The 56,913-nt window shown below is 44.6% G+C and carries 58 protein-coding genes (2 of these 58 running past the window's edge); 39 read left to right on the plus strand and 19 right to left on the minus strand.

All coding sequences use genetic code 11. From position 1 onward, the window contains the following. The 9 genes from ileS to J5X92_RS14910 form a co-directional block, all read left to right on the plus strand. A protein-coding gene (gene ileS, locus J5X92_RS14870) for an isoleucine--tRNA ligase (protein WP_208806027.1) crosses the window boundary here: on the plus strand, positions 1–2,226 show its 3' portion. It extends 594 nt beyond the left edge of the window; only the last 2,226 of its 2,820 coding nucleotides appear in the window; its start codon lies off the left edge, out of view; its stop codon occupies positions 2,224–2,226. After that, on the plus strand, positions 2,219–2,764 hold the full coding sequence (gene lspA / locus J5X92_RS14875) for a signal peptidase II (protein ID WP_013783320.1): 546 nt from the start codon (positions 2,219–2,221) through the stop codon (positions 2,762–2,764). Before ileS ends, lspA begins: the two co-directional genes overlap by 8 nt. An 11-nt stretch (positions 2,765–2,775) precedes the next feature. Continuing rightward, the gene (gene fkpB / locus J5X92_RS14880) at positions 2,776–3,249 is read left to right on the plus strand and encodes an FKBP-type peptidyl-prolyl cis-trans isomerase (protein WP_013783321.1); all 474 of its coding nucleotides are present in this window, start codon (positions 2,776–2,778) and stop codon (positions 3,247–3,249) included. Between the two features lie 2 nt (positions 3,250–3,251). Then, on the plus strand, positions 3,252–4,196 hold the full coding sequence (ispH, locus tag J5X92_RS14885) for a 4-hydroxy-3-methylbut-2-enyl diphosphate reductase (protein ID WP_126873433.1): 945 nt from the start codon (positions 3,252–3,254) through the stop codon (positions 4,194–4,196). Between the two features lie 205 nt (positions 4,197–4,401). Then, on the plus strand, positions 4,402–5,034 hold the full coding sequence (locus J5X92_RS14890; protein ID WP_013783323.1) for a prepilin-type N-terminal cleavage/methylation domain-containing protein: 633 nt from the start codon (positions 4,402–4,404) through the stop codon (positions 5,032–5,034). Beyond that, entirely contained in the window at positions 5,031–5,876 is an 846-nt protein-coding gene (locus J5X92_RS21450; protein ID WP_208806028.1) for a PilW family protein, read from the plus strand. Before J5X92_RS14890 ends, J5X92_RS21450 begins: the two co-directional genes overlap by 4 nt. Further along, positions 5,873–6,436, plus strand: a complete 564-nt coding sequence (locus J5X92_RS14900) for a PilX N-terminal domain-containing pilus assembly protein (RefSeq protein WP_208806029.1) — start codon at positions 5,873–5,875, stop codon at positions 6,434–6,436. The genes J5X92_RS21450 and J5X92_RS14900 overlap by 4 nt, the downstream gene beginning before the upstream one ends. A 14-nt stretch (positions 6,437–6,450) precedes the next feature. After that, positions 6,451–10,533, plus strand: coding sequence for a PilC/PilY family type IV pilus protein (locus J5X92_RS14905; protein WP_208806030.1), 4,083 nt, complete (start codon positions 6,451–6,453; stop codon positions 10,531–10,533). Continuing rightward, positions 10,533–10,997, plus strand: coding sequence for a type IV pilin protein (locus J5X92_RS14910; RefSeq protein WP_041452757.1), 465 nt, complete (start codon positions 10,533–10,535; stop codon positions 10,995–10,997). Before J5X92_RS14905 ends, J5X92_RS14910 begins: the two co-directional genes overlap by 1 nt. A 4-nt stretch (positions 10,998–11,001) precedes the next feature. On the opposite strand, the gene J5X92_RS14915 is transcribed toward J5X92_RS14910, so the two are convergent. From J5X92_RS14915 to J5X92_RS14930, 4 genes are read right to left on the minus strand one after another with little or no spacing between them, the layout of a single operon-like run. Further along, positions 11,002–11,541, minus strand: coding sequence for a prepilin-type N-terminal cleavage/methylation domain-containing protein (locus J5X92_RS14915; RefSeq protein ID WP_208806031.1), 540 nt, complete (start codon positions 11,539–11,541; stop codon positions 11,002–11,004). Next, positions 11,528–12,490 carry a hypothetical protein gene (locus J5X92_RS14920; protein WP_208806032.1) on the minus strand — a complete coding sequence of 321 codons (963 nt, stop codon included), beginning with the start codon at positions 12,488–12,490 and terminating at the stop codon, positions 11,528–11,530. Before J5X92_RS14920 ends, J5X92_RS14915 begins: the two co-directional genes overlap by 14 nt. Further along, entirely contained in the window at positions 12,480–13,079 is a 600-nt protein-coding gene (locus J5X92_RS14925) for a hypothetical protein (protein ID WP_208806033.1), read from the minus strand. Before J5X92_RS14925 ends, J5X92_RS14920 begins: the two co-directional genes overlap by 11 nt. Next, positions 13,073–13,588 carry a prepilin-type N-terminal cleavage/methylation domain-containing protein gene (locus tag J5X92_RS14930; RefSeq protein ID WP_013783331.1) on the minus strand — a complete coding sequence of 172 codons (516 nt, stop codon included), beginning with the start codon at positions 13,586–13,588 and terminating at the stop codon, positions 13,073–13,075. The genes J5X92_RS14925 and J5X92_RS14930 overlap by 7 nt, the downstream gene beginning before the upstream one ends. A 79-nt stretch (positions 13,589–13,667) precedes the next feature. On the opposite strand from J5X92_RS14930, the gene J5X92_RS14935 reads away from it, so the two are divergent. Further along, positions 13,668–14,054, plus strand: coding sequence for a prepilin-type N-terminal cleavage/methylation domain-containing protein (locus J5X92_RS14935; protein ID WP_013783332.1), 387 nt, complete (start codon positions 13,668–13,670; stop codon positions 14,052–14,054). Positions 14,055–14,119: 65 nt separating this feature from the next. On the opposite strand, the gene J5X92_RS14940 is transcribed toward J5X92_RS14935, so the two are convergent. Further along, positions 14,120–14,689, minus strand: a complete 570-nt coding sequence (locus tag J5X92_RS14940) for a GspH/FimT family pseudopilin (RefSeq protein ID WP_013783333.1) — start codon at positions 14,687–14,689, stop codon at positions 14,120–14,122. A gap of 267 nt (positions 14,690–14,956) precedes the next feature. Here J5X92_RS14940 and nadE point away from each other — a divergent pair, with 267 nt between their 5' ends. Then, a complete protein-coding gene (gene nadE, locus J5X92_RS14945) occupies positions 14,957–15,790 on the plus strand; it encodes an ammonia-dependent NAD(+) synthetase (RefSeq protein WP_013783334.1) in 834 nt (277 codons plus the stop codon). Positions 15,791–15,795: 5 nt separating this feature from the next. Further along, entirely contained in the window at positions 15,796–16,134 is a 339-nt protein-coding gene (locus J5X92_RS14950) for a P-II family nitrogen regulator (RefSeq protein WP_013783335.1), read from the plus strand. A gap of 99 nt (positions 16,135–16,233) precedes the next feature. Here J5X92_RS14950 and J5X92_RS14955 read toward each other — a convergent pair whose 3' ends face one another. Together J5X92_RS14955 and J5X92_RS14960 are read right to left on the minus strand one after the other, a co-directional pair. Next, the gene (locus tag J5X92_RS14955; protein WP_013783336.1) at positions 16,234–16,719 is read right to left on the minus strand and encodes a peptidylprolyl isomerase; all 486 of its coding nucleotides are present in this window, start codon (positions 16,717–16,719) and stop codon (positions 16,234–16,236) included. A 53-nt stretch (positions 16,720–16,772) separates the two neighbouring features. Beyond that, on the minus strand, positions 16,773–17,771 hold the full coding sequence (locus J5X92_RS14960; protein ID WP_208806034.1) for a glycine cleavage system protein T: 999 nt from the start codon (positions 17,769–17,771) through the stop codon (positions 16,773–16,775). 212 nt (positions 17,772–17,983) lie between these two features. Here J5X92_RS14960 and J5X92_RS14965 point away from each other — a divergent pair, with 212 nt between their 5' ends. The 3 genes from J5X92_RS14965 to J5X92_RS14975 are packed head-to-tail and all read left to right on the plus strand — an operon-like array spanning position 17,984 to position 19,581. Continuing rightward, positions 17,984–18,241, plus strand: coding sequence for a succinate dehydrogenase assembly factor 2 (locus J5X92_RS14965; protein ID WP_013783338.1), 258 nt, complete (start codon positions 17,984–17,986; stop codon positions 18,239–18,241). Positions 18,242–18,275: 34 nt separating this feature from the next. Then, positions 18,276–18,737 carry a protein YgfX gene (locus J5X92_RS14970; RefSeq protein ID WP_013783339.1) on the plus strand — a complete coding sequence of 154 codons (462 nt, stop codon included), beginning with the start codon at positions 18,276–18,278 and terminating at the stop codon, positions 18,735–18,737. Further along, the gene (locus tag J5X92_RS14975) at positions 18,727–19,581 is read left to right on the plus strand and encodes a MaoC/PaaZ C-terminal domain-containing protein (protein ID WP_208806035.1); all 855 of its coding nucleotides are present in this window, start codon (positions 18,727–18,729) and stop codon (positions 19,579–19,581) included. The genes J5X92_RS14970 and J5X92_RS14975 overlap by 11 nt, the downstream gene beginning before the upstream one ends. 335 nt (positions 19,582–19,916) lie before the next feature. Here the strand turns inward: J5X92_RS14975 and nadB are convergent, their stop codons facing one another. Next, positions 19,917–21,578: an L-aspartate oxidase gene (gene nadB, locus J5X92_RS14980; RefSeq protein ID WP_013783341.1), complete on the minus strand. Its 1,662-nt coding sequence runs from the start codon at positions 21,576–21,578 to the stop codon at positions 19,917–19,919. Between the two features lie 195 nt (positions 21,579–21,773). Here nadB and rpoE point away from each other — a divergent pair, with 195 nt between their 5' ends. The 10 genes from rpoE (at position 21,774) to J5X92_RS15030 (ending at position 30,844) form a co-directional block, all read left to right on the plus strand. Continuing rightward, a complete protein-coding gene (gene rpoE, locus J5X92_RS14985; protein ID WP_013783342.1) occupies positions 21,774–22,352 on the plus strand; it encodes an RNA polymerase sigma factor RpoE in 579 nt (192 codons plus the stop codon). Between the two features lie 89 nt (positions 22,353–22,441). Then, positions 22,442–23,041 carry an RseA family anti-sigma factor gene (locus J5X92_RS14990; protein ID WP_013783343.1) on the plus strand — a complete coding sequence of 200 codons (600 nt, stop codon included), beginning with the start codon at positions 22,442–22,444 and terminating at the stop codon, positions 23,039–23,041. Between the two features lie 35 nt (positions 23,042–23,076). Then, a complete protein-coding gene (locus J5X92_RS14995) occupies positions 23,077–24,279 on the plus strand; it encodes a MucB/RseB C-terminal domain-containing protein (protein WP_013783344.1) in 1,203 nt (400 codons plus the stop codon). Further along, the gene (locus J5X92_RS15000; RefSeq protein ID WP_208806036.1) at positions 24,279–24,719 is read left to right on the plus strand and encodes a SoxR reducing system RseC family protein; all 441 of its coding nucleotides are present in this window, start codon (positions 24,279–24,281) and stop codon (positions 24,717–24,719) included. The genes J5X92_RS14995 and J5X92_RS15000 overlap by 1 nt, the downstream gene beginning before the upstream one ends. Before the next feature lie 206 nt (positions 24,720–24,925). After that, positions 24,926–26,722, plus strand: coding sequence for a translation elongation factor 4 (gene lepA, locus J5X92_RS15005; RefSeq protein WP_013783347.1), 1,797 nt, complete (start codon positions 24,926–24,928; stop codon positions 26,720–26,722). Then, positions 26,722–27,627 carry a signal peptidase I gene (gene lepB / locus J5X92_RS15010; RefSeq protein WP_013783348.1) on the plus strand — a complete coding sequence of 302 codons (906 nt, stop codon included), beginning with the start codon at positions 26,722–26,724 and terminating at the stop codon, positions 27,625–27,627. Before lepA ends, lepB begins: the two co-directional genes overlap by 1 nt. Then, positions 27,627–28,316 (plus strand): ribonuclease III, encoded by a 690-nt coding sequence (gene rnc / locus J5X92_RS15015; RefSeq protein ID WP_013783349.1) that lies wholly within the window; start codon positions 27,627–27,629, stop codon positions 28,314–28,316. The genes lepB and rnc overlap by 1 nt, the downstream gene beginning before the upstream one ends. Continuing rightward, the gene (gene era, locus J5X92_RS15020; RefSeq protein ID WP_208806037.1) at positions 28,300–29,211 is read left to right on the plus strand and encodes a GTPase Era; all 912 of its coding nucleotides are present in this window, start codon (positions 28,300–28,302) and stop codon (positions 29,209–29,211) included. Before rnc ends, era begins: the two co-directional genes overlap by 17 nt. A gap of 150 nt (positions 29,212–29,361) precedes the next feature. Further along, positions 29,362–30,000 (plus strand): pyridoxamine 5'-phosphate oxidase, encoded by a 639-nt coding sequence (gene pdxH / locus J5X92_RS15025; RefSeq protein WP_208806038.1) that lies wholly within the window; start codon positions 29,362–29,364, stop codon positions 29,998–30,000. Positions 30,001–30,025: 25 nt separating this feature from the next. Next, positions 30,026–30,844, plus strand: a complete 819-nt coding sequence (locus tag J5X92_RS15030) for a TatD family hydrolase (RefSeq protein WP_208806039.1) — start codon at positions 30,026–30,028, stop codon at positions 30,842–30,844. Between the two features lie 62 nt (positions 30,845–30,906). Here J5X92_RS15030 and J5X92_RS15035 read toward each other — a convergent pair whose 3' ends face one another. Continuing rightward, complete coding sequence (locus J5X92_RS15035) at positions 30,907–31,524, minus strand: hypothetical protein (RefSeq protein ID WP_013783353.1); 618 nt, start codon at positions 31,522–31,524, stop codon at positions 30,907–30,909. A gap of 129 nt (positions 31,525–31,653) precedes the next feature. On the opposite strand from J5X92_RS15035, the gene serB reads away from it, so the two are divergent. After that, positions 31,654–32,649 (plus strand): phosphoserine phosphatase SerB, encoded by a 996-nt coding sequence (gene serB / locus J5X92_RS15040; protein WP_208806040.1) that lies wholly within the window; start codon positions 31,654–31,656, stop codon positions 32,647–32,649. A 113-nt stretch (positions 32,650–32,762) separates the two neighbouring features. On the opposite strand, the gene J5X92_RS15045 is transcribed toward serB, so the two are convergent. After that, on the minus strand, positions 32,763–35,321 hold the full coding sequence (locus J5X92_RS15045) for a PilZ domain-containing protein (RefSeq protein WP_126873459.1): 2,559 nt from the start codon (positions 35,319–35,321) through the stop codon (positions 32,763–32,765). 205 nt (positions 35,322–35,526) lie between these two features. Here J5X92_RS15045 and radA point away from each other — a divergent pair, with 205 nt between their 5' ends. Further along, on the plus strand, positions 35,527–36,894 hold the full coding sequence (gene radA / locus J5X92_RS15050; RefSeq protein WP_013783356.1) for a DNA repair protein RadA: 1,368 nt from the start codon (positions 35,527–35,529) through the stop codon (positions 36,892–36,894). Here the strand turns inward: radA and J5X92_RS15055 are convergent. Both J5X92_RS15055 and ettA read right to left on the minus strand, forming a co-directional pair. Then, on the minus strand, positions 36,861–37,283 hold the full coding sequence (locus tag J5X92_RS15055) for a PilZ domain-containing protein (protein WP_013783357.1): 423 nt from the start codon (positions 37,281–37,283) through the stop codon (positions 36,861–36,863). The two genes, radA and J5X92_RS15055, sit on opposite strands and share 34 nt — an antisense overlap. A 140-nt stretch (positions 37,284–37,423) precedes the next feature. Further along, positions 37,424–39,091 carry an energy-dependent translational throttle protein EttA gene (ettA, locus tag J5X92_RS15060; RefSeq protein ID WP_013783358.1) on the minus strand — a complete coding sequence of 556 codons (1,668 nt, stop codon included), beginning with the start codon at positions 39,089–39,091 and terminating at the stop codon, positions 37,424–37,426. A 212-nt stretch (positions 39,092–39,303) separates the two neighbouring features. Between ettA and lpxD the strand changes: the two genes are divergently transcribed. From lpxD to J5X92_RS15110, 10 genes are all read left to right on the plus strand, one after another. Further along, positions 39,304–40,332, plus strand: a complete 1,029-nt coding sequence (lpxD, locus tag J5X92_RS15065; RefSeq protein ID WP_013783359.1) for a UDP-3-O-(3-hydroxymyristoyl)glucosamine N-acyltransferase — start codon at positions 39,304–39,306, stop codon at positions 40,330–40,332. Between the two features lie 135 nt (positions 40,333–40,467). Then, complete coding sequence (glyA, locus tag J5X92_RS15070; protein ID WP_013783360.1) at positions 40,468–41,724, plus strand: serine hydroxymethyltransferase; 1,257 nt, start codon at positions 40,468–40,470, stop codon at positions 41,722–41,724. 84 nt (positions 41,725–41,808) lie between these two features. Further along, the gene (nrdR, locus tag J5X92_RS15075) at positions 41,809–42,258 is read left to right on the plus strand and encodes a transcriptional regulator NrdR (protein ID WP_013783361.1); all 450 of its coding nucleotides are present in this window, start codon (positions 41,809–41,811) and stop codon (positions 42,256–42,258) included. A 101-nt stretch (positions 42,259–42,359) separates the two neighbouring features. Beyond that, positions 42,360–43,487: a bifunctional diaminohydroxyphosphoribosylaminopyrimidine deaminase/5-amino-6-(5-phosphoribosylamino)uracil reductase RibD gene (ribD, locus tag J5X92_RS15080; protein ID WP_338455991.1), complete on the plus strand. Its 1,128-nt coding sequence runs from the start codon at positions 42,360–42,362 to the stop codon at positions 43,485–43,487. A 15-nt stretch (positions 43,488–43,502) separates the two neighbouring features. Then, positions 43,503–44,165 carry a riboflavin synthase gene (locus J5X92_RS15085; RefSeq protein WP_013783363.1) on the plus strand — a complete coding sequence of 221 codons (663 nt, stop codon included), beginning with the start codon at positions 43,503–43,505 and terminating at the stop codon, positions 44,163–44,165. 22 nt (positions 44,166–44,187) lie between these two features. Next, positions 44,188–45,288 (plus strand): bifunctional 3,4-dihydroxy-2-butanone-4-phosphate synthase/GTP cyclohydrolase II, encoded by a 1,101-nt coding sequence (ribBA, locus tag J5X92_RS15090; RefSeq protein WP_126873461.1) that lies wholly within the window; start codon positions 44,188–44,190, stop codon positions 45,286–45,288. A gap of 223 nt (positions 45,289–45,511) precedes the next feature. Then, a complete protein-coding gene (gene ribE, locus J5X92_RS15095) occupies positions 45,512–45,985 on the plus strand; it encodes a 6,7-dimethyl-8-ribityllumazine synthase (protein WP_013783365.1) in 474 nt (157 codons plus the stop codon). Positions 45,986–45,998: 13 nt separating this feature from the next. Continuing rightward, complete coding sequence (gene nusB, locus J5X92_RS15100) at positions 45,999–46,421, plus strand: transcription antitermination factor NusB (protein ID WP_013783366.1); 423 nt, start codon at positions 45,999–46,001, stop codon at positions 46,419–46,421. Between the two features lie 45 nt (positions 46,422–46,466). Further along, positions 46,467–47,432: a thiamine-phosphate kinase gene (gene thiL / locus J5X92_RS15105; protein ID WP_013783367.1), complete on the plus strand. Its 966-nt coding sequence runs from the start codon at positions 46,467–46,469 to the stop codon at positions 47,430–47,432. An 18-nt stretch (positions 47,433–47,450) separates the two neighbouring features. Next, positions 47,451–47,951: a phosphatidylglycerophosphatase A gene (locus J5X92_RS15110; protein ID WP_013783368.1), complete on the plus strand. Its 501-nt coding sequence runs from the start codon at positions 47,451–47,453 to the stop codon at positions 47,949–47,951. Positions 47,952–48,064: 113 nt separating this feature from the next. Here J5X92_RS15110 and dxs read toward each other — a convergent pair whose 3' ends face one another. The 3 genes from dxs to xseB are packed head-to-tail and all read right to left on the minus strand — an operon-like array spanning position 48,065 to position 51,136. Beyond that, positions 48,065–49,942: a 1-deoxy-D-xylulose-5-phosphate synthase gene (dxs, locus tag J5X92_RS15115; RefSeq protein ID WP_013783369.1), complete on the minus strand. Its 1,878-nt coding sequence runs from the start codon at positions 49,940–49,942 to the stop codon at positions 48,065–48,067. A gap of 32 nt (positions 49,943–49,974) precedes the next feature. Beyond that, positions 49,975–50,865 (minus strand): (2E,6E)-farnesyl diphosphate synthase, encoded by an 891-nt coding sequence (gene ispA, locus J5X92_RS15120; RefSeq protein WP_013783370.1) that lies wholly within the window; start codon positions 50,863–50,865, stop codon positions 49,975–49,977. Between the two features lie 28 nt (positions 50,866–50,893). Next, a complete protein-coding gene (xseB, locus tag J5X92_RS15125) occupies positions 50,894–51,136 on the minus strand; it encodes an exodeoxyribonuclease VII small subunit (protein WP_083820182.1) in 243 nt (80 codons plus the stop codon). Positions 51,137–51,426: 290 nt separating this feature from the next. On the opposite strand from xseB, the gene pomA reads away from it, so the two are divergent. Next, positions 51,427–52,191 (plus strand): flagellar motor protein PomA, encoded by a 765-nt coding sequence (pomA, locus tag J5X92_RS15130; protein WP_013783372.1) that lies wholly within the window; start codon positions 51,427–51,429, stop codon positions 52,189–52,191. Further along, on the plus strand, positions 52,191–53,120 hold the full coding sequence (locus tag J5X92_RS15135) for a flagellar motor protein MotB (RefSeq protein ID WP_013783373.1): 930 nt from the start codon (positions 52,191–52,193) through the stop codon (positions 53,118–53,120). The genes pomA and J5X92_RS15135 overlap by 1 nt, the downstream gene beginning before the upstream one ends. 125 nt (positions 53,121–53,245) lie before the next feature. Here J5X92_RS15135 and J5X92_RS15140 read toward each other — a convergent pair whose 3' ends face one another. The 4 genes in view from J5X92_RS15140 to J5X92_RS15155 are tightly spaced (at most 12 nt apart) and all read right to left on the minus strand, a layout consistent with a single transcriptional unit that may run on beyond the window. Next, positions 53,246–54,499: a cyclopropane-fatty-acyl-phospholipid synthase family protein gene (locus J5X92_RS15140; RefSeq protein WP_208806041.1), complete on the minus strand. Its 1,254-nt coding sequence runs from the start codon at positions 54,497–54,499 to the stop codon at positions 53,246–53,248. Between the two features lie 7 nt (positions 54,500–54,506). Further along, positions 54,507–55,238, minus strand: a complete 732-nt coding sequence (locus J5X92_RS15145) for a DUF1365 domain-containing protein (RefSeq protein WP_148259075.1) — start codon at positions 55,236–55,238, stop codon at positions 54,507–54,509. After that, the gene (locus J5X92_RS15150) at positions 55,235–56,500 is read right to left on the minus strand and encodes an FAD-dependent oxidoreductase (protein WP_013783376.1); all 1,266 of its coding nucleotides are present in this window, start codon (positions 56,498–56,500) and stop codon (positions 55,235–55,237) included. The genes J5X92_RS15145 and J5X92_RS15150 overlap by 4 nt, the downstream gene beginning before the upstream one ends. A gap of 12 nt (positions 56,501–56,512) precedes the next feature. Further along, a protein-coding gene (locus tag J5X92_RS15155) for an SDR family NAD(P)-dependent oxidoreductase (RefSeq protein WP_013783377.1) crosses the window boundary here: on the minus strand, positions 56,513–56,913 show its 3' portion. Its footprint extends 319 nt past the window's final position; only the last 401 of its 720 coding nucleotides appear in the window; the start codon falls outside the window, past its right edge; it ends in the stop codon at positions 56,513–56,515.

A 56,913-nucleotide genomic window follows, 5' to 3' on the forward strand; every position in this document is an offset into this window, starting at 1 on the left:
GAAGTAGAATACCAAGACAAAATCTCACCTGCTATAGATGTGAAATTCCCTGTTGCTGATGTAGACGCTATTGCGGCTGCGTTTGGAGTAACGAGTGAAGACTTAACCGCGCACAAAGCGGGTGTGGTTATCTGGACAACGACCCCGTGGACGCTGCCTGCCAACCGCGCCATCAGCTTGCACCCAGAATTAACCTACGCGATTGTAGAAATTACGTCGACCAACGAATGGTTAGTGGTTGCGCAAGATTTGCTTGAAAGCTGCATGACGCGCTACGGTATTGAAGAGTACCGTGAAGTAGCGACCTGTGTAGGTTCAAGCTTAGATAAACTGCTAGTTAATCATCCGTTTTTAGATTTAAAAGTACCGCTAATTTTGGGCGAGCACGTTACCACTGAATCTGGTACAGGTTGTGTTCACACCGCGCCTGCTCACGGTGTTGACGATTTCAATGTAGGTAAACAATACGACATTGAAGTGTACAACCCAGTCGGTAACAACGGTGTGTATTTAGAAAACACGCCTTTATTTGCCGGCCAGTTTGTATTTAAAGCCAATGATACCATTGTTGAAACGGTAAAAGAGCACGGTAACCTAGTGCTTAACGTGAAATATGAGCACAGCTACCCGCATTGCTGGCGCCATAAAACGCCTATCATTTTCCGTGCTACGCCGCAGTGGTTTATCAGCATGGATAAAAAAGGCTTACGTGCTGAGTCAATCGAACAAATTAAACAAACCAAGTGGATCCCAGAGTGGGGCGAAAACCGCATCCAGAAAATGGTAGAAGGTCGTCCAGACTGGTGTATTTCTCGCCAGCGTACATGGGGCGTTCCTATTCCTTTGTACGTGCACAAACTTACCGGTGAACTTCACCCTGAGTCAGTTGCACTTATGGAAAAAGTGGCCGCTGAGGTGGAAACTAAAGGTATTCAAGCCTGGTGGGATATCGATGATGCTGAACTACTAGCTAGCGAAGCCGATAACTACGACAAAGTCACCGATACCCTTGACGTATGGTTCGACTCAGGTGTCACGCACTACTTTGTGGTTGACCAACGTGAAGACATTCCCGCTAGCGCCGATTTGTACCTAGAAGGGTCAGACCAACATCGTGGTTGGTTTATGTCATCGCTAATGACGTCTACCGCCATGCATGGCCACGCACCCTATAAAGAAGTGTTAACTCACGGCTTTACCGTAGATGCTCACGGCAGAAAGATGTCGAAGTCGGTAGGTAACGTAGTTGCACCGCAAGAAGTGACGAACAAACTAGGCGCAGACATTCTTCGCTTATGGGTTGCGTCTACTGATTACCGCGGTGAAATTGCGGTGTCTGATGAAATTTTAAAACGTGCTGCTGATGCATATCGTCGTTTACGTAACACGTCTCGTTTCTTACTAGCAAACCTTAATGGCTTTGTGCCAGAAGATGCTTTGCCAGAAGAAGAGATGGTGGCACTAGACCGCTGGATTGTGGCGCGTGCGAAAGCACTACAAGAAGAACTTGTTGAAGCGTTTGAAAAGTACGATTTGTTGGTCGTTACGCAAAAGCTGATGCACTTCTGCTCCATCGAGTTAGGTTCATTCTACCTAGATGTAATTAAAGACAGACAGTACACGGCGAAATCTGACGGCAATGCACGCCGTTCTTGTCAAACTGCGCTTTACCATATTATGGAAGCGTTAGTTCGTTGGATGGCACCCATCACAAGCTTTACGGCGCAAGAGATTTGGGAAGCTTTACCGGGCGAGCGTAGTGAATTTGTATTTACCGAAACCTGGTACGAAGGCTTTAACAGCTTCACACAAAGTGACGTATTTAACGATGAACTATGGCACCAAGTGCTAAGCGTAAAAGACGCAGCAAACCAAGCGATGGAACAAGCGCGTAAAGACGGTCAGTTAGGCGGTTCATTAGAAGCTAAGATTAACTTGTATGCTACAGAGTCTTTGTTTAACACCTTGGCTTCACTTGAAGATGAACTGCGCTTTGTATTGATTACATCGGCAGTGAACCTGACAAAAGTAGAAAGTGCACCAGACAACGCTGCGGCTACCGATGTTGAAGGTTTATGGTTAAGTGTAAACAAAGCAAGCGGCGACAAATGTGTTCGTTGTTGGCATCATCGCGAAGATGTTGGCACCCATAAGGGACACGAAGAATTATGTGGCCGTTGTGTAACGAACATTGATGGCGAAGGGGAAACGCGTCAGTATGCTTAATACTACGGCGGATACCAAGCCTAAGTTATTCAGTGAAACCGGTTTACGGTTTCTCTGGATAACCCTAATTGCATTTGCGCTAGATCAGGTTACCAAATACGCAGTGTTAGGCGGTATGTCACTTTATCAATCGATAGAGGTATTACCGTTTTTCAATTTAACCTACGTACACAATTACGGCGCGGCATTTAGCTTTCTTGATAGTGCCGGTGGCTGGCAGCGATGGTTTTTTACTGCCATCGCTACTGTCGTCAGTGTGGTTATTTTATGGTGGTTAAAACAATCACCCAAAAATCAGACCTTATTGCCTGTCGCCTTTTCTTTTATTTTGGGTGGCGCGCTAGGTAATGTTTACGACCGTTTAGTGCATGGATATGTTATCGATTTCCTCGATTTTCATGTAAACAACATGCACTGGCCTGCCTTCAATATTGCCGATAGCGCGATATTTATTGGTGCAGCCCTATTAATTATTGATATGTTCAAGAACGGCGAGAAACATAAAAGCGCCGATTCAACCAGCACGTCAAAGCAGTAACCGGAGCCACAATGACCGACAACCTAATTATTGGTTCTGACAGCGAAGTTATTCTTCACTTTGACTTAAAACTTGAAGATGGCTCAGCCGCTGACAGCACCCGCGTAAATAATAAGCCCGCGAAAATGGTAATGGGTGACGGTAGTCTTACCCCTAACTTTGAAGCTTGCTTACTAGGACTTCAAAAGGGTGAAAAGAAATCGTTCACGTTAGCCGCGAACGATGCCTTCGGTGAGCCTAACCCTAATAATATCCATTACATGGATAGAAGCCGTTTTGGTGCTGACTTGGAAATTCAAGAAGGTGCTATTCTTGCGTTTTCTCAGCCAGATGGCTCAGAAATACCCGGTATTATCAGAAGTGTCGCGGGCGACTCGATAACGGTAGATTTTAACCACCCATTAGCTGGGCAAACGGTTATTTTCGATGTTGAAATTGTCGATGTAAAAGTTGCACCTGCACCTACATCAAAAGGTGATCAGTAATTATGCAAATTCATCTTGCCAATCCTCGTGGTTTTTGTGCCGGTGTAGACAGAGCCATCACCATTGTAGAAAGAGCACTCGAAATATTTGAGCCGCCAATCTATGTTCGCCATGAAGTCGTTCACAATAAGTTTGTGGTTGATGGTCTACGTGAGCGTGGTGCTATTTTTGTAGATGAATTGCATGAAGTGCCCGACAACTGCATTGTTATTTTTTCTGCCCATGGGGTCTCTCAAGCAGTAAGAAAAGAAGCCGAAAATCGTGGATTAAAGGTATTTGATGCTACTTGCCCATTAGTGACCAAAGTGCATATGGAAGTGACCCGTGCGAGTAAAACAGGCACTGAATGTATTTTGATTGGCCATGCAGGACATCCCGAGGTTGAGGGGACGATGGGGCAGTACAGCAATGATGAGGGTGGAATTTACCTTGTCGAGTCTGAAGCCGATGTAGCGACCCTTGAAGTAAAAGATGCCAAAAATCTCTATTACTGCAGCCAAACGACTTTATCTGTTGATGATACTGCAGATGTTATTGATGCATTGCGTGAACGTTTCCCTGATATTCAAGGACCACGTAAAGACGATATTTGCTATGCCACACAAAATCGTCAAGACGCCGTGCGGGATTTATCTCAAGACTGCCAAGTACTGTTGGTGGTTGGCGCTCAAAACAGCTCAAATTCGAATCGTTTACGTGAACTAGCCGAAAAAATTGGTGCGAAGGCGTACTTAATTGCTGATGCGAATTGCATTCAGGAAAGTTGGCTTAAAGATGTTGAGCATATTGGAGTAACGGCAGGTGCTTCTGCACCCGAGGTGTTAGTTCAAGGCGTGGTTGATAAGCTTAAAGCATGGGGAGCGGTTTCTGCTTCCGAACGTGCTGGCCGAGAAGAAAATGTTGAATTCGCGGTTCCTAAGGAGCTTAGAGTCAAACAAGTAAGCTAGCGCCTTTTAGGTATAAAAATTGGGCTGAATTTAAAAGCACCGCATTGATATGCGGTGCTTTTTTTTACGCTATCGTCTAATGGTAATACAATCTGATACGTTTTATGGTTGCTTATACCTTGAGCAAGAAATTTTTAGCATAGAATGCTAAACATAAGGTTGTGTCTAAATTTTAGCGTGAATGCCATTGGGCAATGCAGGGACTATGAATCGAACGATAAACACTAGTGGATTGGATAAGCAACAAGGCGTTGGCCTTATTGAGGTGCTTGTCACTATGTTCATTCTTGCCATTGGTTTACTCGGGGTGGCTGCTCTTCAATTCACAGGATCTTTTGCGAACAAAGATGCGATTAGCCGCACGCAAAGCGAATTTGTTGCGGCTCAAGTTGCAGAGCGCTTACGTGCTGCTGCGCGTGTGGCAACGGTAGGTGATGGCATTGTGGTTAACAACCAATATTTCAATGCAAGCAATTACAACTTCAACGGGCTCACCTGCTCGGGTTCCACCCATCCTTATAAATGTTTTTGTTTGAGTCGTCCTTCTGGAGTGCCCAATTGTGAAACCGCCACCTGCAACGAGCTGGATATGGCTAAATACGATGGCTGGGCATTATCTTGCGCGGCAGTACAAACTAACCCTCAAACCACACTGTCATTAACCTGTACAGATAATAACGTAGCAGATGTTTACAGTTGCAGTGCGGGCTCACGGCTGCAAGTTATTCTAGCGTGGCCGGTAGCATCAGCAGGTAGTCAAAATTACACCTTAAATACGCGTTGCAATCCAAATGACTCAGACAGTAACGCCTGTGTGATTAAGGACTTAACCTTGTGAAGCGTGTAAAGGGTTTTTCGCTTGTAGAGTTAATGATTTCATTGGCCTTAGGGCTGGTGATATCTGGCGCGATAATTCAGGTATTAGTGAGTAGTAGTGTAACGAACAAACTTAATCAAGCGGTGGCACAGGTTCAGGAGTCTGGACGTTATATAACAAGCCGGCTTAGTAGTGAGTTTTACGAAATTGGTCGCTATGACACTATTGTCGCGTCTATCGATAACTCAGTTGATACGGTGGCGGAGGCTGGATTTATTGAGAATAAGCCAATTGGGTTAGCCGGAGACTTCGTCTCAAACACTACGCTCGGAAGCACGCAAGCATCAAGTGGTGCAAATGACGTGTTAGTGGTGAATTTGCTTGCCTCTACAGACTGTACGGGCAGTAAGCATGGTTATGCCGCAGGTGATGAGTTTCATGTGGTTAACCGATACTACGTTAGCGGCAATGAATTTAAATGTACAGGCTACGATGGGCGAGTATTACGGGGCCTAAAAACACAATCCGTTTCACCAAATACTGTGACCTTGCTAGACAATGTAAGTAACTTCCAACTTCAATATGGCGTTAGTGATGTTGCTGAGGATTCTAATGGGCAAGCGATAACCTATGTGACGGCCGATAAGTTGGCTGCGCTACGAGCACAGAATCAACAAGTGGTTGCATTGCGCTGGGGTATCTTACTTAAAAGCTATCAAAATCAAGTTCAGCAAACTTCAGCCCCTACATTTGCATTACTAAACGAGAATCAAGTTACGCTAGATTCGAGCCATTATTATCAGGTTTTTACTAAAACAGTGTCACTTAGAAATATGAAAAACTTTGTTAGGAGCATTCAATGAAACAGCGTGGATTAGTAATGGTGTTTGCATTGTTAGTGTTGCTCTCTCTCACCATTTTAGGCGTAAGTGCGGTAACCAGTAGCCTATCCCAATCTAAAATGGCAATGGCAATGCAGCAGACGGGGCTAGCATTCGACGCTGCGGAAGCGGCTATTGCGGGGGTGTTTTTTGAGTCGGAGGACGAATCCCTGTTACAAGATAGCACTAAAGTTGACCCTCTTTCTGCGGCACGCCAGCTTGATCCCTACGAACCTGAAACAGAAACAATGAGTTGTTTTGATGAAAATGAATGGACCGACAGGTACATGACTGAAAGTGGTCTCTCTACGGGCAGTGAGCACACCACAAACGGCACGTATCAAACCCTGGCAGGTACTAAGAGTTGGTCTCGTACCGCGTTTATAAGAGAGCAGGCATGTAGGGGCTCAAGCAACGTGATTGGTGGTAGCAACGTAAATTGCCACGTGTTCATTATTAGAGGCTGCGGCAAGGTAGGTGCCAAATCCACGGTGGTTGCAAACTCCCTAGCGGCATCAGTGTTTGGCCCCGCATCACAATAAGTAGAGTAATAATTATGAAACGCGTGAGTAGTTTTTTTGTCTCGGTAGTGATGTTTTCTTGTATTGGCTTTTCCGCTGTCGGTGATGATTTGGATATTTACTTAGGTACCGCGTCAGAGTCGGCTACTTATAATCCAAATGTACTCTTTATTATGGACACGTCAGGCAGTATGACGGGCAAAGATGGCACCGGCCAATCGCGTATTCTTAGAGTACAAAACGCACTTAAAGAGGCGTTAACTTCAGCCACCAATATAGATGCCGGCCTTATGCGTTTTTCCGACTATGGTGGCCCTATACTCTTTCCAGTAAGCGGGATTGACGATGCTATTCAACCAGAACTCATCACCTCAACCGGTTCAAGTAGTCACGATGCGTCAGAAATCAACGGTACCGTAAATACTAATGCTAACAACCTAGTGTTGAGCTCTGGCACGAATATAGTCACATCAGGCATGCGTTTTACTGAGATGAATATTCCTCAAGGGGCAACGATAGTCAGTGCATATATTCGTTTTACATCAGAAAAATTTAATATAGCAGGCACCACACTCACGATAAGCGGTGAGGCGTCGGCAACTAGCACGGCATTTTCCACGGCATATGACAACCTTTCGTCACGAACTAAAACCGCATCAAAAGTTGAATGGATAAGTAACAATGACTTTCCTTCTGCTGATGAGGTTATTGCCACGCCTGATATTTCATCGGTTATTCAAGAAATTGTAGATTTGCCACAATGGTGCGGCGGTGATGACCTCAATATTCTTATAGAGGGCACAAGTTCAGATACAGCAAGCAGCCGAGAAGCCCGAGCATTTGATTCTGGGCAAACTGGGTCCCCGCAATTGGTGGTGTCTTATGATGATACAACCGCTACAGGTTGCATCAGCGGTGAAAGCGTTTACCAGGTTAGCCGTTCTAACGACAATATAGAAGAAAACAACAAAGGGTATGAAAATACAGGCTCAGAGCTTACTTTCTCAAGCAGCTATAACAGTTATATAGGGGTTCGTTTTCAAAACGTAAACATCCCTCAAGGAGCTGAAATTTCCGAAGCCTACATAGAACTTACTGCTTATAGCAGCTACAACTACAATAACTCGAGCATGTTAATTCGCGGTGTTGCTGATAATGATGCTGACGACTTCTCTTCTGGAAATCGTTATTTGCTTAGAAATATTGGCAAAACGTCAGGTGTAACTTGGACTATGGGGTCGTTTTCATCGGGCAATGATTACGCCTCACCGGATATTTCCGGCGTAGTTAAAGAGATTGTAGATAGAGCGGGATGGCAATCAGGTAATGCGATGGCGTTCGTGTTTAGTGACTTCACCGGCTATCGAGGTGCATATACCTACAGTGGCTCTCAGTCATCCGCGGCAAAATTAGTAGTTAAATTCAATGGTTCAGCCTCGCCTGGGCAGACATCGACAGTGAGAGAACACCTTATCAGTAAAGTTGATGAGCTTACTGCCAGTGGCTATACGCCCATTGTAGATACGCTGTATGAGGCGGTTAACTATTACGGTGGCAGAGACGTTGATTACGGGCTAACCCGTGGTAACTACAATGTTTCAAACACGGTAAGGAAGAATACGCGAGTCAGCCACAGAAGCGCGTATTTGGGCGGTGATGCTGTTCAACCAAACGGGTGTTCCGATGACAATCTATCTGATAGCGACTGTATTAATGAATATATTCCTAGCGGGGCAACCTATATATCACCGGTTAGCGATCTGCAATGTCAGACCAACAATCATATTGTTTTGCTGTCTGATGGGGAAGCAAACAATAACCACAGTGTATCTCTTATCGAATCATTGCTAGGCGATAGCTGTACAGGTAGTGGCGGTGAAAAGTGTGGTTTGAGTTTAGTTAAAAATGTCAGCGATTCGGATACATCGGTTATTGGACGTCGGGTGATCACACATACAATAGGGTTTGCCGCGAATAGTACCGCCAACAATTTCTTGAATCAGCTGGCAGTGCAAAGTGGTGGCGGATTCTATCAAGCTGATGACAGCGCAGAACTGCTTGAAGCATTTAACACTATTCTTCGTTCAGTAAAGGATGTGAATTCTACTTTTGTATCACCCGGAGTAGCGGTGAATCAGCTTAATCGCTTGACCCATAACGACGAACTCTACTTTGCGTTGTTTAAACCCAGTGAAGGTGCTATCTGGCCGGGTAACCTTAAGCGTTACCGATTAGATGGCGAGGATATTTTAGATCAAAACTCATTGGTTGCTGTCGATGGTGATACGGGATTTTTTAAAGATACTTCTCATAGCTACTGGTCAACTCTCGTTGATGGTAGTGATGTTCGAGAGGGCGGTACCGCGAGTAAAATGACTGCTAACCGTAACTTGTATGTTTTCGACGGTGCTGGAAATATCATTCAATCGAGTAACGAATTGCATGAAGACAACAGCGAAATTACGACAGCATTGCTAGGTGTGGATGACGAACTCGATGCAGATGCGCTTCGCGAAGTACTGCTTAAATGGGCAAGAGGCATAGATGTTAAAGATAATGATGGTGACGGCGATACAACGGACTACCGTCTTCAAATGGGCGACCCCATTCATTCTCAGCCTGTAGTAGTTAATTACGGGAGCACAGACTCGGCCATTTTGGTTGCCACAAACCAAGGTATGCTGCATTCGTTTGATGCAGAAACCGGTGAAGAAAACTTTGGGATTATGCCTAAAGCGCTACTGCCTAATCTGCACCATTTTTATGAGGATATCTCAACGTTTAATCACGTTTACGGCTTAGACGGAGAGATGGTGTTGCGTACAGTGGGAACGTCGACTTACTTGTATTTAGGTATGCGACGAGGTGGCCGTAATTATTATGTATTTGATGTGACACAGAAGACGTCACCTACGGTTAAGTTTGTGATTGAAGGCGGCAGTACGGGTCTTGAGAAATTAGGACAAACATGGTCTCGCCCTACTATCACTAAAGTTCGCTACGGCACCGAAGAGAAGAACGTCATGATCATCGGTGGCGGTTACGATGACTCGCAAGATGATAAGTTAGTGAGAAGTGCTGATAATATTGGAAATGCGGTTTATATGTTCGATGCAGACACTGGAAGCTTGCTTTGGCACGCCAGTAACGCTGATGCAGATTTGAATCTAGCTGATATGAACTACAGTATCCCAGGTCGTATATCCGTAATCGACAGAGATAACGATGGCTTCGCTGACCATATGTATGTCGGTGACATGGGCGGGCAGCTGTTCCGGATGGATATTTATAATGGCGAGTCGGGCAGCAACTTTATAAAAGGGGCTCGGTTGGCTAATTTTGCTGGAGACACCGCTGAAACTCATCGTCGCTTTTACTATGGCCCCGATGTTTCAGAGGTCGCGCTGGGTGACGAATTATATTATGCCGTGGCAATGGGTAGTGGATGGCGAGCATCACCGCTAGATGTCACAGTAGAAGATAATTTTTATATGCTTAAAGACGAGGGCGTTTTTAGTCGCGACACGAGTGGTCAATTTACCTTTATGAGCACGGTGTCTGAGTCCGATTTATACAATGCCACCGAACATTTGCTTACCAGTAGCGATGAAACTGAGCAAGGGGTGGCAGCATCAAGCTTTGCAAATAAAGCGGGGTGGTATATCGAGCTTACCACCGATGGGGAAAAAGTATTGGCATCACCTCTAATAGTAGATTACAAAATATTCTTTACGACTTATGTGCCTGCGGTAAGTAGCACCAGTTTGTGTGCGCCGCCGTCTGGAAATAGCCGTGCTTATCTCGTTAACCTATTTAATGCGAATGCTGTGTCAGACCTTAATAATAATGGCGAACTTGATAGTTCAGACAGATCAGTTGAGTTACAGCAAACAGGGATCGCGCCAGAGACTAAAATTCTTATTGAAGATATAACCAGTCCTGTGGTGTGCCTTGGTACCGAGTGTGCTTCCACTGTTATCAGTGTCGACGATGATGGCAACGAAGAACCCTGTGGTTCAGCGTTTGAATGCTTAGCGCAAAATATTTATGGTAAGTTTGAACGAATACAACGAGGCAGTTGGCATTCTGAAACTGAGCGAGAGGATACATCTCAGTGATTAGTAGTAACGAAAAATATAAAGGCTTTTCCCTTATTGAATTAATGATCGTGGTGGCTATTGTTGGCATTCTTGCCAGTATTGCTTACCCGTCATATCAGTCTTTTATGACTGATGGGTATAGAGGCTCGGCGCAGGCAGACATGCTGGCATTTGCTGCTGCAATGGAGCGTCATCATAGTGGCTCGTTCAGTTACCAAGGTGCGGGTGCAGGTGGCGCAAATACAGGAGCACCAACCATATTTGCCACTTACTCTCCTTCTACAGAAGCAGCGGGCAATAAACGCTACGACCTTACCATAGTGTCTGCCGATGCAACCAGTTACCAGCTAAAAGCAACACCCGTAAGTAGCACCGCGCAAGCTTCTGATGGCGCGCTGTTTTATTTTAGTGATGGCCGCAAAGGCTGGGACGTAAACAACAATGGTTCGTTGGCGGCGGGCGAGTATTGCTGGTCTTGTTAATTCACTAGGGTTTTGCGGGGGGAAGTGGTACCAACGGCCCCATGATCGCTATATCTTGCCAACGCGATTGATACGGTGGTGCCACCACAACCTTCAATTGTTGGGTAATAGCTTGGCTTTCTGTTTTTACTTTTTCGATGAGCTCTTGCGCTTCATCAAGGGCCTCTTCTTCATTTAGTTTTTCTTCAGTCGTTAACCCACTTTCTTCACTAAGCGTTTCGTCTGCACGTAAAGCTTCATCCGTATGGTTCAACTGGGGTAAAGGCTCTACAACTTGTTCTAAGGTCACGGCTTTTGCTGCGCTCGTGGTAGACGAGGGCGTAATGGCGATATATGCATCTTGATTGGCATTCACATTAATTAGTAGAGTCGTTTGGTCGGTTTCAAGTTGTTGCCGAGCTTGTTGCACTGCGTTAAGTTGCTGCCATTGTCCGTATATTTGCTGGTAAAGCTTCAGTCCAGCGGTAAAGGTCAGCGCAAAGAGTCCTGATGCAATTATTACCTCTATGAGCGAAAACCCTTGTGTCTTTTTAATTAAAGTCATGCCAACTCCCGGGTATGGGTTGCATCTTTTGCAAACCGCTAGATTGTTGAAGGGTGCGTAATACACTAAGATTGAAATTGATGTGCCCGTGAAAAACTCTAGATACTTCCTCATTGCTTACCATGGCGCCTTCAAGCTTGGCCGAAGAGGCGATAGTGGCCACGGGTATAACAGGGTGGGAACTACTAGAAGAGCTGGAAGGCACACTGGTGTCGCCTAATATCACTACTAACCCGTAAATTTGAGCATGGGTATCAAGGGTGAAATCCCCCTTTTCTACTACAAGTAAAACAGGTTGACTCGCTGACCCTATAATTTCACTGGGCGAAATATGGCAGTCACCACGCACCCAAAACACGAGATGGCGAGTAAGATCGTCGCAGTCGTTTGCTATGCGCGGCTTTGGAAAAAACATCGGCGTAAAGTTACTGTAATGTCGTTCAAAAAGGTGGGGCAATATAGCGTTAGTCGCACCGGTTATTACACCGTTGGCAGGAAGACGAACTATGGCGGGGTGGCGTAAAAAACCTTGTCTAATGAATAGCGACGTAACAGGGTGAGTTATGGACACGGTAAACAGCGTTAAATACTGAGAATCTCTTCCTGAATAGTGAGTCGCCGTCACTGATGCTCGCGCGAATAGACTTGCGGTTTGTTGCCAATCTTCGCTGGTACGCAGTTGCTCGGTTAATTGTGTCATGTCGTTGTGCAATGTATTCATCACCTCAACATAAGCAATACTGCGCTTACTGGCTTGAAACTCACTGGTAAGTAGTGCGTTGGTTGCCCACAGTGCCAGTGTTATTAAGCTTAACAGTATAGCCACCACACTTAACAATACGGCGCCATTTACCTTACTAGGACATTGCCAAGCGCTTGCGTCTCTTGCACCTATCACATGTTTTTGAACGACTTGTGAGGATGAGTAAAAATCGGCGTTATATCGCATTGGCAACTCGTAAATACAGATGTTGCTCGGCGGTGAGTTCTGCGGACGCCTTGCTTTGTAGTGCAAGCTCAACTTTGTAAACCGGGGCATGGTTTATCTCACCGTGCAAAGATATAGTGAATTGAGTGACTTTTAATTCTGATGCATCTGTAAGATCGTGCCATCCACCTTGCTCGCAACTTTTGCTCGCTACACGGTACTCAAGGGCTTTATTGCGCAATCGAAAACCTAACAATTCTGCGGGGGCTTCATGACTAATGTCGCCGTCAGCATTTTTATCATAGGAAAATAAGACACAAGAGTTTTCGGCCTCTAGCGGATGATGGCTGATGTTGATAGCAGGCGGTAGTAATGCGCTGTTGGCAAAAATTTCTTCAAAAGGGCGCGCCACGAATCCGGCCCGCTGGAGTTGTAGCGAGAGAGAATGGCTAATAAGCCGTAACTCACTTTGCAGTGCTAATTGTTGCTGAAAATAACCTAGTTCTTTAGAGATAGTCGCAGCGCCCATGGCAGAAAAAAGAACCAATGTTGTGCTGATGGCCATGGCTATGGTGAGCTCTACTAGGCTAATACCAGAGGACCTTAACATAGAGGAATTCCCTCTAGTGAAGTAGAAGTGCAATACCGCACACGGCCTAGGTTATTAATGATAACTTTGCCGGTGTATCGAGCGTTACTTATGGTGACTGTCATTGCGCTGCCGAAACTCATGCCATGAGTTCCATCGAACGTCAGCAACGCCTTTTTATTGGCTGGACTAGCAATGACTGCATGATAACTTTGCATAATAAGCCGTTTCTGCTGGCTAATAACGTGGCAACTGCTTGCTACATGGCAATCACAGTCACTTGCTGAGGTTAAGCCGATACAATGATTTGCTGAAGCGTCTACGACTAGGGTAATCGCCTTACGCTCAGAGATAGAAAGCGTGCGGGCGTACTTTGCAATGTCAGCGGTATGCTTTAACGCGCTCTTTATAGCGATGGCTTGTCGCCATTCAACAAAAGAGGGGGCAGCTATGGCGGTGAAAATGACCACAATGCAAAGCACCACAAGTAACTCTAACAAGGTAAATCCCCCTGCTTTAATTAAAACCATGCCTTAGTCCGGTTATTTGTCATTTGTTTGCTGTTAGGTTTACAGCATAGCGAATCAACAAATAGAGGGCTGCTGTACCATGGAAGGGAAAATCAATTTAATTAAGATGGGAGGGATTACGTTAATCGAGCTTTTGGTCGCTGTTGCGATTGTGGGTATTGTTTCTATGTTCGCCATTCCCAGTTATTCATCAACCATCGCGCTTGCAAATAAGCATGAAACCATTAGCTATTTGCTCACTTTGCAAATAAAGCAAGAACGATATTGGTTGAGTGAAGGTAAATACTCGGGGCTTAGTGGATTGCCGGCACCCAATATTGACGGCGTTACACTGACATACAGCGAATCTAAGAATGGAAATTATAGCATTGTTGCGTCTTTAAGCTTTTTGGACAAATCTAACCCTTGTCGGTTGCTAACTATCACCCCTTACGAAAATTTACCCCATGGATGTTGGGGAAGGTAGCCTATCATGGACTTACCATTAGTCCGCTGCGAATCAGGTCATGACAAGGAATTAAGGACAAGGTATTAAGGGCAAGTTAGAGCGGTGCCAGATAAATCTTCATTAATACCATCATCGTCACTGTCGATGGCAACAGATATTCTACCGTAGAGTGACAATAGCAGGGCAGAAGCATAAGAGGCATCTTTACTCTTTGGGCAGATGGTTATGGTTGCACTGTTACTAATACTGCCTTGTTCAGAAAACGAAATAGCGCCAGAAATGCCACTGATTGTATTGCCTGAGTTCAGCGGGTCGCTGCTGGCAATAAGTGGTTCACTGCTATCTCTGCTTCCATTTGAGTTTTCATCAATAAAGACCATTTTCGCGTTGGCCCAATCGCTGACACAGGTGCTATAACTCGTGGTCGGACAAAGTATCACGTTAAACTGTTCGTTAATGGCACTAAACCTAGCTTGCTGTGCAATAGCGCTCAACGTATTGATGTCGCCGGTTACTCTATTTTTGACTAAAATAGTATTAATAGACGGGGCAACGACTCCTACTAAGATTGCCAAAATGGCGACCGTAATTAGCATCTCTAAAAGAGTCAGGCCGTATTGAAGACGCAAAGCGCTAGAAGACTTTATTTTCACTGAGATTTATTTACTAGGTTAATTTAACAATGATATTAGCGTTAGCCTCTATTATTACAACAATAAAGGTCAACGCGCGTGAACATTCAAGGTAAACCAATTTGCCTCGAAATGGGTATAAAAAAAGGCGTGTAGGCATGCCCGAAGATACAAAAAGTAGTGAATTTCAACGATTAATGAAGTTTGAATTCTTTTACCACTAACATCTAAGGCGAGTTTATCGTAAACTCAGGTATCAGGACGCCCACTCACTAATTGGACATTATAATGCAAAAACAAGCAGTTATTGAAGAAATGAAAGTGCTGCCTGAAATCGATGTGGCATTTGAAGTTACTCGTCGAGTGGCTTTCATTAAAAAGCAGCTTCTTACGTCAGGTTTAAATTCACTGGTGCTAGGCATTAGTGGCGGTATCGATTCTTGTACGTTGGGTAAATTAGCTCAGTTAGCAGTGAATGAGTTAAACCAAGAAAAGCACGAAAATTTTCAGTTTGTCGCTGTTCGTTTACCTTACCAAACGCAAGCCGACGAAGCTGATGCTCAGTTGTCGATAGACTTTATTGAGCCTTCCCATTCTGTGACGGTTAATGTTCAGCCCGGTGCAGATGCTATTCATGCTTCTACCACTGAATCATTATCAAGCGCTGGTTTATTACCTGAAAGTGAAGCAAAGCGTGACTTCGTTAAAGGTAATGTAAAAGCACGAACCCGTATGGTGATTCAGTATGAAATTGCCGGAATGGTTGATGGATTAGTGTTAGGCACTGACCATTCAGCAGAAAATATTACGGGTTTTTATACAAAGTATGGCGATGGAGCGTGTGATTTAGCGCCTTTGTTTGGGTTGAGTAAACGCCAAGTTCGACAACTGGCCTCGCACTTAGGTGCCCCCCAAACTGTTATCACTAAAGCGCCCACCGCCGATCTCGAAACTCTCGCGCCGCAAAAAGCTGATGAACAAGCTCTTGGCATGACATACGATCAAATTGATGACTTCTTAGAAGGCAAATCAGTGTCTGCTGAGGTGGATGAAAAGTTGTTGTACATTTATCAGCGTACTCAGCACAAGCGCGTACCTATTCCAACCATTTATGATGAGTAGTTACCATGAAAAAGATTGAAGCGATAGTCAAACCGTTCAAGATGGACGATGTAAGGGAAGCATTAGCCGAAGTCGGTATTGCTGGAATGACAGTGTCTGAAGTAAAAGGCTTCGGACGCCAAAAAGGACATACTGAACTTTATCGCGGTGCTGAATATCAAGTGGATTTTCTGCCTAAAATTAAAATTGAGCTAGTGCTTGATGATGAGCGCGTCGAGCAGGCGATAGAAGCTATCGAAAACTCTGCAAAAACAGGCAAAATTGGTGACGGCAAAATATTCGTATTTAACGTTGAGTCAGCGGTGCGAATTCGTACGGGTGAGCAAAACGAAGACGCGATATAAATAGGCATTATTGACTAACGCTTTGTGTTGCAGTCAATATCAAAAAAGGGAGCCTTAGGCTCCCTTTTTAGTTAGTGCGTTTATCACGAAGCAACAGTATTAGTGGTCGTGACCACAGCCGCCTGGCGTATGGGCATGGCCGTGCTCTAATTCTTCAGCAGTCGCATCGCGTACATCAACCACTTCTACATCAAAAGTAAGTGGAATGCCTGCAAGTGGGTGGTTACCGTCTACAACTACTTCGTCATCAGATGTCTCGATGATAATAACCGATTGCTCACCTTCTGGCGTGGTTGCACGAAAAGACATGCCAACTTCAACGTCCATGCCTTCAAACATTGAACTAGGTACGCGCTGAACGAGTTCATCAATACGTTCACCGTAGGCTTTCTCTGGCTCAACAGACAAGTTGAACTTTTCACCTTTCTCTTTACCTACCAATGCTTCTTCTAGTCCCTCAATAAGAAAGCGGCGCCCTTGAAGCACTACAAGCGGCTCCTTACCGGCTGAAGAATCAAGCTCGGTACCGTCTTCGGTTGAAACGGTGTAGTGAAGGGTGACAACGCTGTCAGAGGTTATAGTCATAATTTGTCCTGTAGTTTTGCCCTACTGGGCGATGGTTTTAAATTTATTAAAGATTATTTACGGTTTTTCACCAATGAGCTCTTAGCCTGCTCAATGCTGTACGGTAAAGGGCTAGGGTAGCAGGTAATTTCAACTTGATCAGCTAGGCGATGAATATCTTGCTCAGTGGTATCGTTTGAGAGCACAGCCATAAACCATGTTTCTTCGCTAAGTTCAGCTTTACGAATTACCATACCAGCGCGACGCCAGTTCTCGCCTAATTGCTTTTCTAGTGTATCGCCAGCGTTAATATGAAACGCTTTTGGCACTGAAAAACTATAGGCTGCACGCTTGTTTTTACCTAAGAATCGAGTGCGGGCAACCACTTCCTGGCCCATATAGCAGCCTTTGTCAAAATCGATACCGTTAAGTGCGTGCACATTCATCATTTGGGGAACGTATTCGCTGACCCCAGTTTCTTCGATAGACGGTATCGCACTTTCTATCATAATAGCATCGTATACATTTTGTTCAAAAATTGAGCCATTGGTGTCTTTCACTTTTTGCTCAAATTCAGGGGCTCGCTCAGAATTCAGTACCACATAATAGCCGGCGCGCTGAGTATCACTTTTAAATACCCACCCTACATCACTGTGAACACTGGTTAATGGCTCACTAGGAAGGGTGTCGAAATAGCTACTAAGTAACATCTGCCCAAGGTTTTCACCTAAGAAGAATTGCGTGTACTGGTTTGATTCATCGGTTATATCTACCTTTGAGAACACACCGTACTTATTTAACTGCGCAAGGGAGTGCGCACCAGAGTCTTTGTTAGTTAGCATGAAGATAGCATTTCCATGGCGACCCACAAACGAAATAGACCAGGTCTTTCCTTTGTTGTCACAATGGGCACAATACCTCACCGTATTCTCATCTAAAGCGTTAATGTTAACTGTCACTTGACCATGTAAGTAGCTGTCAGCTTGCTCGCCTTCCAGCTTTATTAGCATGTTGTCATTTAACTTAATTGCATAGTGCGAAGGTAAATCAGAAAGAGTCGTTAACGCTGTCATCAAAGATTCCGAATGAAGAATTTATAATGTAGTAGGTGAGGGGTTTGCGCGCTTTATCAAGGGGAACCCTTAAGATTATCGTGTTTTGTGGTTAATTCGTGCTATCTACGGTGCTATTGAAACGCCTTTCTGTCTAAAAGGGCAGTGATCCTTCGCCCATCACCGTGGTAATATGATGACAGTGTTAAAACAATAATTAAGAATGTGAATATATGTTTGAGCCAAAAAGACGTGCTAGATTAAAGTGGGCATGCCGCAGAGGGATGTTGGAACTTGATGTGTTACTCATGCCTTTTGTAGATGAAGCCTTCGACTCGCTTGATTACGAACAACAAGAAATATTCGAACGCTTACTTACCAGCGACGATCCAGACTTGTTTGCATGGTTTATGGGCCATCAACAATGCCAAGATCCAGAACTTGCTGGTATGGTGTCTACTATCGTTAATCGTGTCAAAGTACAGGGTTAAACTCACTTATTCGCCGTGGCGAAAAATAGTAGGAATGCTAATTCTTATTGCCGCTTTTGGCTTTAGTATTATAAATTTACCTGAAGCCTTGTGGACGTGGGTAAGTCCAAGTTGGCTTTGGTTATGCGCGCTTGCGTGTTTGCCGGTGTATATCGCTTTCTGCTTGAGTGTATGGCGTAAATTGAGCAAACCGACGACGGTGCCATCTAATGATGTTTACACGCTTACGGACAATGGTTCATTGCGGGCGTTGATGGTATCGGGAGAAGAGATTTATTCGCCAGCAGTGAATCTTCACAAGTCATCATTACTGTTGCCATGGGGTCTAAGCCTTCATGTAGAACGAACTGCGCGAAAATGGTACCAGCCGTATTACGAGCATGTGCGCTGGGTATTAAAAGGTGAATGCTCTGAAGCAGATTATCGACGGCTATGCCGAGCGATAATCTTCGCTCAAGGAGCAGGCCAAACAAGGAATAACATTGATGTTTCGTGAGTATGCAAAAGCTTTATTAAAACGTGTCGATACCCGACAGTTAATGCAATTCAAACCACCCACATTACCGCCTCGCATTTACACCAAACAACTTAATATTGACAACAAGCACTACGGTGCATTCTGTCAAGAAGTGGCGTGGCAAGATGCTGCTACCATGCATCCTTTGTATCTGCAAATGCTGTCTCTTCCCCTTCAAATGCAGTGTTTGCTCGATAAGAAAAGCCCGTTTCCATTACTGGGATTAATACATGCGGCTAATCGCGTAGAAGTGCTAGAAGAATGCGATTTAAGCGAGACGTTTGAATGCAGGGTTCGATTCAGCGATGTCAGGCCGCACTCACGTGGCTGGGAAGTAGATGTTTCCTTAGAGGCTTTTCAACAAGGGCGCTGTGTTTATAAAGCAATCAGTAGCTACTTGGTGAAGGTGAAAGCGGTACATGTGGCGCCCAGAGCGCCTGTACAAGATACCACTGAAGCCTGTGTCGATAGCCCTAAAAACTTGCTTGCAGAGCTTGATGTAACGGCCGATACCGGCAGGCGTTACGCGAAAATTTCTGGCGACTATAATCCCATTCATTTGTTTGGACTAAGTGCCAAAGCATTTGGCTTTAAGCGCCCGATTGCCCATGGAATGTGGACACTGGCCCGCGCGTTATCATTCGTACCAGTATCGGACGGTCAGCATATTTCAGATGTGGTTTGCCGTTTTAAACGACCCGTTATGCTGCCTTGCAGCATTAACATCTATCAAATGTGTCAAGATGAAGACCGCTCTATCATGGAAATTACGAGCAGCGATGATCAGCAAGTACACCTAGATGCAGAGGTCTCAACGCTTTAGGTTAAAGCTGTTATGACGAAACAGTAACAAGGTTATTATTATCAGCCGATAAGTCGGTCTGTTAAGTTCTGTGTTTATTGAGCTGCTATGTTTTCTTGCCGTAACTTCGGTACTTTGTATTCGATTTATTAAAAAGAAATAAGCCGAGTGCAGCTCAACGTCGCAATATAAATAAAAAAGCCCACTTTCCTAATATAGTGTATTGAACACGCTGTATTAGGAAGTGGGCTTTTTCGTATCTCTATTAAATAGCTATTGTGTGTCTATTGTATTGTTATTGTCTTTTCAAGCCACGCTGAAAACGCTACGGCTAGGTGTCTACTCACCCAAAATCATTAAGAAATAAGTGTGCCTGGTACTGTTGGTAAAGCATCTTTTTCGGGGCACAAAAAGGTGGGCTGAGGGTTTTCAAGTTGCCCAGGGTGATCTAGATTAAAGTGTAGGCCCCGACTTTCTTTTCGTTGCATAGCGCAGCGCACAATTAATTCAGCAACCGTCACTAGGTTTCTTAATTCAAGAAGGTTATTGCTTACCCTGAAGTGCGCGTAGTATTCGGCAATTTCTTGCTCCAGCAGATTTATTCGGCGCATGGCGCGCTCTAACCGTTTGTCGGTTCGAACAATGCCTACATAATCCCACATAAATAAGCGTAGTTCGTGCCAATTATGTTGAATAATAACTTCTTCATCAGAGTCTGATACCTGACTTTCATCCCAAGGCAAAATGGCTTCTTCACACGAGGCTGAAGGTAATGTAGAGATAATATGCTCGGCGGCAGCGCTGGCAAACACAACACATTCTAACAGTGAGTTAGATGCCATGCGGTTTGCCCCGTGTAAACCGGTATAGGCGACTTCTCCTATTGCATACACATTGGCTAAATCTGTTTTTCCATTGAAGTCGGTCACAACGCCGCCGCAGCTATAATGGGCTGCGGGCACCACTGGGATAGGCTCTCGGGTAATATCTATACCTAGTGAACGGCATTTACGATAAATATTAGGGAAGTGCTTAACGATGAAGTCAGCGGGTTTATGACTGATATCTAAATACATACAGTCAGCGCCAAGGCGCTTCATTTCATAATCGATGGCACGTGCAACCACATCCCGGGGGGCTAAATCGCCACGCTCGTCAAACTTGTGCATAAAGCGGGTGCCATCGGCGTGACATAAGTTCGCGCCTTCACCACGTAGGGCTTCTGTAATAAGAAAATTTCGGGCTTGCGGGTGGAATAAGCAAGTTGGGTGAAACTGATTAAATTCCATATTGGCTACACGACAACCTGCACGCCAAGCCATAGCAATACCGTCACCACTGGAAACGTCTGGGTTTGAGGTATATTGGTAAACCTTGCTTCCACCACCCGTTGCTAGTGAGATAAAGGGGGCGCGAATAACTTCAACGTGCTCTTGTTGGCGGTTCCACACATATGCGCCAATAACCCGCTTTTTATCGTCTTTCGACGGAATAAGATCGATAGCGTTGTAACGTTCAAAAACGTGAATATTAGGATGTGCAGAAACTGCATCGTTTAATGTTATTTGCAGTGCTTCGCCGGTGGCATCGGCGGCGTGAAGAATGCGTCTGTGACTATGCCCACCTTCGCGGGTAAGGTGGAAACGCTCTTCACCAGACTCTGTGGTTTCGGTATCAAACGGCACACCGTAACTAATTAGCCAGCTTAATGCTTCTTTGGCTCGTTCGGTAGTAAAGCGTACGGCAGGTTCATCGCACAGGTCGCCGCCCGCTTTTAATGTATCTTGTACATGCGCATCGATAGAGTCTTGCTCATCGAACACCGCAGCAATACCGCCTTGGGCATAACGGGTAGACCCTTCATTACGATCGCTCTTACTGAGCACAATAACCTGACAGTGGTCGGCAAGCCTAAGTGCAAGGCTAAGCCCCGCTGCGCCGCTACCTATAATCAGTACATCACATCGATGTTCAATTGAATTTGATGTGGAAGTTAGTGAAGATGACACTGATTTCATGTATTTTTGTATATATTAAACGAGCAAAGGTTCGGCAAGTCTAAAGGATGAGTGGCAAAACACAATGATCTAGATGGCTTTCCCTAAGCATTTTTAAATATTTTTAATGCTAATACAGAACTTTTTGTAACAGTACGCGTCTATATCAATGCTTGTTAGAGCTATTGGGTAGTTGAAGTAGGAGTAATGGCTCGAATGAGCGAGCAGATAACCGACCAACAATTGGTCGAAAAAGTACAGCGTGGCGATAAAAATGCATTTAACTTACTGGTAACTCGCTATCAGCACAAAGTTATGCATTTGGTATCGCGCTATGTAAAAAACAGCGGTGATGTGGCTGATGTTACCCAAGAAGCGTTTATTAAAGCTTATCGGGCATTACCAAACTTTCGTGGCGACAGTGCGTTTTACACTTGGTTGTACCGTATCGCGGTAAACAGTGCTAAAAACTATCTTGTTGCGCAAGGAAGGAAGCCACCCGCTAGTGATGTCGACGCAGACGAAGCAGACTTTTACGAAGGCAGTGATGCGCTTAAAGAGCAATCCACGCCAGAACGCAGTTTGTTAACGGATGAAATTGAAGAAACCTTATTTAAAGTGGTGGAAAAGTTACCTGATGACCTTCGCATGGCTATAACCCTTCGTGAAATAGAAGGGCTAAGTTATGAGGAAATTGCAAATGTGATGGCGTGCCCAGTGGGTACAGTTCGTTCACGAATTTTCCGAGCGCGAGAGGCTATAGATAAAGTGATTCAGCCATTGTTAGAAAATTAAATATAATGAAAATGAACTTTCATTATATTGAGCAGACTAACAGCTGTGTTAGGGTATTAATTGATCACAGTTGATCAGGAAATGAATTTATGACGCAACAGCAAGAAAATTTGTCCGCTTTCATGGATGGCGAAATAGATGGCGATGCAATCATTGATGCAATTAAGCAAGATGAAGAATTGCAGGCCAAATGGCAACGCTACCATGTCATTAGGGGCGCAATGCGCAAAGAGGCCAGTGTCGCACCGCAGTTAGATATTACTGCCAGTGTTGCCGCCGCGCTTGAAAATGAGCCTGCTATTGTCGCGCCAAAAGCTTCACGTTGGCGTTCAATTCCAGTACTCGGCAGCGTAGTTTCTGGCGGTGTAGTGCCTTTTGCAAAACAGTCAGGTCAGTTTGCCGTTGCTGCATCCGTTGCGGTAGCAGTGATTTTAGGTGTTCAGCACTTCAATCAACCTGCGCCTACTGAGCCTTTCATGACAGCACCTACAGCAGGGCCGCAGGGTGGTTTAGCGCCAGTTAGCTTAGAGCAAACCCGCGCATTGCCTCGCAATGACATGAACGAAGTATTAGAGAAAAAGCGTAAAATCAATGCACTTATTGCTGATCACGAGCAGCAGGTAAAATTGAAACAAGCGCAAGAATCTGAAACTGACGATGCCGAGGCGAGTGCAGATAACCGCCCGTAAGCAGTTCATACGACGCTTAATAAGAATATCGTTTAATGAAAATAGATTATCGTAATAACGTACCAGCGCTTTTAGTGCTGGTACGCGTGTTTTTAGCCAACGTAAAAGTAAGTATTCGCATTCGGGCCTTCATTAAAGCCATGCTCTATGCCGTCGTAGCGTCTTTGGGTTTATCGTTTAGCGTCGTAGCGCAAGAAAATGTATCTGCGCAAAATACATCTTCAGAGCGCGCTGATACGTTGCCTTCAATTTTGCCCTCAAGCGCAGATGCTTCACAAACTTCGCCCCAGATAGCACCTCAATCAGTACCTCAAGCTACTGATGTAGTTGTAGTGAATCCCCATCCTCAAACAACGTCAGATTGGCTTATGCAACTAAGTGAAGTGGTGAAAACCCAAAACTTTGAAGTTGCTTTTGTTCAAAGTCGAGCGGGCCGCGAAACCATTCCCTTTTTATGGCGTCATGGAGTGCTAGAGGATGGCACCAGTATGGAGCAACTCAATTTACAAAATGGGCCAGGCCGCGAGCAAATTCGTGTTAATGGTATTGTGAGTGTGTTTGAACCTGATGTATCGCCGTATAGTCTTCGTTCTGAGTTTATCAATGGGCCTATCCCCAGTGAACTGCTTCATCATCCTGATAGATTGAAAAGCGGTTATGAATTTGTCTCTGTGGGCAGAGCACGCGTTGCAGGTAGACCTGCTCAACAAATCCGTATCGTTAGCCGCGACAATAGTCGCTTCAGCTACCAGCTATGGTTAGATGAAGATTCAGGCATGGTACTGAAACTTAACATGCTTGATTTGCAGGGCGGATTGTTAGAGCAGATTCAAGTAACCTCACTTAAAATAACCGACGCCCCTGATGACTATTTCGCACGAATTAATCAGGCGTCTTTACCCAAACCGATGGCATTAACGCAAAAGCAATCGCGCCAACCTAATTGGGAAGTTAAGTACTTGCCTAATGGTATGGAAGAAGTGCGTGGTGATACTCGTCGTCTTGCCTTAACGGGGCAAGTGGTAGAATATAAAATGTACAGTGATGGATTGGTCGATGTGTCTGTTTATGTACAACCAGCAAAAGATGCCCTTGGTGGTGATTTAGTGCTTAGAAATGATTTGAGTACTTTTTTAACCCTTACCGATGGAAACACGCAAGTGACCGTGGTGGGTGAAATACCACTGCAAACAGCAAATGCTATTGCTACCTCGCTTTCTCCTATGGCAGATAAATAATGATCACTGAAACCGCACGCGTGGTTGCTGTAGAGGGTGATCTTATTACCGTCGAGGCCGCCATTAAATCGACTTGTAGCAGTTGCCAAGCCCAAAGTGACTGTGGCACGGGGGCTATATCCAGAGCATTAGCGCCTAAAACTCAGCAGCTAACATTGCGTTCACCTATGCCGGTAACGATAGGGCAAGACGTAACGGTGGGTGTACCTGAAGAAGGGGTGTTAAGTGCCTCCGCGTGGCTGTATTTGCTACCCCTAACGGTTTTTATCGCGGTTTTTGCCTTTGGGAATGCCACGCTACCTTCCATTGGGCTTAGCCATGAATTGTGGGGGGTGCTACCCGCCGTCGCATTTACCTTTGTAACTTATAAAGCCATCGCATTTAAGCTTAAACGGCTTGATAAAGGTAAGTTTCAACCCGTACTATTGAATACAATTTAGCGTAATACTTGCGCGAATTCGGCAATATTATTACCAAAATGGCTACTTTGGCTTACACTATTCCAATCTTTGGCAATATAACCCACAAGCTTATTCGCTTTTGTGTAAAGAAATGGGTAAAATCCGCACGCGCTAGCTACAACACAAACTATAGCTACCAGTCTTTTTTATATTAATGAATTTTTCTGCAGGTAATTTCCAGCATTATGCAACAATCGCACATTCGTAACTTCAGTATTATTGCTCACATCGATCACGGTAAATCGACTCTGTCTGACCGTCTTATTCAACATTGTGGCGGGCTAGCCGATCGTGAAATGGCCGAACAGGTTCTTGATTCAATGGACTTGGAGCGGGAGCGTGGAATTACTATTAAAGCACAAAGCGTAACGCTTAATTACACTGCTAAAGATGGTGAAGTCTACCAGCTGAATTTCATCGATACGCCTGGACACGTAGATTTTACTTACGAAGTGTCTCGCTCACTTGCTGCATGTGAAGGTGCATTGTTAGTGGTTGATGCAGGGCAGGGCGTGGAAGCGCAAACCCTAGCTAACTGCTATACCGCTATGGACATGGACATGGAAGTGGTACCTATTTTAAATAAAATAGATTTACCACAGGCCGAACCAGAGCGCGTAGCCGAAGAAATTGAAGACATTGTTGGTATAGATGCCATTGACGCCGTTCGCTGCTCGGCAAAAACAGGTATTGGTATTGAAGATGTACTAGAAGTTATTGTAAATAAAATTCCTCCTCCGGGCGGTAACCGTGAAGAGCCGCTAAAAGCGCTTATCATTGATTCATGGTTCGACAACTACCAAGGGGTAGTGTCATTAGTTCGTATCGTAGAAGGCGAGCTTACTAAGAAAGATAAAATTCAAATCATGTCGAATGGCCAAACACACCAAGTTGATAAAATTGGTGTGTTTACCCCCAAAGCCCTAGATACAGGCGTGCTTCGCGCCGGTGAAGTAGGCTTTATTATTGCGGGTATTAAAGATATTCAAGGCGCACCGGTTGGCGATACTATTACCTTAGCGAGACAACCAGCGGTAGGCGCTTTGCCTGGCTTTAAGAAAGTTAAACCGCAGGTTTACGCAGGTATTTTCCCAATTAGTTCTGACGATTACGAAGATTTTCGTGATGCGTTAGCTAAACTAAGCTTGAATGATGCTTCATTGTTTTATGAGCCAGAAAGTTCGCAAGCGCTAGGCTTTGGATTCCGTATCGGCTTCCTTGGTATGCTTCATATGGAAATCATTCAAGAGCGTTTAGAGCGCGAATACGATTTAGGTCTTATTACGACGGCACCCACGGTAATCTACGAAGTAGAAACTACCAAAGGCGAAATTTTAAGCTGTGATAACCCGTCTAAGCTACCCGCAGTTAACGACATTGCCGAAATTCGCGAACCATTGGTGGAAGCAAATATTCTTGTGCCGCAGGAATACTTAGGTAACGTTATTACCTTGTGTGTTGAAAAACGTGGAATGCAGACCGCAATGACGTATCACGGTAAGCAAGTGGCAGTAACCTATGAGCTGCCTATGGCTGAAGTGGTTCTGGATTTCTTCGACCGTTTGAAATCAACAAGCCGTGGGTTTGCTTCTCTTGATTATAACTTCAAGCGTTTCCAAGTCTCTGACATGGTACGTGTAGATATTATGATTAATGGCGAGCGCGTAGATGCGCTAGCCATGATCACTCACCGTGATAATTCTCAAGGCCGTGGGCGTGAATTGGTTGAGAAACTCCGTGAGCTTATTCCTCGCCAGATGTTTGATATCGCTATTCAAGCTGCTATTGGCAATCACATTATTGCGCGTAGTACGGTGAAACAATTACGTAAAAACGTTATCGCCAAGTGTTACGGTGGTGACGTAAGTCGTAAGAAAAAGCTGCTTCAAAAGCAAAAAGATGGAAAGAAAAGAATGAAACAGGTAGGTAATGTTGAATTACCGCAGGATGCATTCCTGGCAATTTTGAAGGTAGGTAAGTAATGGCCAATTACTTTTCGCTTATTTTAGTACTTCTAACGCTAACTACTGGGCTGGTATGGCTGGTGGATAGTATGGTGTTTGCACCAAAACGAAAGGCGCGGTTACAAGAATCGGCAAAAGCAGAAGGGGCTAATTTTGCAGGTGAGCCACAGCTTCCGTACTTGGTTGATACCTCGCAGCAAATATTCCCAGTTATCGCTTTTGTATTGGTGTTGCGCTCGTTTATTTACGAACCATTTCAAATACCATCGGGCTCGATGATGCCAACCTTGTTGGTGGGCGACTTTATTCTGGTTGAGAAATTTTCTTATGGGATAAAAGACCCTGTATTTCGCAGTAAACTAGTGGAAACCGGCGTGCCAGAACGTGGCGATGTGGTGGTATTTAAATACCCTGAAGATACTTCAGTAGATTACATCAAGCGTGTTATAGGGCTGCCTGGCGACACCGTGGTGTATCAAGATAAACAGGTTTATATCAAGTCGAAATGCGAAGGTGCTGCAAAAAATTGCGGGAAGCTTACGGCTATGCCGTTAGATTTTGTCGGTCGAGACGAATTTGTTCAGGACATGGCTAAGCTGATGCGTTACACAGAAACGCTAGGTGACAAAGAGCACGACATACTGCGCCACCCCGTCAGAGAAATTTCTTCCAGTAACTTCTATACTCAGCCAGGTACACGTAGCAATGAATGGATTGTACCTGATGGTCATTATTTCGTACTAGGCGATAATCGTGACAACAGCAGAGATAGCCGTTTTTGGGGCTTTGTACCGGACGAAAACTTAGTAGGTAAAGCTGTTGCCATTTGGATTTCATTTGAATTCGAACGCGGCCGCGACAGTGTTTTACCAACATGGATCCCAACGGGCGTTAGATTTGAACGCGTAGGTGGCATTAATTAATGCAGGGTATTGATAAATATATTCGCTTGAGTAAAGCGTTAGGGTACACATTTAATAATGTAGCCTTGCTAGAGCAAGCGTTAACCCACAGAAGTGCTGCAAAGCAGCACAATGAAAGATTAGAGTTTTTGGGCGATGCTATTTTAGGTATGGTTATTGGTGAAACCTTGTTTAAGCGTTTCCCAGATGTGCCTGAAGGTAAGCTTACTCGTATGCGTTCCACCTTAGTAAAAGGTGATACGTTGGCCGAACTGGCCCGTGAAGCGAGTATGGGTGAATTACTACATCTTGGTCCCGGTGAGCTTAAAAGCGGTGGTCATCGTCGCAGTTCAATATTGGCAGACGCGGTGGAAGCTGTGTTAGGCGCAATTTACTTGGACTCAGGGATGGAAGAGGTTTGTAACGTTATCTACCATTTATGGGAAAGCCGTATTGAAGCGTTAAACCCCAATGCGCACCCTAAAGACAGCAAAACCCGTCTTCAAGAATACCTGCAAGGTCGTAAGCTACCGTTACCTTCTTATGAAGTTATCTCTATTTCAGGGAAAGACCACGCTCAAGTTTTTGAAGTTAGCTGCACAGTGACAACGTTAGATAAGCCCGTTTCGGCATCTGGAAATAGCCGAAGAAAAGCCGAGCAGGAAGCAGCTAGACTTACCTTGGAGACACTCGATGACACAGCCAAATGATACAACCCGATGTGGCTTAGTCGCTATTGTAGGGCGCCCCAACGTAGGTAAGTCGACGCTACTTAATAGATTGCTCGGGCAAAAAGTGAGTATTACGTCGCGTAAACCACAAACTACCCGCCACCGTATTTTAGGTATCGACACTGAAGGCGATTATCAAGCCATCTACGTAGATACTCCAGGCCTTCATAGCGAAGAAAAAAGCGCCATGAACCGTTATATGAACCGAGCCGCTTCAAGTTCTCTTGCCGAAGTGGGGTTGGTATTGTTCGTGATAGAAGGTACACGCTGGAACGACGACGATGAAATGGTGTTGTCTAAAGTGAAAGCCTCAGGTCTACCTTGCTACCTTATCGTCAACAAGATGGATAAAGTAGACGATAAAGAAGCCTTTATGGTTCACCTTCAAGGCCTATCAGAAAAATATAAGTTCGAGCATATAATCCCCATTAGTGCTAAACAGGGCAAAATGGTGGATGACATCCGAGAGCTTGTGGCGAATAGCTTGCCTGAAAGTGAGTTTTTCTTCCCCGAAGATTACATTACCGATCGCTCAAGTCGCTTTATGGCCGCTGAAATCATTCGCGAAAAGCTGATGCGCTTTACTGGGGATGAACTTCCTTATGCTACAACGGTAGAAATTGAACAGTTTAAGCTAGCTGAAAACGGTGTATACCGTATCAGTGGTCTTATCCTTGTAGAGCGTGAAACGCAAAAGCGTATGATTATAGGCAAGGGTGGCAAGCACCTGAAAACCATTGGTGAACATGCCCGCAAAGATATGGAAAACCTGTTTGATAATAAAGTTTTCTTAGAAATGTGGGTTAAAGTGAAACAAGGTTGGGCTGACGATGAACGTGCTCTACGTTCGTTAGGTTATTCAGACGATAGTTAGCACTCAGCAATTATCTGTTTTGGGCTCAACGGAATACGCGTTAGCCCAAAGCATAATTTAAAAAAGTGTAGCCCAAATCATAAGCCCAAACGTATCAGCTAAAAAATCAGCTAGCATTCATTTGTCACAAAGCAATAAAAAGGGGTAGGTATGGCAATTTCTGATATGCGCAGACAGTATGCAAAAGGGAGTCTGCAAGATACCGATCTCACCGCGGATCCTTTTTCATTATTTGACCGTTGGCTAAACGATGCCATCACCGCTGAAATTCCCGATCCTACCGCCATGACCGTGGCGACCGTTGATGCTACAGGTCAGCCTTCTCAGCGCATCGTGCTGTTGAAAGATGTAAGTGAAGCTGGGTTTGTCTTTTTCACTAATTTAGGCAGCCGCAAAGCACAAGAGCTTGGTCAAAACCCCAAAGTTTCATGTCACTTCCCTTGGTTTTTTATGGAGCGACAAGTGAGAGTGTGCGGTGTAGTAGAAAAGCTTTCCTTTAAGGAAAACGCGACCTATTTCCTTTCTCGCCCTAAAGACAGCCAGTTGGCGGCTTATGCCTCTGAGCAAAGTAAACCTATTAGCAGTCGCGAGCTTTTGCATACTCAGTTTGCCCAAATGAAACAAAAGTTTGCGAATAAAACGCTACCCGCACCAGACTTCTGGGGCGGCTTTCGTATTGTTCCTCACCAAATAGAATTTTGGCAGGGCGGTGAAGACAGGTTGCATGACCGGTTCGAATATAACCGGGATGAAAATGGCAGCTGGAATACTCAACGTTTAATGCCTTAATAGGCACTGATTCTGGCATTCTTTAATGATTGATAGCCACTGCCATTTAGACTTGCCAGCATTTCAAGGTGACTGGCAGTCGGTGATAAGCCACGCCATCAGCGCCGGCTTAACACGCATTCTTATTCCTGGTACGCAAGTGTCGCAGTGGTCAACTCAACACACTATACAATCCTTTGCGAACCAAAATACGCACGCTATTTCGATAGATATAGCGTGTGGTCTACATCCATACTTTTTGTCTACTAGCGAAACTGATAATGCCACGGCCTTAAGCGCACTAGAGCGTCTTTTATTTCAGACTAGTAGTGAGGTTGTCGCGGTAGGTGAAATTGGCTTAGATGGGCATATAGCGATACCTATGCAGCTTCAAAAAGCGATGTTTGAAGCGCAATTGCGATTAGCGAGTGAATACGCCCTTCCTGTCATTTTACATCACCGAAAAAGCCATCATCTTATTTTTGAAAGTCTCAAAAATACAGGATTTGCAGAAGGCGGCGTTATTCATGCATTTTCTGGCAGTGTAGAGGTGGCCAAAGCGTATGTCGATAAAGGTTTTTATATTGGCGTAGGGGGAACCATTACCTATGACAGAGCAAAGAAAACGCAAGAGACAATCATATACTTGCTTCAGCACCACCCAGACCGATTACTTCTTGAAACTGATTCACCTGATATGCCAATGCAGGGGCGACAAGGCGCTCGCAACAGCCCTGAATATCTTGGGGATGTACTGGCCGCGCTCGGTAAACTAGGGGAGTATGATGGGCAAGCCCTAAACGAACTTACCACCCAAAATTATCTTACGCTTTTTCATAAAGGGCTTTTTTGTAACAGACAATAAAAGGCCTAAAAACAGGTGAAGTTTGTTGGCTTGAGCTAACTTGGGTTAGCGAAAAATGGTGTTTAAGACTGAAAAACTCGAATTATCCACGGGCGAAACTTATAAAACCCTCGTGTTATATAAACACCTACAATCAATGCCAACACAATAACGGCGCTAATAATAAGCCACAATTGCTGGCGAAGCGTTAACGGACTGGAAAGTACCACCTCAGTGTCGATGTTAACGTTCAAATAGCCAATTACCTTGCCGTTATCATCGAGAATTTTTTCAACATGACTACTGGGAGCAACGTCTCGTTCTCTGGCTAGTGCTACCACACTGTCGACTCTTGGTAAGGGCGCAATATAAACGCCTTGGGCATTAAATACGCTTAAAGAGATAACGGCGGGTTCTTCTAATGCAATGGTAATTAAACGGGCTAGTTGAACCGTGTCTTGTGCCACTAAGGCAGGCTGTAAGATTTTTGAATATTGATTGCTAATGCTGGTACCCGGTTGGGCCGTTTGTACGTCAACCCAATGGGTCTGGTACTGCTGGTACATGAGAAATAGACCCACAGCCAATGCCACAGCGGTAGCCATGATAATAGTATGGATAAGCCGCTTGAAAGCAGTATAAGCCGAGTGTGAAACGCTGTGTTTGTGAGCAATGCGTTCGCTTTCTAAGTGGTTCAGCATTTCGCCTCAATTTCCTTTATCTTTATGCGGTAACAGTAGGGTAATTTTGACTAATTTGAAAGTGTGTATTTCCACATGTGTAATGATTGGGTAGCATATGGGCAAGACTAACAAAGGTTTGAATAAATAGTGATCACGTTTTTAAACGAAATACCGCCTCATGCAATGCATGATACCTCTTTTTTATCTACGCAGCTTACCACAAAGTCACCCAGTGAGGATGAAGCTGGTCTTTCAATTTTAACCGTTATTGGTCAAGCATTAACACCATACATTGTTAGTCAGGTTGTTGAGGGGTTTAGCGACATTTTTAATGCTACATCAATTCACTTACATCCGTTACACAACAAACTCGGTGATGGCGTGGTGGTAGTGAAAGGCCGCTTAAGTGAAAACGCCGACTCCCAAGCTGAGACTACAGTGCCAGCCCTAGTCGCGTCGTTATCGGCCCGTTATCATGTGGATTTAGGTGTTCAAGATGTGCAGCCATCGCTTAACGAGCCAGGTCTTCTTGTGATGGATATGGATAGCACGTTAATTGATATTGAGTGCATTGATGAAATTGCCAAACTAGCAGGCGTTGGTGAACAAGTAGCTGCGGTAACCGAACAGGCCATGCGGGGCGAAATAGCATTTAACGATAGCTTGAACCACCGGGTGGCTTGCCTAGATGGTGTACCAGAGCAACAGCTTCAACAAATACGCGATAGCTTGCCCATCATGCCAGGTGTACAGCTGCTGATTGCCATTCTAAAACAACACAACTGGAAGCTTGCTATCGCTTCAGGTGGTTTTACTTATTTTGCTAACCATTTAAAAGCCCGTTTAGATCTTGATGAAGCGGTTTCAAATACGTTGGTGATAGAGCAGGGAATATTGACCGGAGAAGTGTCTGGCGAAATTGTGAATGCTGAAGTGAAAGCGCGAACCGTGAAAGCGTTGGCGGAACGTTGGGGAGTGCCGAGCGCGCAAACGGTTGCCATGGGTGACGGCGCAAACGATTTAGTGATGATGGCCGAATCGGCGTTAGGGGTGGCGTGCCATGGAAAGCCAGTTGTGAACGAAAAAGCTGACGTTGCTATTCGATTGGGCAGCCTACATTGTCTATTGTACTTTCTATCTTAGTAGTGAAATAGCTGAACTTGACTAGGGTGCATATTCGAATATTAGCGGCGCTGTGTTAAGCGCGAAGAATAAATAGCGAGTACAAGCTCTGAAGGTTGTGTCAGAGCTTGTTTTTATTTCGCCAATGCTTGGTCTTGTAATAATGCTTGAATACCGGACTGAGCGGGCGCTTCTACTTTTGCTTTAGTGTCTCGGTTGGCGCTAATTGTGTCGTCATCGAATTCATATCTAATCAATACTTCATCTGTTACATCAATTAAGTGCGAACAGGCAGCTAAGCTCCAAAGTTTATTTTCAAGTTCCTTTGCCCGATGAATAGCATACACGCTAACGTAATTTATCTCTGTTTGTAACATGGATAAATCCGGCTTGCCTGTGGTGGTAAGCATCACGTGAATAGCAATGAATTGCCCTCTGTTTAACGCTTCAGTAATAAAGGTCTTACGCTGCTCATTATTTTCAAACCGGTGGGAATACCGTGGAATAATGGCCATGCGCGGATCTTTTTGCTTGGCATCAAAAGAGATTAAAAGCTCTTGGCGCAAGGGCATGTTTTCCAGTTTCACCTGCTTAATACCGCTTTGCATGAAAGGGGTATCTAGCTTTCTGTCTCTGAATAAGAACTCTAAATTGACTTGACGCTTTTCCGTTAAGTAGGTGACAAGGCTTGAAACCCGTTCGTCCTGCTTTCCGATAATGCCCGCTTGCGGCGTGTACCTAACTCCTTCTTTACTCATTAAGAAGGATAGAGACGTAGCATTACGAGCATTAATACAGCGAAGTGCTTGACCCATGCCCGGCAATTCTTCTTCGCCAGAGTCTTCTTCTAAGCTGTGTTTGTTCTTTCTAATCAGTTCTTCAAAAAACGCCCTTGCACTTTTTCCTGCTTCACCCGTCGCGGCTTTTAAGTGCAGAATGTTTTTCTCAGCGTTGTGATAAATGACCGAGTATTGCAAGTTCATTACGTTAAAGTTTTGCGTAATCTGCTGAAGGCGAGGGAAGGATACTTCAACTTGCCCTTCTAATTCACCGTCGTACTCTTTATTCAATTCAACACGAAGACCCAATCCATGAACCGAAATATCTTCACTTACGCCAACATGAACGCTGTCGTCATGAGATAATTTAAGCTCTATTTGAGAGCGTAAACGGTAGCGAGACTCTAAACGTTGATCTTCATATTTAAATCGGAACAACTCTATGTTTGGGGTCTTCTGGTTTCTAGGGTGCCCAAAAACGCGCAGATGAGAGAGGTTATCACGATTGAACTTTAATTCGTTATACGCCTGTTGCCCATATATAGAGGTTACGTCAGTCACATGAAGCAAGTATTTGAGGTTTTTTAACTTCGACATAACCCGAGGCGAAGGCGGTGTATTCTGCCGCTTTATTTTCGTACCCACAGAGTCTGGAATAGATAAGGGGGTATGGGCTTGTTCGGGCAACATGTCGGTCAAGGTTAACTTAAATACTCGCCAGCTGACTTTTTTAGAGCCAAAGCCTAAGAAAACCTGTTTTAGCATGTCTTTTTCTATAAGTTGCTCGTAAGAGGCCGAGTAAAAAAAGACTTTGTCGTTTTGTAAGTGGGTAAAGCTGAATACAAATATTTCGCGACGGTGTGCAGGCTTAGCGTGCAAGGTGTTCAATCTATTTTGCGACAGCAGAAAGCCTAAGCGACACTCATCTTCCTCATCTTGCCAGTAGCTCACCGTCTCGCGATTAACTTCGTTAACCATAGCGAAGCGTGGAATAAGCCTATCTTCAATTACATCGATATAAATAGGTAACGTTGGGCTTCTTGGAGAAAAGTATTGTTCACACGTTTTGCTGGTTATTGCCTCAATGGTGTTGTTCATATTTACTTTATAACGGCGTTTATTACCGTGAATAAAGCTTTCTAAAAACTTATCGAAGCTGGGCGCTGGGCGCTCTGTCGCACGTTGTAAAGCTAAATAAATAACATCTTTTTTGCGAACGGTTTTCACCAGGCGATAAGCAATACCATTTTTCTTATCCATGGCAAACTCGCCTTCAAGCCCACGGAAGTAGACTTGTAACAGCTCATTTTGTTTAAACAACGTTTCTTTGTTGAGTTTGACTTGCAGGCCTTCAAGCGACACATCAACACTTAAGCCTTTAATCGAGTGGTTGCTTTCATTAAATAGCTCAACCGCAACAGCAAAGTTCATACGTTCTGTGTTGCGTTGACGATAATCTAGTAGGTTTACCGTTGGCACTTTAAACTGCTCTAAAATGGCAGAGCCTTTTTTGCGAGGGGTATTTGAAGTTGAGCCTGTGTCTCGGGCTTCTTCTGCTTTCTCACGAATGATACGGTAATTGTTTTCAGTATTTTGAACGGCTTCGTATACACCGAATGTATACCCACCAAATATTCTAATTTGCTCTTCGAATTTATCGACAGCAATTTCATCCATGTAATGGGTTCTGCCATCATGCAAATAGCTTTTGCATTTACCGTCTACTTGGCCACGTAAATCAATTGAACGCATACAGGGCTTCGCAAGGCGTTTCACTTCCATTTTTAATAGAAAGCGTTTTTCCTTGGGAATATCACCACCAATTTGTAAAAGCACCTTATTAAATTCAGGCTCGTTTACCAGTGGTTTCAATTGCTCAATTATGTCAGCGTACTGCTGTAAATCTTGGCTCATGTATGCACAACTTAGTTACTTTCTATTATTATAGACATTATTATTATCGGCACGAATGCTAAACCCATTAATAAACAGCGTTTTGCAAACTGCAACGCGAATGACGACTGGGATGAGAGTCTGACAAAACTGTTAGATGGGTTAGTGTGCCTTGGTATCTTAATAAGATAGAATACTCTTTTTCACGCTGGGATAAAACTGGAATATGGCAAAACGAAAAACGGCTTATGTATGCTCAGATTGTGGGGCTGAATTTCCACGCTGGCAGGGTCAGTGTTCTGAATGCAAAGCATGGAACACCATTAGCGAGTTTGTAGTCAGTAGCGCCAAAACCAATTCAAAACCAACCTTATCAGGTTATGCCGGGCAAACTTCCGCTAAAATAGAAATGCTCAATGCGATTGATTTAGAATCTCTACCGCGATTTAGCGCAGGGTTTAAAGAGCTCGATAGGGTTTTAGGCGGTGGAATAGTGCCAGGCGCTGCTATGCTAATTGGCGGCTCCCCTGGTGCCGGTAAAAGCACCCTGTTACTTCAGGTAATGTGTCAAATGGCACAAACTGTAACGGCTTTATACGTAACAGGGGAAGAGTCGCTTCAGCAGGTGGCCATGCGGGCTAAGCGCTTGACCTTGCCTGATGATAAGCTAATGATGCTGGCAGAAACCAGCGTAGAAACTATCTGCGACTTGGCGTTAACCAAAAAACCAAAAATCATGGTTATCGACTCTATTCAAGTGATGCATGTAGCCGATGTGCAATCTGCCCCGGGCAGTGTATCCCAAGTTAGAGAAAGTGCGGCCTATCTAACTCGTTTTGCAAAACAACACCACATCTCAATGTTTCTTGTAGGTCATGTAACCAAAGATGGCAACTTAGCTGGCCCGAAGGTATTAGAGCACTGTATTGACAGTTCAATGATGCTGGAAGGGGAGAGTGATGGGCGCTACCGTACGTTGCGCAGCCATAAAAATCGTTTCGGCGCTGTAAATGAATTAGGCGTATTTGCGATGACAGAAAAAGGCCTAAAAGAGGTGAACAATCCTTCGGCTATTTTTCTAAGCCGTGGCGAAAATGAAACCCCTGGGTCGAGCGTGATGGTCATTTGGGAAGGCACGCGGCCTCTATTGGTAGAAATACAGGCTTTGGTGGACTACTCACAAATGTCTAACCCTAGACGAATTGCGGTGGGGCTTGACCAAAACCGATTGTCGATGTTGCTAGCAGTATTGCATCGTCACGGTAATGTGCAAATGAACGACCAAGACGTCTTCGTGAATGTGGTCGGCGGCGTGAAAGTGAGCGAAACCAGTGCTGACTTAGCGTTACTGTTAGCAATGGTATCGAGTTTTCGAAATCGTTCGTTGCCCAAAGATCTCATTGTATTTGGAGAAGTGGGGCTAGCCGGAGAAATCAGGCCTGTTCCCAATGGCACTGAGCGCATTATTGAAGCCGCTAAACATGGCTTCAAACGTGCGATTGTGCCAAAGGCGAATGCGCCTAAACAGGCAATAAATGGTATGAAAGTTATTCCAGTCTCTCAACTTAGCGACGCATTAGACGCATTAGAATAAACCGCTTCAATTAACGCGTTTAATTCCTTTTCATTTAAATCAGCTTCTTGGCTGTTAAGCAGTATTAAGCGCCTAAGTGCGCTTATGCTGTCTACATCCATTTGAGAAACTTTGCAGCCCAAAGAAACCGAATCTTTGCGGTTATCATTCTGCCGATACAGTTGCTCTATATGCAGGGTGATAACCGGGCTGTCTTCATTTGCTCTGAATGTGGCCGTGTAAGGGTCATGACTGTCGAAAGGTAATTCGTTAAGTGCATCTTCGTTTGCGCTTAATTTTACGCCTTGAAGAGAGACATCAATAATAATGACATCAATGCGCTTATTATGATGGGCAAGTGTTCCTTTTACGGCCAATGGAATACGTGTAAATAAGCGTTTGTCTGACATAACTTCCTCAAGCTTGAAAATCTTTCATTCACTCAGTATTAGTGATGTTAGTACACATGGCAACTAGCAATAAGTGTAGGAGTGTAAAGCAAGTCTTTACGGCACAAAAAAACGGGCTCATATAAGCCCGTTTTGTAACGCTATTTGGTCATGCGCTTGTATTTTAGTCTGTGAGGTTCAACTGCATCTTGACCGAATTCAGCCTTAAGCCAAGTTTCGTAGTCAGAGTAGTTACCTTCAAAGAAGTTAATGTTACCTTCGTCGCGGTAATCCATGATGTGCGTGGCCACTCTATCTAAGAACCATCTATCATGCGAAATAACCATGGCACAGCCTGGGAATTCCAATAGCGCATTCTCGAGTGCTCGTAAGGTTTCAACATCCAAGTCATTAGTTGGTTCATCGAGTAACAGTACGTTACCGCCTGCTTTTAATAGCTTGGCTAAATGCACACGATTTCGTTCACCACCCGATAAGTCTTTAATGAATTTTTGCTGATCGTTGCCTTTAAAGTTAAAGCGGCTGCAATACGCGCGGCTATTGATTTCGAAGTTACCAATACGAATGATATCTTGTTCTTCCGAAATTTCTTTAAACACCGTGGTGTTTTCATTCATGTGGTCACGGAACTGCTCAACGCTGGCAATTTTCACAGAATCACCCAAGCTGATGTCGCCTGAATCTGGTTTTTCTGCACCGGTAAGCATTCTAAATAGGGTAGATTTACCCGCACCGTTTGGCCCGACAATCCCTACAATTGCCCCTTTAGGAACTTTAAACGACAAGTCATCAATAAGTACACGTTCACCGTAGGACTTATTGAGGTGTTCAACTTCAATAACCTTGTCACCTAAACGCTCACCAGGTGGAATGAAGAGTTCGTTAGTCTCGTTACGTTTTTGGTAATCGCCCGTAGACATCTCCTCAAAGCGAGCCATACGCGCTTTGCTTTTTGCGTGGCGACCTTTTGGATTAGAGCGAACCCATTCGAGTTCTTGTCTAATACTCTTTTGGCGTGCATTTTCGCTGCGTTCTTCTTGCTGTAAACGCTGATCTTTTTGTTCCAACCAAGAGGAATAGTTACCTTCCCATGGAATACCTTCACCACGGTCTAGTTCTAATATCCAGCCTGCAACATTATCTAGGAAGTATCTATCATGGGTAATCGCTACCACTGTGCCTTCATAATCGTGAAGGAAGCGTTCTAACCAAGCAACCGATTCAGCATCCAAGTGGTTGGTTGGCTCGTCGAGAAGAAGCATTTCTGGCTTTTCGAGTAACAAGCGACATAAGGCAACACGGCGGCGCTCACCACCTGATAACTTGCTAACGTCTGCATCCCATGCTGGAAGACGAAGCGCTTCGGCAGCACGGTTTAAGGTATTCTCTAAGTTATGTCCGTCTTTCGACTGAATAATCGCTTCAAGTTCACCTTGCTCTTTTGCAAGGGCGTCGAAATCGGCATCAGCTTCTGCGTAAGCAGCATACACTTCGTCTAAGCGAGTTAGCGCGTGTTTAACGTCGGCTAACGCTTCTTCCACGTTTCCGCGTACATCTTTTGATTCGTCTAGTTGAGGCTCCTGAGGTAGATAACCTATTTTAAGACCTGGTTGAGGGCGTGCTTCACCTTCAATTTCGGTGTCTAGTCCGGCCATAATGCGAAGCAGCGTAGATTTACCAGATCCATTTAAACCCAATACGCCAATTTTGGCACCAGGGAAAAAACTAAGAGAGATATTTTTAAGAATTTGACGATTCGGTGGAACAATTTTCCCCACGCGATGCATACTGTAAACGTATTGAGCCATGCTGTGTCCTTGCCAGAAAATAAAGCATCATTGTACTCGTAACAGGATAGTCTGTGCCAGTGTGAACCGCCATACAACCTCATGCTTGATGGTATTTTGTTCAATTGAAGTAAAAAGAAGGCGAAAAGTACGAATAATACGGCGGTCACCTTTAACAAATTGAGGTAAACTTCGCTAGCATACGCTTTAATGAAAAAATAGGTATTCACTGTATGACTGCAATGAACAAACGCCCTTACAGCCTATCGGAACTTGCCAGCCATGTAGGCGGTGTTGTAGAGGGAGACGGCAGTGTCGTTATCTCTGCGGTAGGAACGCTGGCAGGCGCTGCCAGCCATCAAATCTCATTTCTTACTAATCCGAAATATAAATCACAGTTAAGCGATACCTCTGCCGGTGCGGTTATTCTACACAGCAGTTTGAAAGACACGGCCCCGTGCCCAGCGCTTGTGGTAGACAATCCTCATGCAGCGTTTGCACGCATTGCCCAGCTATTTGATACCACACCCGTAGTAGCAAGTGGTATTGCCGACACCGCCGTTATTGCGTCGTCGGCAAATATTGGTAGTGATGTGTCGTTAGGTCACAATGTGATTATTGAAGATAACGTGGTGATAGGCGATAGGGTAACTATTGGTGCGAATACGGTTATTCGTAGAGGTACGCAAATAGGGGAAGGTTGTGTAATTCACCCTAACGTTACTATTTACCACGATGTTGTTTTAGGAAAACGTGTAGCAGTACATAGCCAAACGGTTATCGGTGCTGCAGGCTTTGGTTACGCGAACGACAAAGGCGTATGGCTTCCTATTCCGCAAACGGGGTCTGTACAAATTGGCGACGACAGTCAAATTGGTGCAAGTAGTACTATCGACCGCGGTGCCATGGAAGATACTGTGCTAGGTAAAAATGTGATTATTGATAACCAAGTACAAATAGGTCACAACTGCATTATTGGCGATCATTCGTGTATTTGCGGTGCAACCGGTATTGCGGGCAGTTGCCATATAGGAAAGTACGTTGTTATCGGCGGTGGTGTTGGCGTAAACGGCCATATTTCTATTTGCGACAAAGTGCAAATAACCGGCTACTCCATGATTGTTCAAGATATCACGGAACCAGGGGTTTATTCTTCAGGTCAGCCAGCCACGTCTAACCGAGAATGGAAGCGAAATACCATAAGACTGCAAAAAATTGGCAGTTTATATGACCGCGTGAAGGCGCTAGAAAAACAGGTCTGATCACGTCACAGCGCAGGGAATTCGTTAAACCTGCGCCATTTAAATTAAATTGGTCATAAAGCGGTATACAAGCCCTTGAAAATGACTAGAATAAGCCACGAACAAGCCATAAATTAACGCCGTTAAGGAGTCCTCATGTTACCTCGCGAAATGAATATCGCTGACTTTGATCCAGAACTAGCCGATGCAATGGCTAAAGAGGTTGTCCGTCAGGAACAGCATATCGAACTTATCGCCTCTGAAAACTACTGTAGCCCGCGGGTTATGGAAGCACAGGGCTCTCAACTTACTAACAAGTATGCTGAAGGCTATCCTGGCAAGCGTTATTACGGCGGTTGTGAGCACGTAGATGTGGTTGAGCAACTTGCTATCGACCGTGCAAAAGAGCTTTTCGGTGCAGATTACGCTAACGTGCAGCCTCACTCAGGTTCACAAGCTAACTCAGCGGTATTTATGGCATTGCTTGATGCTGGCGATACTGTGCTTGGTATGAGCCTTTCTGAAGGTGGTCACCTTACTCATGGTTCTCATGTGAACTTTTCGGGCAAAACCTACAATGCCGTTCAGTATGGTTTGAACCACGAAACCGGTGAAATCGATTACGAACAGGTTGCTGCGTTAGCAGAAGAACATAAACCAAAAATGATTATTGGTGGTTTCTCAGCTTACTCAGGTGTTGTTGATTGGGCAAAATTCCGTGAAATCGCCGATAGTGTTGGCGCTTTCTTGTTAGTTGATATGGCGCACGTAGCAGGTTTGATTGCAGCGGGTGTTTACCCAAATCCTCTGCCGCACGCACACGTAGTCACTACAACCACACATAAAACCTTAGCGGGCCCACGAAGTGGACTAATTTTGTCTGCCTGTGGTGACGAAGCGATTTATAAAAAGCTTCAAAGCTCAGTATTCCCGGGCAACCAAGGTGGTCCTTTGTGCCATGTTATTGCAGCAAAAGCAGTAGCGTTTAAAGAAGCACTTCAGCCAGATTTTAAAGAATACCAAACACAGGTTGTTGCGAACGCAAAAGCGATGGTGGCGGTAATGCAAGAACGCGGATACAAAATTGTATCTAATGGTACTGAAAACCATTTGTTCCTGTTAGATCTTATCGATAAAGATATTACGGGTAAAGATGCTGATGCTGCCCTTGGTGCGGCTAACATTACCGTTAACAAGAACTCGGTTCCTAACGATCCTCGCTCACCGTTTGTTACAAGTGGATTGCGTATCGGTAGCCCAGCTATTACTCGTCGTGGCTTTAAAGAAGAACAAGCCAAACAAGTCGCTACATGGATTTGTGATGTGCTAGATAATATGGGTGATGACAGCGTTATTGACCGTGTTAAAAGTGAAGTGGTTGCACTTTGTGAACAGTTCCCTGTTTACGCGTAAGCAACCTAGATAAGAAAAGTTACCACGCGTTAGTCTCTACAAACACAGGCTAACGCGTAGTAAATAGTAAGTTAAGGATCGCTCATGTTTTGCCCCTTTTGTTCAGCACAAGAAACAAAAGTGATTGACTCTCGCCTAGTGGCAGAGGGGCATCAGGTGCGCCGGCGTCGTGAATGCGCAATGTGTCATGAACGTTTTACGACCTTCGAAAGTGCCGAACTCGTAATGCCGCGTGTTATTAAACGTGATGGTTCACGAGAGCCTTTCAACGAAGATAAGCTTCGTGCAGGCTTACAGCGCGCGCTAGAAAAACGCCCAGTGAGTACAGAAAAAGTTGAGCAGTGTATCTTGTCACTTAAGTCAGAGCTTCGGGCAACCGGCGAACGAGAAGTGGGGAGTGAACTGTTAGGCAACCTAATCATGAAAGCGCTAAAAGAGCTAGATAAGGTCGCTTATGTGCGGTTTGCATCTGTTTATCGTTCCTTTGAAGATATCCGAGAGTTTGGTGAGGAAATAGCCAGACTAGGGGATTAACCACGGGATTTGCAGTGTCAATTAATACTACCCATGCTCATATAAATAGCGGCTCAAATACCGACGTAGGCAAAGACCACAATAGTAGCTCTTCCAGTGACTTGCCGGGTAAGGCCGTTGAAATTGACTATTATTGGATGGCCAAAGCCATTCGATTGGCGCAAAAAGGCCAATTTACAACTTCTCCTAATCCCCGTGTTGGTTGTGTCATTGTTAATAATAACAATGACTCTATTGGCCAAGGCTTTCATGTCCAAGCCGGCACCCCTCACGCAGAAATTCATGCCCTTCGTGAAGCAGGGAAAAAAGCAAAAGGCGCTACAGCCTATGTGACACTAGAGCCATGTAGTCATTATGGACGAACGCCCCCCTGCGCAGAAGCACTGATAAAAGCACAAGTCTCGCGAGTAGTTATTGCCATGACTGATCCTAACCCCAATGTCAGCGGTAATGGTATTCGCATGTTACAAGATGCGGGCATTGAGGTGTCATCCGATATTATGTCGGCAGAATCTGCCGCTTTGAACCCAGGCTTTATCAAGCGCATGTTAACTGGCAAACCTTATGTGCGAGTGAAATTAGGCATAAGTGTGGATGGAAAAATTGCGCTTCAAAATGGTAATAGTCAATGGATAACTGGGCCAGAAGCTAGACGAGATGTACAGCATTACCGTGCACAAAGCTGCGCGGTGTTAACAGGATCGGGAACGGTAAAAGCCGATAATCCTAGTCTATTAGTCAGACCAGACGAAGCGAAGTTTGCACATTACCCATTGGAGGCTATTCGCCAGCCAGTGCGGATAATTGTGAATAGTGCCGATGATCTTTCAAGAGACTACAGGTGCATGAACGATGGTCATCCCACCTTCGTGGTATCTACCCAAAATAGCGCCGATACTGACAACCGCCAACACCTAACCGTTGATGCGATGAACGGTAAAGTGGATATCAGTAAATTGATGCTGCAGTTAGGCGACATGCAGTTTAATGAAGTGTGGGTAGAGGCAGGACCGGGTTTAGCTGGCGCCTTACTGATAGCTGGTGAAGTAGATGAACTCATCTGTTATCAAGCACCTAAGCTATTGGGAGACAAAGGGGTGAGTATGGTATCTTTACCCACCTTTACCGAATTGAATCAAGCTATTGAATTGTCGCTGATTGAAAGTCGACAAATAGGTAACGATATTAAGCTTCGTTACCTTCTTAACACCCTTAACACGCCTCAATAGCCTTATAGGAACATTATGTTTACTGGAATTATTCAAGCTTTAGGCAAGATTACCAAACTCGATAACCGAGGTAGTGACATACGGTTAACGGTTTCATCAACTACACTGGATATGGCCGATGTAGCGCTTGGTGATAGTATTGCTACCAACGGGGTATGCCTTACCGTAACTGATATGGGTAGCGATTATTATTGCGCTGATGTATCGGCTGAAACCATAAAACTTACCGGGTTTGCCCATTACGGCACGGGCTCTACTGTGAACCTTGAAAAGGCAATGCGACCCACTGACAGACTGGGCGGACACATTGTTTCAGGTCACGTCGATGGCGTGGGCGAGATCAGTAAAATTATAAAACACACCGACTATGTTGAATTTTGGGTAAAAGCACCTACATCTTTAGCCAAGTACATTGCTCATAAGGGCAGCATCACTGTTGATGGTGTGAGCCTTACAGTGAATGAAGTCAACGGTGCTGAGTTTATGCTTTGGATAATTCCTCATACGCTGAAAGAAACGGTGATGGGACATTACGAAGTAGGCACCGCTGTAAATTTAGAAGTAGATGTAATAGCACGTTACCTTGAACGCTTAATGATGGGTGATAAAGCAGCGTCACCGATATCAAAAGACATTGATATGGCGTTTTTGGCTGAGAACGGATTTTTGAGAAAGTAACCCTACAAGAAGTATAAAAACTATGGCATTTAACACCTCGAAAGAAATTATTGAAGACATTCGTCAAGGTAAAATGGTTATCTTGATGGATGATGAAGATCGTGAAAACGAAGGCGATCTTATTATGGCAGCAGAGCATGTCACGCCAGAAGCCATTAACTTTATGGTAACGCACGCCAGAGGTTTAGTTTGCCTTCCTATGACAGAGGCGCGTTGTCGTCGTCTTAATTTACCGTTAATGGTGGATAAGAACGAAGCGCAGTTTTCTACCAACTTTACGGTGTCGATTGAAGCGGCAACGGGCGTAACTACAGGTATATCAGCCGCCGATCGCGCAGTAACTATCAAAGCTGCGGTCGCGAAAGAAGCAAAGGCGACTGACATTGTGCAGCCAGGCCATATCTTTCCACTAATTGCAAAAGAAGGTGGGGTATTAAACCGCGCAGGCCACACTGAAGCGGGCGTGGATTTACCTCGTTTAGCAGGGTTAGAGCCGGCCGGTGTTATCGTTGAAATCCTAAATGAAGATGGCTCAATGGCACGTCGTCCAGAGCTTGAGAAATTTGCCGAGAAACATGACCTTAAAATTGGCACCATAGCCGATTTAATCGAGTACAGAAATTTAAACGAAACCACCATCGAAAAGGTTGCTCAGTGCAACCTACCCACAGAGTATGGTGATTTCGAGCTTCATACTTTTAAAGACAGTATTGATAATCAGCTACACTTTGCTTTAAAGAAAGGGGAAGTTAGCGCTGAAAACCCAACACTGGTTCGCGTGCACCTGCATAACACTTTCAGTGACTTGTTGGGCTCTACCCGAGGTATTCATCGCTCACTAACGTTATCTGAAGGAATGCAAAAAATTTCTGATGAAGGCGGTGTTCTGGTATTGCTTGGTAAAGATGAGCAAATTGAACAGCAAGTTCGTCGCTTTGCCGCAGAAGATAGAGGCGAACGTCCAACGGGTGCTGATTGGCAAGGCTCGTCACGTACTATTGGTGTGGGTAGCCAAATTTTAGCCTCTATTGGCGTACAAAAAATGCGCCTGCTAAGTAAACCTATTAAGTATCATGCGCTGTCAGGTTACGGCCTAGAAGTGGTTGAGTACGTTCACGACTGAGCGGTTTATAAAGGAGGGGGAGCGCCTGCCGCAAACACGCGGTGAATACATCCATGTACGCTCCGCCACCGCATCCATGCGGTGGAGGGTTTACGGCAGGCACTCCCCCTCCTTATCACTTGGCTGCGGCTAATGAACTAAGTAGCAGAGTAAAAGAAACAATCGATTTAGTTTGGGCGTAGTTGTGGTATACTTCGCGCCGTTTTTCTCGAGGAATGAAATCATGCAAGTAGTTGAAGGTAATATCAGAGCGACCGGTAAGAAGATTGCTATTGTTGTTGCACGCTTTAATAGCTTTGTTGTTGAGAGCTTATTGGAAGGCGCATTAGACACATTAGACCGTCACGGCGAAGTGAATGAAGACGATATCACAGTGGTTCGTGTTCCAGGTGCTTATGAGTTGCCTATTGTTGCTAAGAAACTTGCTGAGAAAAAATCTTTTGACGCCATTATTGCACTAGGTGCGGTAATTCGTGGCGGCACACCTCATTTTGACTTTGTTGCAGGCGAATGTAACAAAGGCCTAGCGCAAGTATCGCTAGAATACGGTGTACCGGTATCTTTTGGCGTTATCACTACAGATTCTATTGAACAGGCTATCGAACGTTCTGGAACCAAAGCAGGCAACAAAGGCGCTGAAGCAGCCTTAGGTGCGCTTGAGATGGTTAACGTTATCGATGCTGTTGAAAAGCTTTAAGGTAAAAAATTAAGTGAAAGTTTCAGCTCGTCGTAAAGCCCGTGAACTTGCCCTTCAAGGCATCTATTCATGGCAAATGAGTCATAACGATATTCAACAAATTGAACTGGCGCTTGCGACCAGTAACGATATGAAGAAAGTTGATATGGCTTATTTTCAGGCACTGCTTCGCGGTGTGGCGCACAGCGCTAGCCACTTAGATACGACTATTAAGCCGTACCTGGGCCGTTTGCCTGAAGAACTAGATGCAATCGAAAAGGCTATTTTACGCATTGCGACACTGGAACTTACAGAGCGTAAGGATGTGCCTTATCGCGTAATTATTAATGAAGCGATTGAACTTGCGAAGTCTTTCGGGGCCGAAGAAAGTCATAAATTCATTAATGGTGCGCTTGATAAAGCGGTTCGCTCGTTGCGTAAAGACGAACGCGATTAACCTTGTACAGTGGCATTGGATGTCACAAGGGTTTAATAGACTATCGTGAAAGAATTTGATCTTATCGGCCGTTACTTCTCTGATGGCGGCCACACTCGTAAAGACGTAGTTATTGGTATCGGTGATGATTGTGCCGTAACTAACGTTCCTAGTAATCAACAATTAGCCGTTACCACAGATACTTTGGTTGCAGGTGTGCACTTCTTAGAAGATGCGCCAGCAAAATCGGTTGCGTATAAAACCGTAGCGGTGAATTTGAGCGATTTAGCCGCCATGGGCGCTGAACCTGCTTGGATCAGCTTATCGCTGTCGTTGCCAACAGTGAATGATGAATGGCTTAGCGAGTTCGTAGATGGTTTGTACGAGCTTACGCAGTACTATTCTGTGCAGTTAATTGGTGGCGATACCGTTAAGGGCCCGATGGCCATGACCATTACGGCGCAAGGGTTTATACCACCCGGTTCCGAACTGACCCGCAGTAATGCAAAACCCGGTGATTGGGTTTATGTTACAGGCACCTTAGGCGATGCTGGTGCTGGCTTGGATATTCTGCAAAATAAACTTAACGTGGCCGGTGAAGCGCGAGATGTGCTTATTAATCGTCATTATTACCCTACGCCTCGAGTAGCAATGGGTACGGCACTTCGTCGTATTGCTTCATCGTGTATTGATGTGTCTGATGGCTTAATCTCTGATTTAGGCCACATTTTGAAAGCATCAGGCTGTGGTGCAAACGTACATGTTGATAAGCTTCCTTTATCGAGAGCGTTAACCAGTGCCGTAGATAATGCCCAAGCGATCGAATATGCACTGTCAGCAGGCGACGACTATGAGCTCATCTTTACCGTAGGTGAAGAACAGCGAGGTAACTTTGAAACCTCGATGGGCGGTAGTAGTGTGAAAGCAACTTGCATTGGTCAGCTTACTGGGCAAGCGGGTCAGTTGTCTTTGCTAAAAGACAATCAGCCGTTTACACCAACCAATGAAAATGGCTACGAACATACTTTCTAGAAGCTAATAGAGCATTTTATGCAAAAAGAATATCGCGCTAGAATTAGCATGAAAAATCCAGTGCACTTTTTAGCGCTTGGGTTTGGTAGCGGACTTATCCCGTTTATGCCTGGAACCTTTGGTTCTGCGGTAGCAATACCACTACTTATATTGTCGGCCAACATGCCTGTGATGGTATTTATCGCTTTCACTGTTTTCGCCTCAATTTTTGGTATTTATCTGTGCGGAAAAACCGCTGATGATATGCAGGTGCATGATCACGGTTCTATTGTGTGGGACGAAGTGGCAGGTATGTTTATTACCTTCTTATTTGTACCTATTACTGCACCGTCTTTGCTAGCAGGATTTGTGCTGTTTCGCATATTCGATATTTTAAAACCTTGGCCAATAGGGCCTATCGATAAGCGCTTACACGGCGGTACAGGCATTATGCTTGATGATATAGTGGCTGGGGCTATGGCGTGTGCGTGTTTACATATTATGATGATGATGTGGCCGGCATTTACCACCTTGTTTTAAATTGGACGAAGATAAGTTCGTGCAATAATACGCAAAATTTGTACATATTAAAAAGCCCGCAACTGCGGGCTTTTTGTTTTTAAAGGCTATTGAGCTAGAGTGAAAGCAAACAGCTAGCTCAGTAAGCTTCTAAGTGTGGAGGTAATACCTTCGATATCTAGTCCATGCTCTTTGTACATTTCCTGTTGCGTACCTTGTAAAACAAAGCTGTCTGGAAGCCCTAATGTACGAACAGGTTTCATAATACCTTGCTGTTGCAAGTACTCAAGCACACCAGAGCCTGCTCCGCCGGCTATACAGCCATCTTCTAAGGTAATAAGCAAATCGTGTTCTGCCGCCGCTTTCTCAATAGCCTGGCCGTCGAGCGGCTTAACAAAGCGCATATCAATAACCGTAGCATCAATAGCTTCGGCAGCTGCCAATGCATTAGGTAAGAGTGTGCCGAAATTCAATATGGCTGCTTTTTTCGATGGCTTGCCGGTAATAGCGCGGCTAACCTTCGATTTACCAATAGGTAACTCGGTCATTGCGGTGTCAGGGGTAATGCCCATTCCAGCACCGCGAGGGTAGCGTACCGCCGCAGGTTTTTGTGCTTTATGACCTGTATAAAGCATTTGTCTGCATTCATTTTCATCAGATGGTGCCATCACAATCATATTTGGTATGCAGCGTAAAAAGGCAATATCAAACGCACCTTGGTGGGTGGGGCCATCAGCCCCCACAATACCGGCTCGGTCAACGGCAAATAAAACAGGCAAGTCTTGCAACGCCACATCGTGAATAAGCTGATCGTAGGCACGCTGTAAAAAGGTCGAATAAATCGCAACTACTGGGTTACACCCGTCTTTGGCTAAGCCCGCAGCAAAGGTAACCGCATGTTGTTCTGCAATGGCTACATCGAAATACTGATCAGGGTATTGCTGCGAAAACGCGACCATGCCTGAACCTTCACGCATGGCAGGCGTTACCGCCATCAATTTAGGATCTTGCGCTGCTATATCGCACAACCAATCGCCAAAAATAGCAGAAAAAGTTGGCGCTGAAGGCTTCGCTTTTGGCAACGCGTTATCGGCAGGGTTAAATTTAGGCACCGCGTGGAATTTAATCGGGTCTTTTTCAGCAAGGGCGTACCCTTTACCTTTCTTAGTGACCACGTGAAGCAGTTGCGGACCTTTAAATTTGCGCATATTACGCAAGGTATCTACAACGGCATCTACATCATGGCCATCAATAGGGCCTATGTAATTAAAGCCAAGCTCTTCAAAGATTGTGCCGGGCACTACCATACCTTTAAGGTGCTCTTCTGCGCGACTAGCGAATTCTTTGATAGGCGGTACATTGCTTAATAGTTTTTTAGAGCCATCGCGAATAGAGTTGAAAACATTACCCGTTAATAAGCGAGCTAGGTGACTATTAAGCGCACCTACGTTTTCAGAAATAGACATTTCGTTGTCGTTTAACACCACAACCATATCTTTATTGATGTCACCAGCATGGTTCATCGCTTCAAATGCCATGCCCGCGGTAATCGCACCATCACCAATTACGGCAACCACTTTACGGTTTTTGCCTTCTTGCTCGGCGGCAACCGCCATGCCAAGTGCAGCACTGATAGACGTAGACGAATGGCCTACAGCAAAAGTGTCGTAGTCGCTCTCAGGAGGCCAAGGGAAGGGGTGTAAGCCGTCTTTTTGTCGAATCGTCGACATTTGCTTAGCGCGACCCGTAAGAATTTTATGGGGGTAGGCCTGATGACCCACATCCCAAATCAATCTGTCGATAGGCGTGTTATAAATATAATGTAAGGCCACAGTAAGCTCGACCGTGCCTAAGCCCGACGCAAAATGTCCACTGGTTTGGCTTACACTATTTAGTAAATATTCTCGTAATTCATCTGACAACTCACGCAATTTCTCTTGCGGTAACTGTCTTAACTTATCCGGCGTTTGCGCAATAGCAAGCGTGGGGTAATGTTGGAGGTCTAAACTCATTATTTATTATCTTTTTCAACATGGTTGCAGAACTAATGGTCTCGTTTTACCAATAGTTCGCTAAACGCAATTAAACTGTCTGTATTGTAGGGTAAACGAGCCAAGGCTTGAAGGGCATTCTGATGCAGCTTATCAAGTTCTCGTTTTGCACCTTCAATGCCAAGTTTGGCAGGAAAGGTATTCTTACCCAAAGCAATGTCAGAGCCTGCTGGCTTTCCTAATTGCTCACTATTACCTTCTACGTCAAGAATGTCATCTTGGACTTGAAATGCAAGACCAATATCGTCGGCATAAGCTAATAAGTCTGCTTTACTGTTGCTATCAAGGTCTTGAGAAACAATAGATACCATTTCAACACATGCACGAAGTAGGGCGCCGGTTTTCAAATTGTGCAGTCGCTTAAGCTGCTCAAGGCTTATTTCTTCACCCGTGCTGGTTAAATCGATTGCTTGCCCGCCACACATACCGCGATAGCCAGCGGCGCGGGCTAACACAGAAAGTAACTCGCCACGTTTATTGGTTGCGAAATCACTTAAAGGCGCATCTGCCAACGTGCTAAAAGCAAGCGCTTGCAATGCATCACCGGCTAATATTGCGGTGGCTTCATCGAATGCAATATGACAAGTCGGCTGGCCGCGACGCAAATCGTCATCGTCCATGGCTGGCAAGTCATCATGTACAAGCGAGTAAGCATGCACACACTCAATGGCCATACTAATAGCCATTTGATCGCCTTTAGGCACATCCAGGGTGTTGCCGATAACTTGAACCAGTAAAGGTCGCATACGCTTTCCTCCCACCAACAACGCGTGACGCATTGCTTCTTTAAGCCGCGGCGCGTCGTGGGGAAGGTCATCAATAAGCGTATTTAACGACGTATCGGTCTGCTGCTTAACTTGCTGATGCAATGCAGTGAAATTCATACTATACCTGTTTGTTGCGACACGAGGCTTAAGGTTGCTCGTCTTCAGGAAGAGGGTGTAATGCGCTTTCGCCTTGCTCATTAAGCAAAATTTTAACTTTTTGCTCGGCTTGCTCTAACGATTTCTGACCTTCGCGGGAAAGGGCTATGCCTCGCTCGAATTTTTCTAGTGCAACGTTTAATGGCAACTCACCGTTTTCCATCTCATTAACGATTGCATCTAATTCGGTAAGGGTTTCCTCAAACGAGGGAGAATTTGTCTTTTTCGTCACTTTCGTCACAATCGCACTCATTTTTAGGCGTTTTTTGGATTACGCGCACATTAACTGAGGGTAGCCAAAGGGTCAAATGGTTTGTCAATATATGCCCTATTGCAGCTATCTATGATAACGTTTTGTGAAGCAACTCTTTGTATTAAAAACTACCGCCTAAAGTTCGACTAACCTCATTATGTATACAATAATTAAGGCAATTTGCGATAATCTTGTTATAGAAATTCTATACAATGCCGATAGAATACGAGTAATAGTATGCAGCGTCTGCAAAAAATGAGGAAGAGTGAGTGGATTTAGCAACCGTCATAGGTATGTTGGGCGCCATCGGCTTTGTAGTAATGGCCATGGTTATGGGTGGCAGTATTGCCATGTTCATCAACGTACCGTCTATCTTGATCGTATTTGGTGGCACCCTTTTCGTTATTTTATCCCAATACACTTTAGGGCAGTTCTTTGGTGCAGGTAAAATTGCAGGCAAAGCATTCATGTTCAAAATTGATACGCCTGAAGATCTTATTGAAAAAATTGTTGAGATGGCAGATGCAGCGCGTAAAGGCGGTTTTCTTGCATTAGAAGAAGCTGAAATAGACAATCCGTTTATGCAAAAAGGCGTAGACATGTTAGTTGATGGTCACGACATAGAAGTGGTCAGAGAAACCTTAGCGAAAGATATCTCTATGACCACCGAGCGACACGAGTTTGGTGCCACCATTTTTAAAGGCATGGGTGATATCGCACCAGCAATGGGAATGATTGGAACTCTGATTGGTCTGGTGGCCATGCTTTCTAACATGGATGATCCTAAATCAATTGGGCCAGCAATGGCGGTAGCACTATTAACCACCTTGTATGGTGCATTTCTTGCCAACATTATTTGCCTACCCATGGCGGTAAAGCTCGGAAACCGCGCACAAGAAGAAAAGCTTAACCAAATGTTAGTGCTCGATGGCATTGTAGGGATTGCCGATGGGCAAAACCCGCGTGTTATCGAAGGTATATTGAAAAATTATCTGGCGGCAAGTAAACGCGGTACGGGCGCTGAGGACGAATAATGGCTGAAGAAGAGTGCCCAAAATGTCCTCCCGAAGGGCTTCCTGCATGGATGGGGACCTTTGCTGATTTGATGTCGTTGCTCATGTGCTTCTTTGTACTCTTGCTCTCATTTTCAGAAATGGATGTACTGAAGTTCAAGCAAATCGCCGGCTCAATGAAGTTTGCCTTTGGTGTGCAAAACAAAATTGAAGTGAAAGACATCCCAAAAGGGACGAGTGTTATTGCGATGGAGTTTAGGCCTGGTCGTCCAGATCCGTCGCCCATCGACACTATTCAGCAACAAACAATCGAAATGACTCAGCAGATGCTAGAGTTCCAAGCGGGTGACGAAGATTCATCCGGCGGTAGGCAGAAGCAAAGGGGTGAGCAGCGAGGGGGGCAGTCACAACAAACCGCCACCGATCAGTCGTCCTCAGAGTCGCAAAGTTCAGATCAAACACAAACTGCTGAGTTAATGAAAAAAGTAGCGCAGCAGTTACAAAAGCAAATTCTCGATGGCGCAGTAGAATTGGAATCTTTAGGTCAGCAGTTGACTATTCGCATTAGAGAGAACGGTTCATTTTCTGCCGGTTCTGCATTTTTACAACCTCAATTTCAGCCTATTTTACGCAAAATTGGTGTGTTATTAGCAGACGTTCCAGGGGAAATAGAAATCTCAGGGCATAGTGACGGACAACACATTGCTAATGAACTCTATCGTTCTAATTGGGATTTATCGTCTCAGCGTGCCGTAGCCGTAGCTGAAGCCATGCGAACAGCGCCGGGGTTCGATGAAAGCAGAATGTCTGTAGTCGGCAAGGCCGATACCGACCCCATGGTGGAAGATGCAACAACACCGGCGGATAGAGCACGGAACAGACGGGTAGAGATTAATATCAATCAAGGTAAACCAATGACTTCTCAACCTATATCAGTGGTTGATGAATAGGTTGCTAAGCAAAATACAAAATCAAAAAGGGCGAATCAATGATTCGCCCTTTTAGTTTGAAGTTGTCTTTTATAGGCAATTAACGTGGGTTTTTATAGTCAACTAACGTTGTTTTTTATAGGCAACTAACGTTGCAGTGCCTCCCTGTGATGTGGCTTAGATATTACCAATTGCACCGTACTAATGGTTCTTTCTAAAAAACCGCCTTCACAGTATTTTAAATAGTAAATCCACATACGCATAAAACGTTCATCATAACCATCGTTGAGTAATGCTTCTTTGGCGCTAATAAAGGCTTCGTACCAATGATTAAGGGTTTGAGCGTAATCTAATCCGATATCATGCAGGTCTCTAATCATCATGTCGCTATAGCGCTTTAAATGAGCGTTTAACTGATACTGTGAGGGAAGGAATCCACCAGGGAAAATGTATTTTTGAATGAAGTCCACACTGCTGGCGTAACTTTCGTAACGTCTATCATCAATGGTGATGGATTGTAGCAACATTAGCCCATCGTCTTTAAGCAGCGATGAACACTTCTCAAAAAAGTTACCTAAGTAATCTTTTCCTACAGCTTCAATCATTTCAATTGAAACCAGCTTGTCGTACTTACCTTCTAGCAGGCGATAATCTTTTTTCAACAAGGTGACTTTATCAGACACTTGTGCGCGCTCAATCCACTGCTCTGCCCACGCATACTGTTCTTCAGAGATAGTTGTGGTGGTCACTTTACAACCACAATGCTTGGCTGCATATACCGCTAAACCACCCCAGCCAGTGCCTATTTCTAAAAGATGGTCACTTTCGGTTAACTGAAGCTTGTCACAAATTGTTTTAAGTTTGTGATTTTGCGCTTCTTCTAAACTGGCATTCACATCAGGATAAATAGCCGATGAATACATCATGGTGTTATCAAGAAAACGAGTGTAAAGTTTATTACCCAAATCGTAATGGGCTTCAATGTTTTTCTTGGCTTGATCTTGAGTATTACGGCGGGCAAAGTGCTGAATTTTCAGAATCGGCATGGAAATCCACTTGAACTTGTTTTCCCAAGCATCAAGGGTAGATAGGTTACGCGCAAATATTTGTACAACTGCCGTTACATTATCGCTTTCCCACAGGCCATCCATATAGGCTTCACCTGCACCCAAGCTACCGCCCAATAATAACTGGCGATACGCCTTTACGTCTTTGAAATTAATCGTAGCGTGTAAATCGTCATTGGGGTTACCCATTGAAGCAATTGTGCTGCCATTTTCCATAATGGTAAGTGAACCATGTGGAAGTTTCTCTAAACACTTTAAAAATGTGCGCCTACAAACCTTGTCTAAAAGAGACGCTTCTGAAGGGGTACTAAATACAGATTCACCGGAAGACATGTTGTTATTATTCCTGACTTTTCTTAGGGTGGTTATAAAGTGGCGTACGCTTTATAAGTAACTTTAACGCCTGCCAATATATGCCAATCATTGTTCTAATGGTCATACTAGGTATACGTTTCATAACCCGACTTAGATTCGCATTATCTAATGAAAGCCGTGTTAAATTAATTCCAGCATTGAACTCTTTTTCGCCTCGAACACAGTCCATCGTTAATGATAGGCGTTGGCTAGGTTGTGTTATTCGCCATTTGTACGTCATGTCCATGGGGTTAAACGGCGATACGTGGAACGCTTTTGGTGTATCTGCTTGCACGGCTAAATCTACCAAATAGTAATGCCGCTCATTCCAAGGGGTATTGCTGACTTCTGCTAATACATGGGTAAAGGCATCGTCTTTACCCTTTAAATAGTAAAAATTAACTGGGCTGAAATACATTCCCCACATACGAAGCTGCCCAAGCATATATACATCACCGCTTAAGGTATCCTCACTTAAACTGTTCATTTTTTCTAGTACGCTTTGGTCTAATGGCGTGTTGCTATCACCTAAGTAATCTTCACGTTTGAAGCGCACTCTCGCTTTTGAATTAACAGAGAAGTGTTTCAAGGCTGCTGGCAATGCATCGACTTCGTTTAATTTTATCCAGAACAAATAAATATGATAGTCGAACTTATGTTGGGTAGGTGAAAAGCGCTCGTGATACACCTTTCCTTCATAAATAGCGCTATCCATCAAAGGTTAACTCCAAATCGCTCGCATACATCTAATGCGCTGTGCACACCATCTTCATGGAAGCCGTTATACCAGTAGGCGCCGCAAAAATGCAGATTATCCACACCACATATTTGGCTTCGGCGCTGTTGTGCGTTCACCATAACTTCACTAAATTGAGGATGCGCATATTGATAGCTACCCAATACCGCGCTTGTATCAATTTCATCCGTGTTATTAAGGGTGACGCAGTAGGTATTAGCTGCGTCTAATCGCTGGAGAATATTCATATCGTAAGTCACCGAAGCCGGTCTTTCTTCCTCGTCAGCATCGTCTTTTAAGCGGTAATTCCAACTTGCCCATGCAAGCTTGCGCTTAGGAAGTTGGTTTGTATCTTTGTGCATGAGGACATCGTTTTCAGCAAAGCCAATGGCGCCCAACACAGCTTGCTGAGCGTCGGTGGGGGTATCTAGCATGGCCAATGCTTGGTCGCTATGACAAGCAAAAATAACGTGATCAAATATGGCTTGAGCGCCAGATGTGTCAGTAACCTGCCACGTATCACCCACTTTCTTAACATTAGTAACGCCACATGATAGCTTTATCTTGTCTTGAAAACTGGCGATTAACGGAGGGATATAAGTGCTAGAGCCACCTTTAATGGTATACCACTGTGGCCTGTCACTTATATTGAGTAAACCGTGGTTGTTAAAAAACTGAAGAAAGAAAGTCAGCGGGAACTGCCTAGTTTGGGCGAGACTTGCAGACCAAATAGCGGCGCACATGGGCAAAATATAGTAGCGCGCAAAGTCATCACTTAACTTTAGCTCGTTAATAACATCTTGAAGTGTCATTGAAGAAGTGTCTCTCTTCTCGGCGACAAAAGCTTTACAAGCTTTATTAAACTTCAGAATGTCGCGTACAATGCGCCAAAACCTCGGGCGTAGTATATTTCTACGCTGTGCAAATAGGCTGTTAATCGTATTACCATTGTACTCGATGTTAGCTTTCTTACTGGTAACAGAAAAGCTCATCTCGGTAGGTTGGTATGCAACATCAAGTTGCTTCATCAGCTTTATAAATCTAGGGTAGGTCCAATCATTAAATACAATGAAACCGGTATCGATATTTCGTTCAATGCCATCATCATTGATTTTCTTAGTGGCGGTGTGCCCTCCAATGTAATCATTGGCCTCATAAACCGTTATATCAGCCGTTTCATTTAACAAATACCCGCAAGTCAGGCCTGAAATGCCTGTCCCAATAATCGCTACATTTTTTGTCATTGTTATTGTGCTCTACTGCTTTTCTCGCATTGATAGTGATAATTTTTTTTGTAATCCAACCGGTAAAATATGCATAAACCGAAGTATGAGGCCAAACATGCGGGGGAAAAAAACGGTTTGCTTGTCGGTTTCAATACCTTTGAGCATAGACTCCGCCGCTTCAGTGGCCGTAATTTTCATTGGCATATCAAAGTCATTTTTGTCAGTAAGAGGGGTTTCGACAAAGCCTGGTGATACCGCTTGAACCTTTATACCGCGGTCGTGTAAATCTACCTCTAAGCTTTTCGTAAAATAGTGAAGGGCTGCCTTGCTCGCCCCATAAGCCTGAGAACGGGTAAACGGGAGAAGGCGAGCCATACTATCCACGATGACTAGCTTATTTCCTCTCTTTAATGAAGGAATTAGCGCCTCTA

It is taken from the genome of Alteromonas sp. K632G, from assembly GCF_017653625.1.
Lineage (GTDB): Bacteria > Pseudomonadota > Gammaproteobacteria > Enterobacterales > Alteromonadaceae > Alteromonas > Alteromonas naphthalenivorans.

What these genes read in the sequence shown, in the direction of transcription:
- rnc (WP_013783349.1), top strand. Translation starts at nt 27,627, where the DNA reads ATGCAGGGTATTGATAAATATATTCGCTTGAGTAAAGCGTTAGGGTAC.
- J5X92_RS15045 (WP_126873459.1), bottom strand. Translation starts at nt 35,321, where the DNA reads ATGAGCCAAGATTTACAGCAGTACGCTGACATAATTGAGCAATTGAAA.
- J5X92_RS15000 (WP_208806036.1), top strand. Translation starts at nt 24,279, where the DNA reads ATGATCACTGAAACCGCACGCGTGGTTGCTGTAGAGGGTGATCTTATT.
- ispA (WP_013783370.1), bottom strand. Translation starts at nt 50,865, where the DNA reads ATGAATTTCACTGCATTGCATCAGCAAGTTAAGCAGCAGACCGATACG.
- fkpB (WP_013783321.1), top strand. Translation starts at nt 2,776, where the DNA reads ATGACCGACAACCTAATTATTGGTTCTGACAGCGAAGTTATTCTTCAC.
- J5X92_RS14950 (WP_013783335.1), top strand. Translation starts at nt 15,796, where the DNA reads ATGAAAAAGATTGAAGCGATAGTCAAACCGTTCAAGATGGACGATGTA.
- ettA (WP_013783358.1), bottom strand. Translation starts at nt 39,091, where the DNA reads ATGGCTCAATACGTTTACAGTATGCATCGCGTGGGGAAAATTGTTCCA.
- J5X92_RS15030 (WP_208806039.1), top strand. Translation starts at nt 30,026, where the DNA reads ATGATTGATAGCCACTGCCATTTAGACTTGCCAGCATTTCAAGGTGAC.
- J5X92_RS14890 (WP_013783323.1), top strand. Translation starts at nt 4,402, where the DNA reads ATGAATCGAACGATAAACACTAGTGGATTGGATAAGCAACAAGGCGTT.
- J5X92_RS14955 (WP_013783336.1), bottom strand. Translation starts at nt 16,719, where the DNA reads ATGACTATAACCTCTGACAGCGTTGTCACCCTTCACTACACCGTTTCA.
- J5X92_RS15035 (WP_013783353.1), bottom strand. Translation starts at nt 31,524, where the DNA reads ATGCTGAACCACTTAGAAAGCGAACGCATTGCTCACAAACACAGCGTT.
- J5X92_RS14930 (WP_013783331.1), bottom strand. Translation starts at nt 13,588, where the DNA reads ATGGTTTTAATTAAAGCAGGGGGATTTACCTTGTTAGAGTTACTTGTG.
- glyA (WP_013783360.1), top strand. Translation starts at nt 40,468, where the DNA reads ATGTTACCTCGCGAAATGAATATCGCTGACTTTGATCCAGAACTAGCC.
- ispH (WP_126873433.1), top strand. Translation starts at nt 3,252, where the DNA reads ATGCAAATTCATCTTGCCAATCCTCGTGGTTTTTGTGCCGGTGTAGAC.
- J5X92_RS14920 (WP_208806032.1), bottom strand. Translation starts at nt 12,490, where the DNA reads ATGCGATATAACGCCGATTTTTACTCATCCTCACAAGTCGTTCAAAAA.
- dxs (WP_013783369.1), bottom strand. Translation starts at nt 49,942, where the DNA reads ATGAGTTTAGACCTCCAACATTACCCCACGCTTGCTATTGCGCAAACG.
- J5X92_RS14905 (WP_208806030.1), top strand. Translation starts at nt 6,451, where the DNA reads ATGAAACGCGTGAGTAGTTTTTTTGTCTCGGTAGTGATGTTTTCTTGT.
- J5X92_RS14915 (WP_208806031.1), bottom strand. Translation starts at nt 11,541, where the DNA reads ATGACTTTAATTAAAAAGACACAAGGGTTTTCGCTCATAGAGGTAATA.
- J5X92_RS15150 (WP_013783376.1), bottom strand. Translation starts at nt 56,500, where the DNA reads ATGACAAAAAATGTAGCGATTATTGGGACAGGCATTTCAGGCCTGACT.
- radA (WP_013783356.1), top strand. Translation starts at nt 35,527, where the DNA reads ATGGCAAAACGAAAAACGGCTTATGTATGCTCAGATTGTGGGGCTGAA.
- lepB (WP_013783348.1), top strand. Translation starts at nt 26,722, where the DNA reads ATGGCCAATTACTTTTCGCTTATTTTAGTACTTCTAACGCTAACTACT.
- J5X92_RS15140 (WP_208806041.1), bottom strand. Translation starts at nt 54,499, where the DNA reads ATGTCTTCCGGTGAATCTGTATTTAGTACCCCTTCAGAAGCGTCTCTT.
- J5X92_RS14975 (WP_208806035.1), top strand. Translation starts at nt 18,727, where the DNA reads ATGTTTCGTGAGTATGCAAAAGCTTTATTAAAACGTGTCGATACCCGA.
- J5X92_RS15110 (WP_013783368.1), top strand. Translation starts at nt 47,451, where the DNA reads ATGCAAAAAGAATATCGCGCTAGAATTAGCATGAAAAATCCAGTGCAC.
- era (WP_208806037.1), top strand. Translation starts at nt 28,300, where the DNA reads ATGACACAGCCAAATGATACAACCCGATGTGGCTTAGTCGCTATTGTA.
- J5X92_RS14935 (WP_013783332.1), top strand. Translation starts at nt 13,668, where the DNA reads ATGGAAGGGAAAATCAATTTAATTAAGATGGGAGGGATTACGTTAATC.
- pdxH (WP_208806038.1), top strand. Translation starts at nt 29,362, where the DNA reads ATGGCAATTTCTGATATGCGCAGACAGTATGCAAAAGGGAGTCTGCAA.
- ribE (WP_013783365.1), top strand. Translation starts at nt 45,512, where the DNA reads ATGCAAGTAGTTGAAGGTAATATCAGAGCGACCGGTAAGAAGATTGCT.
- J5X92_RS15055 (WP_013783357.1), bottom strand. Translation starts at nt 37,283, where the DNA reads ATGTCAGACAAACGCTTATTTACACGTATTCCATTGGCCGTAAAAGGA.
- rpoE (WP_013783342.1), top strand. Translation starts at nt 21,774, where the DNA reads ATGAGCGAGCAGATAACCGACCAACAATTGGTCGAAAAAGTACAGCGT.
- ribBA (WP_126873461.1), top strand. Translation starts at nt 44,188, where the DNA reads ATGGCATTTAACACCTCGAAAGAAATTATTGAAGACATTCGTCAAGGT.
- J5X92_RS14995 (WP_013783344.1), top strand. Translation starts at nt 23,077, where the DNA reads ATGAAAATAGATTATCGTAATAACGTACCAGCGCTTTTAGTGCTGGTA.
- J5X92_RS14970 (WP_013783339.1), top strand. Translation starts at nt 18,276, where the DNA reads ATGCTAATTCTTATTGCCGCTTTTGGCTTTAGTATTATAAATTTACCT.
- nadE (WP_013783334.1), top strand. Translation starts at nt 14,957, where the DNA reads ATGCAAAAACAAGCAGTTATTGAAGAAATGAAAGTGCTGCCTGAAATC.
- J5X92_RS15135 (WP_013783373.1), top strand. Translation starts at nt 52,191, where the DNA reads ATGGCTGAAGAAGAGTGCCCAAAATGTCCTCCCGAAGGGCTTCCTGCA.
- J5X92_RS14960 (WP_208806034.1), bottom strand. Translation starts at nt 17,771, where the DNA reads ATGACAGCGTTAACGACTCTTTCTGATTTACCTTCGCACTATGCAATT.
- J5X92_RS14965 (WP_013783338.1), top strand. Translation starts at nt 17,984, where the DNA reads ATGTTTGAGCCAAAAAGACGTGCTAGATTAAAGTGGGCATGCCGCAGA.
- J5X92_RS14990 (WP_013783343.1), top strand. Translation starts at nt 22,442, where the DNA reads ATGACGCAACAGCAAGAAAATTTGTCCGCTTTCATGGATGGCGAAATA.
- lspA (WP_013783320.1), top strand. Translation starts at nt 2,219, where the DNA reads ATGCTTAATACTACGGCGGATACCAAGCCTAAGTTATTCAGTGAAACC.
- J5X92_RS14900 (WP_208806029.1), top strand. Translation starts at nt 5,873, where the DNA reads ATGAAACAGCGTGGATTAGTAATGGTGTTTGCATTGTTAGTGTTGCTC.
- lepA (WP_013783347.1), top strand. Translation starts at nt 24,926, where the DNA reads ATGCAACAATCGCACATTCGTAACTTCAGTATTATTGCTCACATCGAT.
- nadB (WP_013783341.1), bottom strand. Translation starts at nt 21,578, where the DNA reads ATGAAATCAGTGTCATCTTCACTAACTTCCACATCAAATTCAATTGAA.
- J5X92_RS15085 (WP_013783363.1), top strand. Translation starts at nt 43,503, where the DNA reads ATGTTTACTGGAATTATTCAAGCTTTAGGCAAGATTACCAAACTCGAT.
- lpxD (WP_013783359.1), top strand. Translation starts at nt 39,304, where the DNA reads ATGACTGCAATGAACAAACGCCCTTACAGCCTATCGGAACTTGCCAGC.
- nrdR (WP_013783361.1), top strand. Translation starts at nt 41,809, where the DNA reads ATGTTTTGCCCCTTTTGTTCAGCACAAGAAACAAAAGTGATTGACTCT.
- J5X92_RS14925 (WP_208806033.1), bottom strand. Translation starts at nt 13,079, where the DNA reads ATGTTAAGGTCCTCTGGTATTAGCCTAGTAGAGCTCACCATAGCCATG.